General features: G+C 68.1%; 52 protein-coding genes (1 of these 52 running past the window's edge). 24 read left to right on the top strand and 28 right to left on the bottom strand.

All coding sequences use genetic code 11. The features are described 5' to 3' along the window. The 4 genes from BM397_RS17810 to BM397_RS17795 all read left to right on the top strand — a co-directional run. Positions 1-843, top strand: the 3' portion of a protein-coding gene (locus tag BM397_RS17810; protein WP_218124894.1) for an MDR family MFS transporter. Its footprint begins 630 nt before the window's first position; only the last 843 of its 1,473 coding nucleotides appear in the window; its start codon lies beyond the left edge, outside the window; it ends in the stop codon at positions 841-843. Positions 844-986: 143 nt separating this feature from the next. After that, positions 987-2,015: an alcohol dehydrogenase AdhP gene (adhP, locus tag BM397_RS17805; RefSeq protein WP_092427377.1), complete on the top strand. Its 1,029-nt coding sequence runs from the start codon at positions 987-989 to the stop codon at positions 2,013-2,015. A 67-nt stretch (positions 2,016-2,082) separates the two neighbouring features. Beyond that, positions 2,083-2,514, top strand: a complete 432-nt coding sequence (locus BM397_RS17800) for a hypothetical protein (RefSeq protein WP_092427375.1) — start codon at positions 2,083-2,085, stop codon at positions 2,512-2,514. 85 nt (positions 2,515-2,599) lie between these two features. Then, a complete protein-coding gene (locus BM397_RS17795; RefSeq protein ID WP_092427373.1) occupies positions 2,600-3,946 on the top strand; it encodes a PepSY-associated TM helix domain-containing protein in 1,347 nt (448 codons plus the stop codon). Between the two features lie 56 nt (positions 3,947-4,002). Here the strand turns inward: BM397_RS17795 and BM397_RS17790 are convergent, their stop codons facing one another. Beyond that, on the bottom strand, positions 4,003-5,034 hold the full coding sequence (locus tag BM397_RS17790; protein ID WP_092427371.1) for a LacI family DNA-binding transcriptional regulator: 1,032 nt from the start codon (positions 5,032-5,034) through the stop codon (positions 4,003-4,005). Between the two features lie 152 nt (positions 5,035-5,186). Here BM397_RS17790 and BM397_RS17785 point away from each other — a divergent pair, with 152 nt between their 5' ends. Genes BM397_RS17785 through BM397_RS17760 form a run of 6 tightly spaced genes read left to right on the top strand, consistent with a single transcriptional unit; the run spans position 5,187 to position 11,066 of the window. Then, positions 5,187-6,200, top strand: a complete 1,014-nt coding sequence (locus tag BM397_RS17785) for a TRAP transporter substrate-binding protein (protein ID WP_092427369.1) — start codon at positions 5,187-5,189, stop codon at positions 6,198-6,200. Then, entirely contained in the window at positions 6,200-6,745 is a 546-nt protein-coding gene (locus BM397_RS17780; protein ID WP_092427367.1) for a TRAP transporter small permease, read from the top strand. Before BM397_RS17785 ends, BM397_RS17780 begins: the two co-directional genes overlap by 1 nt. Further along, positions 6,742-8,019, top strand: a complete 1,278-nt coding sequence (locus BM397_RS17775; protein WP_092427365.1) for a TRAP transporter large permease — start codon at positions 6,742-6,744, stop codon at positions 8,017-8,019. Before BM397_RS17780 ends, BM397_RS17775 begins: the two co-directional genes overlap by 4 nt. A gap of 8 nt (positions 8,020-8,027) precedes the next feature. Continuing rightward, entirely contained in the window at positions 8,028-8,567 is a 540-nt protein-coding gene (locus tag BM397_RS17770; protein WP_092427363.1) for a VOC family protein, read from the top strand. An 8-nt stretch (positions 8,568-8,575) separates the two neighbouring features. Then, entirely contained in the window at positions 8,576-9,841 is a 1,266-nt protein-coding gene (locus BM397_RS17765; protein ID WP_092427361.1) for a ribulose-bisphosphate carboxylase large subunit family protein, read from the top strand. A 1-nt stretch (position 9,842) separates the two neighbouring features. Next, positions 9,843-11,066: a four-carbon acid sugar kinase family protein gene (locus BM397_RS17760; protein WP_092427359.1), complete on the top strand. Its 1,224-nt coding sequence runs from the start codon at positions 9,843-9,845 to the stop codon at positions 11,064-11,066. A gap of 3 nt (positions 11,067-11,069) precedes the next feature. Here BM397_RS17760 and BM397_RS17755 read toward each other — a convergent pair whose 3' ends face one another. Next, positions 11,070-11,885 carry an AAC(3) family N-acetyltransferase gene (locus BM397_RS17755; protein WP_176806745.1) on the bottom strand — a complete coding sequence of 272 codons (816 nt, stop codon included), beginning with the start codon at positions 11,883-11,885 and terminating at the stop codon, positions 11,070-11,072. A gap of 155 nt (positions 11,886-12,040) precedes the next feature. Further along, a complete protein-coding gene (locus tag BM397_RS17750; RefSeq protein WP_176806743.1) occupies positions 12,041-14,101 on the bottom strand; it encodes an FG-GAP-like repeat-containing protein in 2,061 nt (686 codons plus the stop codon). A 354-nt stretch (positions 14,102-14,455) separates the two neighbouring features. Here BM397_RS17750 and rsgA point away from each other — a divergent pair, with 354 nt between their 5' ends. Further along, a complete protein-coding gene (gene rsgA / locus BM397_RS17745; protein WP_092427353.1) occupies positions 14,456-15,541 on the top strand; it encodes a ribosome small subunit-dependent GTPase A in 1,086 nt (361 codons plus the stop codon). 9 nt (positions 15,542-15,550) lie between these two features. Here the strand turns inward: rsgA and BM397_RS17740 are convergent, their stop codons facing one another. The 3 genes from BM397_RS17740 to BM397_RS17730 form a co-directional block, all read right to left on the bottom strand. Continuing rightward, positions 15,551-16,345 (bottom strand): DUF2182 domain-containing protein, encoded by a 795-nt coding sequence (locus BM397_RS17740; protein ID WP_092427351.1) that lies wholly within the window; start codon positions 16,343-16,345, stop codon positions 15,551-15,553. 10 nt (positions 16,346-16,355) lie between these two features. Then, positions 16,356-16,961 carry a DUF1326 domain-containing protein gene (locus BM397_RS17735; protein ID WP_092427349.1) on the bottom strand — a complete coding sequence of 202 codons (606 nt, stop codon included), beginning with the start codon at positions 16,959-16,961 and terminating at the stop codon, positions 16,356-16,358. Positions 16,962-17,149: 188 nt separating this feature from the next. Beyond that, positions 17,150-18,265 (bottom strand): DUF8173 domain-containing protein, encoded by a 1,116-nt coding sequence (locus BM397_RS17730; protein WP_245696139.1) that lies wholly within the window; start codon positions 18,263-18,265, stop codon positions 17,150-17,152. Positions 18,266-18,540: 275 nt separating this feature from the next. Between BM397_RS17730 and BM397_RS17725 the strand changes: the two genes are divergently transcribed. Continuing rightward, complete coding sequence (locus BM397_RS17725) at positions 18,541-19,965, top strand: inorganic phosphate transporter (protein ID WP_092427347.1); 1,425 nt, start codon at positions 18,541-18,543, stop codon at positions 19,963-19,965. An 87-nt stretch (positions 19,966-20,052) separates the two neighbouring features. On the opposite strand, the gene BM397_RS17720 is transcribed toward BM397_RS17725, so the two are convergent. After that, positions 20,053-21,741 (bottom strand): aspartate-alanine antiporter-like transporter, encoded by a 1,689-nt coding sequence (locus tag BM397_RS17720; protein ID WP_092427345.1) that lies wholly within the window; start codon positions 21,739-21,741, stop codon positions 20,053-20,055. 541 nt (positions 21,742-22,282) lie between these two features. Here BM397_RS17720 and BM397_RS17715 point away from each other — a divergent pair. After that, positions 22,283-22,756 (top strand): MaoC family dehydratase, encoded by a 474-nt coding sequence (locus BM397_RS17715; protein WP_092427342.1) that lies wholly within the window; start codon positions 22,283-22,285, stop codon positions 22,754-22,756. A 95-nt stretch (positions 22,757-22,851) separates the two neighbouring features. On the opposite strand, the gene repC is transcribed toward BM397_RS17715, so the two are convergent. The 5 genes from repC to BM397_RS17690 form a co-directional block, all read right to left on the bottom strand. Further along, positions 22,852-24,003 (bottom strand): plasmid replication protein RepC, encoded by a 1,152-nt coding sequence (gene repC, locus BM397_RS17710; protein ID WP_092427340.1) that lies wholly within the window; start codon positions 24,001-24,003, stop codon positions 22,852-22,854. Positions 24,004-24,183: 180 nt separating this feature from the next. Next, complete coding sequence (gene repB / locus BM397_RS17705) at positions 24,184-25,155, bottom strand: plasmid partitioning protein RepB (protein ID WP_092427497.1); 972 nt, start codon at positions 25,153-25,155, stop codon at positions 24,184-24,186. After that, positions 25,155-26,330: a plasmid partitioning protein RepA gene (gene repA, locus BM397_RS17700; protein WP_092427338.1), complete on the bottom strand. Its 1,176-nt coding sequence runs from the start codon at positions 26,328-26,330 to the stop codon at positions 25,155-25,157. The genes repB and repA overlap by 1 nt, the downstream gene beginning before the upstream one ends. Positions 26,331-27,046: 716 nt before the next feature. Next, positions 27,047-27,391: a RidA family protein gene (locus BM397_RS17695; protein WP_092427336.1), complete on the bottom strand. Its 345-nt coding sequence runs from the start codon at positions 27,389-27,391 to the stop codon at positions 27,047-27,049. A gap of 281 nt (positions 27,392-27,672) precedes the next feature. Further along, the gene (locus BM397_RS17690) at positions 27,673-27,915 is read right to left on the bottom strand and encodes an SCO family protein (protein ID WP_092427333.1); all 243 of its coding nucleotides are present in this window, start codon (positions 27,913-27,915) and stop codon (positions 27,673-27,675) included. 334 nt (positions 27,916-28,249) lie between these two features. On the opposite strand from BM397_RS17690, the gene BM397_RS17685 reads away from it, so the two are divergent. The 5 genes from BM397_RS17685 to BM397_RS17665 all read left to right on the top strand — a co-directional run bounded on the left by BM397_RS17685 (position 28,250) and on the right by BM397_RS17665 (position 33,515). Further along, complete coding sequence (locus BM397_RS17685; RefSeq protein WP_245696138.1) at positions 28,250-29,866, top strand: ABC transporter substrate-binding protein; 1,617 nt, start codon at positions 28,250-28,252, stop codon at positions 29,864-29,866. Between the two features lie 136 nt (positions 29,867-30,002). Continuing rightward, entirely contained in the window at positions 30,003-30,935 is a 933-nt protein-coding gene (locus BM397_RS17680) for an ABC transporter permease (RefSeq protein ID WP_092427495.1), read from the top strand. Then, the gene (locus BM397_RS17675; protein WP_092427329.1) at positions 30,932-31,864 is read left to right on the top strand and encodes an ABC transporter permease; all 933 of its coding nucleotides are present in this window, start codon (positions 30,932-30,934) and stop codon (positions 31,862-31,864) included. The genes BM397_RS17680 and BM397_RS17675 overlap by 4 nt, the downstream gene beginning before the upstream one ends. After that, complete coding sequence (locus BM397_RS17670) at positions 31,861-32,718, top strand: ABC transporter ATP-binding protein (RefSeq protein ID WP_092427326.1); 858 nt, start codon at positions 31,861-31,863, stop codon at positions 32,716-32,718. The genes BM397_RS17675 and BM397_RS17670 overlap by 4 nt, the downstream gene beginning before the upstream one ends. Then, the gene (locus BM397_RS17665) at positions 32,715-33,515 is read left to right on the top strand and encodes an ABC transporter ATP-binding protein (protein WP_092427323.1); all 801 of its coding nucleotides are present in this window, start codon (positions 32,715-32,717) and stop codon (positions 33,513-33,515) included. The genes BM397_RS17670 and BM397_RS17665 overlap by 4 nt, the downstream gene beginning before the upstream one ends. A gap of 251 nt (positions 33,516-33,766) precedes the next feature. Here the strand turns inward: BM397_RS17665 and BM397_RS17660 are convergent, their stop codons facing one another. The 10 genes from BM397_RS17660 to BM397_RS17615 form a co-directional block, all read right to left on the bottom strand. Then, positions 33,767-34,516 carry an SDR family oxidoreductase gene (locus BM397_RS17660; protein ID WP_092427320.1) on the bottom strand — a complete coding sequence of 250 codons (750 nt, stop codon included), beginning with the start codon at positions 34,514-34,516 and terminating at the stop codon, positions 33,767-33,769. Beyond that, positions 34,516-35,442, bottom strand: coding sequence for a dihydrodipicolinate synthase family protein (locus tag BM397_RS17655; protein WP_092427317.1), 927 nt, complete (start codon positions 35,440-35,442; stop codon positions 34,516-34,518). The genes BM397_RS17660 and BM397_RS17655 overlap by 1 nt, the downstream gene beginning before the upstream one ends. 27 nt (positions 35,443-35,469) lie before the next feature. Beyond that, positions 35,470-36,411 (bottom strand): LysR family transcriptional regulator, encoded by a 942-nt coding sequence (locus tag BM397_RS17650; protein ID WP_092427314.1) that lies wholly within the window; start codon positions 36,409-36,411, stop codon positions 35,470-35,472. After that, complete coding sequence (locus BM397_RS17645; protein ID WP_092427311.1) at positions 36,408-37,061, bottom strand: aspartate/glutamate racemase family protein; 654 nt, start codon at positions 37,059-37,061, stop codon at positions 36,408-36,410. The genes BM397_RS17650 and BM397_RS17645 overlap by 4 nt, the downstream gene beginning before the upstream one ends. After that, complete coding sequence (gene hydA / locus BM397_RS17640) at positions 37,061-38,515, bottom strand: dihydropyrimidinase (protein ID WP_092427308.1); 1,455 nt, start codon at positions 38,513-38,515, stop codon at positions 37,061-37,063. Before hydA ends, BM397_RS17645 begins: the two co-directional genes overlap by 1 nt. A gap of 89 nt (positions 38,516-38,604) precedes the next feature. Next, a complete protein-coding gene (locus BM397_RS17635) occupies positions 38,605-39,531 on the bottom strand; it encodes an N-carbamoyl-D-amino-acid hydrolase (protein ID WP_092427305.1) in 927 nt (308 codons plus the stop codon). 22 nt (positions 39,532-39,553) lie between these two features. Beyond that, positions 39,554-40,222: an amino acid ABC transporter permease gene (locus BM397_RS17630; protein WP_092427302.1), complete on the bottom strand. Its 669-nt coding sequence runs from the start codon at positions 40,220-40,222 to the stop codon at positions 39,554-39,556. Between the two features lie 12 nt (positions 40,223-40,234). After that, on the bottom strand, positions 40,235-40,903 hold the full coding sequence (locus tag BM397_RS17625; RefSeq protein WP_092427299.1) for an amino acid ABC transporter permease: 669 nt from the start codon (positions 40,901-40,903) through the stop codon (positions 40,235-40,237). After that, positions 40,900-41,637 (bottom strand): amino acid ABC transporter ATP-binding protein, encoded by a 738-nt coding sequence (locus BM397_RS17620; RefSeq protein ID WP_092427296.1) that lies wholly within the window; start codon positions 41,635-41,637, stop codon positions 40,900-40,902. The genes BM397_RS17625 and BM397_RS17620 overlap by 4 nt, the downstream gene beginning before the upstream one ends. Before the next feature lie 120 nt (positions 41,638-41,757). Further along, positions 41,758-42,591 carry a transporter substrate-binding domain-containing protein gene (locus BM397_RS17615; protein WP_092427293.1) on the bottom strand — a complete coding sequence of 278 codons (834 nt, stop codon included), beginning with the start codon at positions 42,589-42,591 and terminating at the stop codon, positions 41,758-41,760. A gap of 422 nt (positions 42,592-43,013) precedes the next feature. Between BM397_RS17615 and BM397_RS17610 the strand changes: the two genes are divergently transcribed. Continuing rightward, positions 43,014-43,427 (top strand): VOC family protein, encoded by a 414-nt coding sequence (locus tag BM397_RS17610; RefSeq protein WP_092427290.1) that lies wholly within the window; start codon positions 43,014-43,016, stop codon positions 43,425-43,427. Between the two features lie 24 nt (positions 43,428-43,451). Here BM397_RS17610 and BM397_RS17605 read toward each other — a convergent pair whose 3' ends face one another. Beyond that, positions 43,452-45,752 carry a TRAP transporter permease gene (locus tag BM397_RS17605; protein ID WP_245696137.1) on the bottom strand — a complete coding sequence of 767 codons (2,301 nt, stop codon included), beginning with the start codon at positions 45,750-45,752 and terminating at the stop codon, positions 43,452-43,454. Positions 45,753-45,832: 80 nt separating this feature from the next. Further along, positions 45,833-46,888, bottom strand: a complete 1,056-nt coding sequence (locus BM397_RS17600; protein ID WP_092427287.1) for a TAXI family TRAP transporter solute-binding subunit — start codon at positions 46,886-46,888, stop codon at positions 45,833-45,835. A 141-nt stretch (positions 46,889-47,029) separates the two neighbouring features. On the opposite strand from BM397_RS17600, the gene BM397_RS17595 reads away from it, so the two are divergent. The 5 genes from BM397_RS17595 (at position 47,030) to BM397_RS17575 (ending at position 53,829) form a co-directional block, all read left to right on the top strand. After that, positions 47,030-47,539: a MarR family winged helix-turn-helix transcriptional regulator gene (locus BM397_RS17595; RefSeq protein WP_176806741.1), complete on the top strand. Its 510-nt coding sequence runs from the start codon at positions 47,030-47,032 to the stop codon at positions 47,537-47,539. Continuing rightward, positions 47,536-49,182 (top strand): sulfatase-like hydrolase/transferase, encoded by a 1,647-nt coding sequence (locus BM397_RS17590; RefSeq protein WP_092427284.1) that lies wholly within the window; start codon positions 47,536-47,538, stop codon positions 49,180-49,182. Before BM397_RS17595 ends, BM397_RS17590 begins: the two co-directional genes overlap by 4 nt. Before the next feature lie 128 nt (positions 49,183-49,310). Then, positions 49,311-51,416 (top strand): ATP-dependent helicase, encoded by a 2,106-nt coding sequence (locus BM397_RS17585; protein WP_092427489.1) that lies wholly within the window; start codon positions 49,311-49,313, stop codon positions 51,414-51,416. A gap of 161 nt (positions 51,417-51,577) precedes the next feature. Further along, complete coding sequence (locus BM397_RS17580) at positions 51,578-52,732, top strand: AMP-binding protein (RefSeq protein WP_176806739.1); 1,155 nt, start codon at positions 51,578-51,580, stop codon at positions 52,730-52,732. Next, positions 52,729-53,829 carry a thiolase family protein gene (locus BM397_RS17575; RefSeq protein WP_092427278.1) on the top strand — a complete coding sequence of 367 codons (1,101 nt, stop codon included), beginning with the start codon at positions 52,729-52,731 and terminating at the stop codon, positions 53,827-53,829. Before BM397_RS17580 ends, BM397_RS17575 begins: the two co-directional genes overlap by 4 nt. Here BM397_RS17575 and BM397_RS17570 read toward each other — a convergent pair. The 4 genes from BM397_RS17570 to BM397_RS17555 are packed head-to-tail and all read right to left on the bottom strand — an operon-like array spanning position 53,822 to position 56,370. Then, on the bottom strand, positions 53,822-54,502 hold the full coding sequence (locus BM397_RS17570) for a nitroreductase (RefSeq protein ID WP_092427275.1): 681 nt from the start codon (positions 54,500-54,502) through the stop codon (positions 53,822-53,824). The two genes, BM397_RS17575 and BM397_RS17570, sit on opposite strands and share 8 nt — an antisense overlap. A 7-nt stretch (positions 54,503-54,509) precedes the next feature. Beyond that, positions 54,510-55,052, bottom strand: a complete 543-nt coding sequence (locus BM397_RS17565) for a biotin transporter BioY (RefSeq protein ID WP_092427272.1) — start codon at positions 55,050-55,052, stop codon at positions 54,510-54,512. Positions 55,053-55,064: 12 nt separating this feature from the next. Further along, positions 55,065-55,682, bottom strand: coding sequence for a CbiQ family ECF transporter T component (locus BM397_RS17560; RefSeq protein WP_092427269.1), 618 nt, complete (start codon positions 55,680-55,682; stop codon positions 55,065-55,067). Continuing rightward, entirely contained in the window at positions 55,657-56,370 is a 714-nt protein-coding gene (locus BM397_RS17555; protein ID WP_245696136.1) for an energy-coupling factor ABC transporter ATP-binding protein, read from the bottom strand. The genes BM397_RS17560 and BM397_RS17555 overlap by 26 nt, the downstream gene beginning before the upstream one ends. Positions 56,371-56,581: the final 211 nt, after the last annotated feature.

Here is a 56,581-nt window from a genome sequence, read left to right as displayed (position 1 = left end):
CTCGATCTCCTGTCGGTGCCGCTGTCAGTGCTGGCCTTCGGCGGGCTGGTCTACGGGCTCTCGACGCTGGGCGAAGGCCATGGCAGCGGCGGCGCCATCCCGGTCTGGCTGCCGCTGGCGGTGGGCTTCGTGGCGCTGGCGCTTTTCGTCGCGCGGCAGGTCCGGCTGGCACCGCAGGGCCGCGCCCTGCTCGACCTGCGCACCTTCCGGGTGCGGGTATTCAGCGTCGCCGTGGTGATGATGGCCTTCTGCATGATGTCGCTCTTCGGGATGATCATCCTCTTGCCGATCTACATGCAGAACGTGCTGGGCATGGAGCCGCTCGAGGCCGGGCTGCTGCTGCTGCCGGGCGGGCTGGCCATGGGGCTCATGGCGCCCTGGGTCGGGCGCACCTTCGACCGGATCGGCGCGCGGCGGCTGGTGATCCCCGGCGCGGTGCTGGTGTTTCTCGGGCTGGGGTCCATGGCGCTGCTCGGGGCCTCCAGCGCCATCTGGATGGTGCTGGGCTGCCACATGCTGCTGAGCATCGGGCTGGCGTTGCTCTTCACTCCGCTTTTCACCTCCTCGCTCGGCTCTCTGCCCAAGGAGCTCTATTCCTATGGCTCGGCGGTGATCGGCACGGTGCAGCAGGTGGCGGGCGCGGCGGGCATCGCGCTTTTCGTGTCGATCATGTCGATCCGCATAGGCACCGAGATGGCCTCGGGCGCCGAGCTGGTGGACGCCACCGCCGCCGGGGTGCGCGCGGGCTTCCTGACCGGCGCGCTGATTTCGCTGCTGATGATCGGGGCGAGCTTCTTCGTCCGCCGCCCGCCGGCGGTCACGCCGACGATGCCCGGGCACTGAGCCAGGTACTGCACCCTCAAACAGCGGCGGCACCCCGCCGCCGCTGACCCCTTTCCCGCAACCACGATCTTGATTTTGCAACCCAAGGGCGTTCTCCTGCCGTGCAGAGAGACCCCTTCATTTTTAAAGATCGAGATTGCCCCATGTCCCTTCCAAAGACGATGAAGGCCGCCGTCGTTCCGGCGCTCGGCCAGCCGCTGGAAATCCGCGAGGTGCCCGTGCCGCAGGTCGGCCCCGGGCAGGTGCTGATGCGGGTGCGCGCCTCGGGCGTGTGCCACACCGATCTGCATGCCGCCGAGGGCGACTGGCCGGTGAAACCCACCGCGCCCTTCATCCCAGGTCACGAAGGCGTCGGCGAGGTCGCCGCCATAGGCGCGGGCGTCAGCCATCTCAAGGAAGGCGACCGCATCGGCGCGCCCTGGCTGCACACCGCCTGCGGCCGCTGCGAGCATTGCGTCGGCGGGTGGGAGACGCTCTGCCCGGACCAGCAGATGACCGGCTACACGGTGGACGGCGGCTATGCCGAGTTCGTGCTCGCCGATGCCGATTTCGTCGGGATACTGCCGGACGGGCTCGACTGGGGCCCCGCAGCGCCTGTGCTCTGCGCGGGGGTGACGGTCTACAAGGGGCTGAAGGAGACCGAGGCGAAGCCCGGCGACTGGGTGGCGATCTCGGGCATCGGTGGGCTTGGCCACATGGCGGTGCAATATGCCGTGGCCATGGGGCTGCGGGTGATCGCCGTGGACATCGCCGAGGACAAGCTGGCGCTCGCCCGCCAGATGGGGGCCGAGATTGCACTCAATGCCGCCGAGGTGGACGTCGCGCAGGAGGTCCACAAGCTGGTCGGCGGCGCGCATGGCGTGCTGGTCACCGCAGTGTCGAACGCCGCCTTCGCGCAGGCGGTGGGCATGTTGCGACGCGGCGGCTTCATGGCGCTGGTCGGCCTGCCGCCGGGGGACTTCCCGCTGCCGATCTTCGACATTGTGCTGCAGCGGATCACCGTGCGCGGCTCAATCGTCGGCACCCGGAACGACCTGCGCGAGGCACTGGCCTTCGCGGGGGCGGGCAAGGTCGCCTCGCATTTCAGCTGGGACAGGCTGGAGAACATCAACGCCATCTTCGACACCATGCGCGCCGGCAAAATCGACGGCCGCATCGTGCTGGAGATCTGAGCGCGGCCGGAGGCCCCGCGACACTTTCGCGCTTCACCAGCGCAGCCCGCCATGGCATGACCCCGGCATGTCGATCCGGCGCGCCCTTCCCGCCTTCGCCTGCGTCCTGGCCGTTTTTCTGGCCGTGACCGGCGTGACCTCGGCCGGGCTCATGGCTCCGGACCGGGCGGTCGCGGCGCGCCTGGCCACCGAGCGCGCCTTCGGCCTCGCGCCGGGCGATCTCTGCGCGCCGCAGCGCGATGCCAGCGGGCACCGCGGCCACGGAGAACACAGCGATCTCGCAGCGCCGGCCGATCACGACAGCCATGGTGAGCACGCGGCGCATGATCACCCCTGCCCCTTCTGTCACGGCCTGCCCGGCGCGCCCAGGCTGGCCCACGACGGGCACAGCACCCTGCTGATCCCCCACGACGGCTGGCGCCAGAGTGCCGACCGCCACCGCGCCGCACAGTCCCGCGACGCGGACCATTCCCCGAGAGCCCCGCCCGCGCTGGCCTGAGCCCCCAAGTCTCAGGCCGCAGGCTTCACGCGCTGCGCCTGCCCCTCTCGGACCCCCGCCCCGGCGGGCCTTTCGGATTGACCAAATGAAAGATTCACCCCGCGCGGCCTCCGCCGCGCTCTACCGCGCCGTCTGGCGCTGGCACTTCATCGCAGGGCTGCTCGTCCTGCCCTTCGTGCTGATCCTCGCCGTGACCGGCGGCATCTACCTCTTCAAGGACGAGATCAACGACGCCGCCTACAGCCGGCTGCGCCTTGTCGAACCGGCAGGGGCGATGCTTGCCCCCTCGCAGATCGCCAGCAGCGCGCTCGCCGCGCACCCCGGCACGCTCAGGGCCTATACCCCGCCCGCCGCCGCCGACCGCAGCGCCGAGGTCGACATCCTCGGCGCGGACGGGCTGAAGAACAGCATCTACGTCAACCCCTACAGCGGCGAGGTGCTCGGCAGCCTCTGGGACGCCGGGGCCTCGGGCAGCCCGGCGATGTATGTGGTGCGCAAGCTGCACTCGCTGGAATACGTCGGCTGGCTCGGCAACCGGCTGATCGAGGCGGCGGCGGGCTGGATGGTGCTGCTGGTCGGCACCGGCATCTATCTGTGGTGGCCGCGCGGCAAGGGGCTCGGCACCACCCGCATCAAGGCCCGGCGCGGACGTCCCTGGTGGCGCGACCTGCACGCGGTGACCGGCCTCTACACCGGCGGTTTCATCGTCTTCCTGGCGATGACCGGCCTGCCCTGGTCCGGCCTTTGGGGCAGCAAGTTCTACGACACCGCCAACGCCCTCGGCCTCGGCATGCCCGAGGGCTACTGGTCCGACCTGCCCGTCTCGACCGTGCCGCTGTCGGAGACGGTGGACCGCGCGCCCTGGATCATCGAGAAGCAGCCGGTGCCGCGCTCGCAGGCCGCGTCGGGCGTACCGCAGACGCTCGACGAGGTGGTGCGGACCGTCGAGGCACGCGGCCTCGTGCCGGGCTACTCCGTGTCGATGCCGGCTGGACCCGAAGGCGTCTTCACCGCCTCGGTCTATCCTGACGACATCACCCATGAGCGTGTGATCCACCTCGACCAGTACAGCGGCGCGGTGCTCTACGACGCGGGGCTCGCCGACCTCGGCACGCTGGGCCGCTGGGCCGAATGGGGGATCTCGGTGCACATGGGGCAGGAATGGGGGCGGATCAACCAGCTCGTGCTGCTGCTCGCCTGCCTCGCGATGGTCGGGCTCTGCGTCTCCGGCGCGGTGATGTGGTGGAAGCGCCGTCCCGCCGGGTCACTCGGCGTGCCGCAGATGCCTACTGATGCACGCATCCCGCGCGGGCTGCTGGTCATCGCGCTGGCATCCGGCGCCTTCTTCCCGCTTGTCGGCCTGTCGATGCTGGGCCTGGCCACGGTGGAACTGGCGCTGCACCTGCGCGCCCGCCGGCAGCGCCTGGCTTGAGCGTTCCGGAAGCGCCCACACCGCCGGGCGCTTCCTTCTCATTCACGCCGCGTGCGTCACGGCAGGTTCTCGCTGAAGTAGATGTCGAGCTTCAGCGGGCGCACCACCGCGGGCGGGCCGGAGAGGCTGTCGATGGCCCGGTCGATCAGCATGTCCGGGTCCTGGTCGAAGATCGCGTCCATCGTGCCCTCGAGTACCGCCCGCCGCGTATCGGGCGTCAGCCCGTGGCCGATGAAGATCACCTCCTGTCGGCCCTGCTCGCGCAAAGCCCGGGTGATCCCGCCCGAGGAGCCGCCGACGTTGTAGATGCCGACGAGGTCCGGCACCTGTTCGAGCAGCGCCAGCGTGTGGCGATAGTTCTCGGCGGCATCGTCGTGGCCCTCGCGCATGCCGTGGATGCGCAGCTGCGGGAAGAGCTCCTCCTGGATGCTGAGGAACCCCGCCTCGCGCTCGGAATGCGCCCGGTAATGGCGCGAGCCCGCGACCAGCGCTACCGCCCCTTCCCTGCCGCCCGAGAGTCTCCCGATCAGCAGCCCGGCGGTACGCCCGACGGCGCGATTGTCGAGACCGACGTGCCCGATCCCCGGCACCGAGCCAAGGTCCGAGACGATCGACACCAGCCTTGTGCCGGAGGCCGCCACCTCCGCCGCCGCCTCGCGCACCACCGGGTGCTCGATGGCGAAGAAGGCGATGCCATCGGCCCAGCCGGCGTTGCGCCGCAGCGCCTCGGCCAGCGCCTGCGCGCTGAAGCTCTCGATGAAGAAGCAGCGCAGCACCGGCCCCGACGGCCCGGCGCTGTCGAGCCGAGCGCGCAGCCGGTCACCGAGCAGCCGCAGGTAGGGGTTCGAGCCCGCCGGTAGCAGCACCACGATGTTCAGCGGCCGCGCCATGCCAAGCTGCGCCTCCTCGGTCTCGCTCAGGAACCCCAGCTCGCGCGCCGCTTCCAGCACGCGCTGACGGGTGCGTTCCTTGACCCCCTTGCGGCGGTTCAGCACCCGGTCGACCGTCGCCAGAGACACCCCGGCCCGCGCCGCCACGTCGGACTGCTGCGGGCGGTCCGCCACCGGCTGATCTCCGTCCGTTCCCATCAGGACACCTCAAAACCCATCATCTTATTTGCTTTGACGAATGCTGCTTCGAAACAGTAGCTTTCGTCAAGACCCGTGCAATATCGGAGATTGCGCGACGATCACCGCGCAAAACACCTCAGAACGCATCAAATTTCTAGGGAGGAGATCAGATGCAGACCCCCAAGGGACTTTCTCGCCGCACCCTGCTGCTCACCGGCGCCGGTGCGCTGGCCGCGCCCTTCATCGCGCGCCCGGCCCTCGCCGCCACAAACCTGCGCTACGGCCACAACAACGAGGTCGCCTCGGTCGCCGGCGCGCAGGCCGACTGGTTCGCCGAGGCGCTTGGTCAGACCTCGGGCGGCGACATCGCGGTGCAGGTCTTCCCGAACAGCCAGCTGGGCAAGCTGCAGGAGCTGGCCGAGGCGGTCTCGCTCGGCACCATCGCCTTCTCGCACAATACCGCCGGTGCGCTCGGCTCGCTCTACCAGCCCTTCGCCGCGCTCGACACGCCCTACCTCTACCGCGATGTGGACCATCTGATGAAGGTGACCGACGTCGACGGCCCGGTGATGCAGGAGCTGAACGAGGGTCTCATCGCCGCCGCCAACGTCCGCGTGATCTACGCGCATTACTTCGGCCGCCGGAACCTGACCTGCAACAAGGCCGTGATGTCCCCCGAGGACCTCGCCGGCGTGAAGATCCGCGCCGTGCCCTTCCCGATCTACACCACCGCCGTCGAGGGCATGGGCGCCGTCGCCGTGCCGGTCGACTGGTCCGAGGTGCCGACCGCGCTGGCCACCGGCGTGGTGCAAGGGCAGGAGAACCCGGTCAACGTGGTGCTCAACGTCAAGCTCTACGAGGTGCAGTCCCATCTCATGCTGACCGGGCACATGTCGAACGCCGAGGTCGTCGTGATGAACGAGGACACCTGGCAGGGCATGTCCGGCGCCGAGCAGGACGCCGTGCGCGAGGCCGCACTGCAGACCCGCGAGAAGGCCACCAAGGCGATCCTCGACAATGAGGAAGCCGAGACGCAGCAGCTGCGCGACCTCGGCATGACGGTGATCGGCGAGGAAGACGGGCTCGACCTTGAGGCCTTCCGTGCGTCGGTCTCCAAGCTGGTCGACGAGCGCTTCGGCGGCGAATATGGCGATCTCTACGCCAAGATCGCGGCGGTCGCCTGATGCCGGGCACGTCCCCGACCAAAACCCCGGGCCGCGCGATCCTCGCGCGGCTCACCGATGCGGGCGTCTGGCTCGGCATGGCGCTGCTGGCGCTGATGGCGGTGCTGGTTGTGCTGCAGGTGGCGGCCCGCAACTTCATGGACCTCGGGCTGCCCTGGGCCGACGAGCTGGCACGCTTTGCCTGCATCGGCATGGTCTTCGTCACGATCCCGGCGCTGGCCGGACGGCAGGTGATGGTCGCGGTGACCATGCTGCCCGACATGGCCAAGCCAAAGCCACGCCAATTCATGATCCTGCTCGCCGACCTGGCGACCCTCGCCTTCGCCGCGCTGATGCTGTGGAGCTTCGCCGAGTTCCTGCCCCGCGCCGGCAAGTTCCTGACCCCGGCGCTGCGTGTGCCGAACTGGGTCTACTACAGCCTCGCGCTGACCGGCAGCCTCTTCCTCTGCGCCGTCGCGCTGCACCGCGTCTGTGGCGCCCTGCGCCGCCGCGACCCCAGCGCCGCCTTCCACGACTACCGCGACGAGACCGGACAACCCACATGAGCCTGATCCTCCTGAGCCTTTTCGCCGTGCTGCTTGCACTCGGCGCGCCGATCGCCGTGTGCCTGGGCCTGTCCGCCGCCGTGGTCATCGTGATGGAGGGCCTCCCGGTCTCGGTGCTGGCGCAGCGCAGCCTGAACGCGCTCGACAGCTCGCCGCTGCTGGCCGTGCCGCTCTTCATCTTCGCCGCCGCGCTGCTCAACGCCACGGGCGTGACGACCCATCTCTTCGACCTCGTGCGCATGCTCTTCGGCCGCATCCGCGGCGCCGTGGCGCAGGTGAGCGTCTTCGTCTCGCTGATCTTCTCGGGGGTCTCGGGCGCGGCGCTGGCCGACATCGGCGCGCTCGGCGCGATCCAGATCAACCAGATGACCGCGCAGGGCTACCGCAAGGAATTCGCCGCCGGTCTCACCGTCGCCGCCGCCACCATCGGCCCGATCTTTCCGCCCTCGATCCCGATCATCATCTACGCCTCTGTCGCCAACGTCTCGGCGGTGAAACTGCTGCTGGCGGGGATCATCCCGGCGCTGCTGCTGACTGCGCTCCTCATGGCGCAGGTGGCGATCATCGCCCGCGTCAAGGGCCTGCCCCGCGACGAGGTGAGCGCCAAGCCGCGCGAGGTGATGAACAAGGCGGTGATCTCCTTCCCCGCGCTGATGGCCCCGGTGCTACTCATCGGCGGGCTGATGAGCGGCTACTTCGGCCCCACAGAGGTCGCCGGCGTCACCGTCGCCTACGCGCTCTTCATCGGCTTTGCCATCTACCGCAGCCTCACGGGCCGCGCCGTGGTGGGCGCCCTGCGCGAGACCGTCGAGGCCAGCGCCAACATCCTTTTCGTCGTTGCCACCGCCGCGCTCTTCGCCTGGGTGCTGACGCTCGATCAGGTGCCGATGAAGGTCTCGGCGCTGCTGCTCGGCGTCTCGGACAACCCGCTGGTGCTGCTGCTGCTGGTGAACATCCTGCTGCTGGTCGTCGGCATGGCGCTCGAAAGCATCGCGGCGATCCTGATCATCGCGCCGATCGTGGCGCCCGCGCTCACCGCCGCCGGGGTCGATCCGCTGCAACTCGGGATCGTCTTCGTGCTGAACCTGATGATCGGCCTGCTGACCCCGCCCGTGGGCATGAGCCTCTACATGATCTCGATCATCTCGCGCATGCCGATCACCCAGGTGATCGCCGGGGTGATGCCCTTCTTCATCCCTCTGCTCCTGTCACTGCTCGTGGTCTCCGCCGTGCCGGCGCTCTCCACGTGGCTCCCCGAATTCCTGATGAACTGAGGTTCCCCATGAGCACCCTTCTTGGCCCCATCCGCCAGCTCGGCTACGTCGTCGACGACATCGAGGCGGGCATGAAATACTGGTCCGAGACCATGGGCGTCGGCCCGTGGTTCTACAATCCGCAGGTGCCGATCGAGGAGTATCTCTACGACGGCCAGAGCTACCAGCCGCACAACTCCGTGGCGCTGGCCAACTCGGGCGAGATGCAGGTCGAGCTGATCCAGACCCGCAACGACGTGCCCTCGATGTACCGCGACTACATGCAGAAGGGCCTGCGCGGCCTGCAGCACGTGGCCTTCTGGACCAAGCAGTACGACGCCGACCTCCAGATGATGCTCGACCGCGGCTTCACCTTGAAGATGTCGGGCTGCGTCGGCCAGAACGGCCGCTTCGCCTATTTCGCCGAGGAGCATCACCCGGGCACCTGCATCGAGCTGTCCGAGGTTCTCGGGCCGAAGGGCACAATGTTCGACATGATCCGCGAGGCCTCCGAGGGCTGGGACGGCTCGGACCCGGTGCGCCCCTTCCCGGATCTCAGCAAGCTCTGAGGCAACGCATGGACCGGATCATCGCCGACTATCTGCTGGAAACCCCCTACCCGCTGGCCGAGGTGGCGGCGATGATGGCGGGCGAGCAAAGCTCGGGCACCTTCGTGCGCGTCGCCGGGGAAACCGACGAGCTGCGCGCCCGCGCCGCCGCCGAGGTGCTCTCTATCGAGGAGCTGGACAGCGTGGACAGCCCCACGCTGCATTCGGCCTATGTCGCCCGCAAGCAGCCCTCCGGCCCCTACCGCAGGGCACGGGTGCGCATCGCCTACCCCGTGGCCAACATCGGGCGGAACCTGCCGACGCTGGCGGCGACGGTCTCGGGCAACCTCTACGACATCGGCGAGATCACCGGGCTCAAGCTGCTGTCGCTGGAGATCCCCGCCGCCTACCGCGCCCGCTACCACATGCCGACGCGGGGCATCGCGGGCACCCGCAAGAGCCTCGGCGTCCAGGGCACGCCGATCTTCGGCACGATCATCAAGCCCAACGTCGGCATGCGCCCCGAGCAGATCGCCGCGCTGGTGGACCAGCTCTGCGCCGCCGGGGTGGATTTCATCAAGGATGACGAGATCTGCGCCGATCCCGACATCGCGCCGCTGGAGTTGCGCGTGCCCGCCGTCATGGCGGTGATCCGCAAGTGGCAGGACAAGACCGGGCGCAAGGTGATGATGGCCTTCAACATCACCGACGAGACCGACGCCATGCGCCGCCATGCCGATCTGGTGGCCGCAGAGGGCGGCTCCTGCGTCATGGCCAGCCTCAACTGGTGCGGCCTGTCGGGCATGGAGAGCCTGCGCGCCCACACGCCGCTCGCCATCCACGCGCACCGCAACGGCTTTGGCGCCATGAGCCGCCACCCGCTGCTCGGCATGGGCTTTCAGGCCTACCACGCGCTCTACCGGCTCGCCGGGATCGACCACATGCACGTGCATGGCATCGGCGGCAAGTTCGTCGACACCGCCGAGGAGGTCACCGAGGCCGCCCGCGCCTGCCTCGCGCCGCTCTGCGAGGGCGGCCCGGATGATCGGGTCATGCCCGCCTTCTCCTCGGGCCAATGGGCCGGCACCCTGCCGCAGACGCTGGAGGCGGCGCAATCACCCGACCTGATGTTCATGTGCGGCGGCGGCATCCTCGCCCACCCGCAGGGACCGGCGGCGGGCATCGCCTCGCTGCGCGAGGCCTACGCGGTGCTGCAAGAGGGGGGCACGCTGGCCGAGGGCGCATCGACCCGCCCGGCGCTGGCCGCCGCGCTCGACTTCTTCGGAAAGCGCTGAGATGGGCGCGCGGATCGTCTTCGTCGGTGATGATTTCACCGGCGCTTCGGACAGTCTTGCCACCTATGCGCGCGCCGGGCTGCGCGCACGCATGGTGGTCGGCGATGCCGAGAGCCGCGGGCTCGACGTGCTCGGCCTGCCCACCGACCTGCGCTCGCTGCCGCCCGCGCGGGCGCGGACCGAGATCGCCGCGCTCTGGCCGCGCATTGCCGCAGAGGATCCGCAGGTGCTGCACCTCAAGGTCTGCTCGACCTTCGATTCCGCGCCGCACGTCGGCTCCATAGGCGCGGCGGCGCAGGAGCTGATCGCCCGCTTTGCGCCCGACGTGGTGGCGGTGATCGGCGGTCAGCCCAGCCTCGGGCGCCATTGCGCCTTTGGCACGCTTTTCGCCCGCGGCCCCGACGGCACGACCCATCGCATCGACCGCCACCCGGTGATGAGCCGCCATCCGGTCACCCCCATGCAGGAGGCCGACCTGCGTCTGCACCTCGCGGCGCAGGGGCTGAATGGCCTGTCGCTCGTCGCGCTCCCCGATCTGGGTGACCCCGAGGCGGTGGCGCAGACCCTGCGCGCCGGGCCCGCGCTGATCGACGCCACCCGCCCCGAGGACCTGGCCCGCATCGCCGAGGCTCTGCGCCTTGCCGGCGGGCGGCAGCTGCTCATCGGCGCCAGTTCGGTGGCCGAAATCCTCGGCGCGGGCGCGGAAGACGCGCGGCCCGAGCCCCCCTGCCCCGCCCCGGCGTCCCGCAATCTGCTGCTCTTCGCCGGCAGCCGGTCGTCCACCACCGCCGCACAGGTCGCGGCGGCACGTGCCTATGCTCCGCTCGCCCTCCCCCCCGAGGCGCTGCGGCAGGGCGCGCTCATCGAGCCCGCCGCCGAGCTGCTGCGCGGCGGCACCCCGACGCTGGTGCACCTGCTGCCTGAGGCCGACTACGGGCTGTCCCCGGACGCGCTGGCCGACCGCTGCGCAGATTTCGTCGCCGCTGTGCTGGCGCGCACCGAGGTCGGCTACCTCGGCCTCGCGGGCGGCGACACCTCGAGCCGCATCTGCGTGCGCCTCGGCTTCGGCACGCTGGCCTACGAGCGCGCGCTCGGCCCCGGCGTCTGCATCTGCGCCGCCAGCCACGCCGATCCGCGCCGCGACCGGATGCGGGTGATGCTCAAGGGCGGGCAGATGGGGGCAACGGATCTCTTCGACCGTTTCGCGGACACCCGGCAGGACTGAGGCTCAGTCCCGCGCCCCGCTCGCCGCGTTGGCGGCATCGATCCAGCCGGCCGCGAAATCGATCAGTTCGGCGTAGCCGCAGAGCCGGCACTGCGCCTGCCCCAGCAGCGCCTTCCGGACTGCGCCCGTTGCCTCGAGGGCCGCGCCAGCCCCCGGGAACAGCCGCCCCATGTCGTCCGCCACGTCCGGCGTCTCGCACCAGGGCGCGTCGCCCGGGCCGGTCTTGAAACGGCGCAACTTCGTGCGCCGGTGCGCCGCTAGCGTCTCGGCCGTGTGCAGCGCCGAGCAGCGGGTCCAGTCCACCCCGATCAGCAGCAACTTCATCCCCGGCCGTGCCCGCAGGTGATCCAACGGCGTGCCCGGCCCGCAGGCCCAGGCCAGCGCGTGCGGGGCGCGGTAGCCTGCGGCATCGCACCCGTTCAAGCAGACCGACACCGCCGGGTGATCGCTGCGCAGGGTCCCGGGCCAGAGTCGGAACGTCTCGGCGATCACCCCCATGCCGTCCGCCGGCGAGCGCTGCGGGTCGAACCCCGGCACCGCCGACTCGATCCCGGCCACGGCCCCTGCCGAAAGAGCCTCGCGCGACAGTTCTGAGGGGAAGTAGGCCTCCGAGGAAAACCCCGGCATGGCCACCAGCCCCTCCGGCCCGACCGCCCCCAGCAACGCCTCGACCACCGCGCCCGCCCCGCCCGTGACCGGGCCGATGGCGCGCATCGAGGCATGCACGAAGAGCCCGTCGCCGGGGTGCACGCCCATCTGGCGCAGGTCGTGCAGGAGCATCTCCCTGGTATGGCTCCGGTCGGTCTCGGGGCGGGTCATGCCGGGACGGTGGCACCCCCACGCCCTCCGCGCAAGCGCCTGTGCCCGCGCGCAAAAGAATACCGGCCGCGCCATGGCGCGGCCGGCTCCCGGGGGTGCGGTGCCCCCGTCCCCGCGTGGTACCCGGTTCCGCAACCGAGCCCCCGCAACTCATCTCAGGCGATCGGCAGATCGCCGAATTCCCCGGCGCTCACCAAGGGGAAGGAACTGGGCCCGAGACCGGTGAAGGTCGGCACCACCTCGTCGGCAAGGGTGAAATTACCGGTGCCGTCATTGAGCAGAAGGTAAATCCCGCTTTCCGGAGCGGTGTCCTGCGTCGCCAGGATCAGGTCGAGATCGCCGTCACCGTCGAAATCTCCCTGCGCCGTGAGCTGCCCGGTGATCGTGGGATCGAGCGAGAGCTCGACCATGTCGACCGAATCCCCGACCGGAACGAAGTCGATCACCCGCAGGCCCGGGTCCAGCCCCGCACCCGGATCGTCGATCGAGGCGCTGACCATTTCCACCCCCGGCGTGCCGTCGAAATCACCGACCTGCAGCAGCCCCACGCCGTTCAGCTCGGAGTTCACCAGCGAGGCGTAGAACCCGCCCGGATCCTGCCGCGCGCCGGTGCCGTCGCTGAGATAGGCGTAGATGCCGCCACCGTCGCTGACCGCCACGAAGAGCACGTCGAGATCGCCGTCGTTGTCCAGGTCCGCCGGGATCTGCAGGCCGTTGCCGTCATCGCTGGCGCCGTAGAGGCCGGTCACATCATAGCCCCCCGCCCCGTCCGAGATCATGATCAGCGTGTTGCTGAACTCCCAGTCGATGCTGAAAAGCAGATCGAGGATGCCATCTGCGTTGATGTCCGACAGATAGACATCCGCCCCGCCCTCGGTCAGCTCGCCCCACGTAAATTCCGGCGGAAAGGGCACCACGGTCTTGGTGAAGCTGTCGTCGCCGTCGTTGAGAAACAGGATCAGCTCCTGCCCGGCAACCGAGGTCGCGGTGAAATCGATGTCACCGTCGCCATCGAGATCGCCGGCATCTCCGAAGTTGAGAATATACCGAAGCTCGTCGGCGTTCTCACCATAGACGCTGTCGATCGGGATGACGAAGGGTTCGGTGACCGCGCTTGCAGTGCTGAAGCCACCCGCGCCGTCGTTCTCGTAAACCCTGGTGCTCAGGTTGAAGATCAGCTCGTCGGGGGTCGGATCGGGCAGCGGGGACGCTGGGTCCGGAAAAGCGACCTCGAGGAAATCGAGGTCGCCGTCCCCATCCACGTCCACCGCGTAGTGCCGCGCCTGAGAGTAACTCGTCGGCGCGGCGATACCGGTGGCGAGCTCGGTGAAATTGCTGGCACCGTCGTTCAGCGCCACATGAATCTCGCCGTCGCGGTAGTACCAAAGGTCCGGCGGCGTGCCGGAGACGGGTGCCGCCGAGGTGAACTCGAGGTAGTCGACGCGCAACGGCTCGCCGCCGTCGCCCTGCCCCACCAGTTCGATGACGTCGCCAACCTCCAGTTCCAGCCCCTCGATCAGATGCGTTGCCCGGCTGGCGGTGCTGGCGATCGACGCGCCGCTCGCCGCGTCCCAGTCGAAATCCGCCACGATCTCGCCGTTGACCAGAACTTGCAGCCAGGACACCCCGTCGGTCTCATCGAAGTAACCTACCGTCAGATCGAAGGCCCCCTCCTGCTGCACGGTATAGCTCGCCCGCGCGGTGCCGCCGCCGAGGTGCTGCAGCGTCTGCCCGCCCGAGGCCGCGCCATTGTTGCCGATGGAAAAGCCCGAGAGGATCTGGAGATCCTCGGCCTCGATCACGAAGCTCTCGCCGATGGCCGGAGTGGCCGAGGCGGTGATTTCGAGCGCATCGGTGCGCAGCGGCTCGCCGCCGTCCTGTGCACCGCGCAGCTCGATCACGTCGCCGGGTGCCAGCACCAGCCCAGCGACCGAATAGTCGGCCGCCGCCGCCCCGGTCACGATGACCGTGCCGCTCGGGCTGTCCCAATCGAAAGCTGCAACCACCGCGCCATTCACCAGAATCTCGATATAGGAGACCCCATCCGTTTCATCGAAATAGCTCAGTTTAAGATCATAAAGTCCGGCTGGCCCGGAAAATACCCCACCCGCCCGCGACGCGGCTGCCGTCGCCTGAAGATAGGACCCGGCAGAGGCATGAGGGTTTGTGACCGCGGAGAATCCCGTCGCGATCGACAAATCCTCGGCTTCGGTCAATCCGGGGGCAATTTCCGCGCTAAAAGCGAAATCCGGAAAATTGAATATCGATGAAGCGGAATATATGTGAGGCATTTTATTGCCCTCTCGTATAGGAAATCACAGAAATGAATTAACATCGAAAAAATGTCCCTACAGAGTGCGCCTCCCCGACCAAAGCGTCAACTCACCGCTGCCTATCGGCGGTTCTTCGCGCAGCCCGAAGATCGCGAAATGCGGCAGCGGCGGCACCGGCCCGGAGCCGCCGCGACACAGATCCCGCGCCGCAACGAGGTGCCGCACCGAAACAGTTCCTGCGGGTGCCCGCATGTGTCATTGTCTTCGGGGTCTTCTCCTGCGTGAACAGAGCACATCATGGTCCGTGACTATTCGGCTTTCCTTCCCGGCGCTTCCGCCTCGCAGCCCTCGGACCGCGCGCTGACGGCGCTCGAGTCGCTGGGCTGGCGGCCGTTCTTCGCGCAGCAGATCGACGCCGAGGCGCTGACCGAAACACCGCCGGTTCGGGTGCTCTCGGTGCACCGCAGCGGGCTCCAGGTGGCCGGAGACGGCATCGAAGAGCTGATCCCCCCGGGGCCGGAAGCCACGGTCGGCGACTGGCTGCTGTTCGACCGCGCCCTGCCCCGCAACAGCCGCGTGCTGGACCGCGCGAGCCTGATCAAGCGCCGCGCGCCCGGTCATGACTGGCAGGTGCAGCTGATCGCCGCCAATATCGACACGCTCTTCGTCGTCACCTCCTGCAACCAGGATTTCAATCCGGCCCGGCTTGAGCGCTACCTGGCGCTCGCCTTCGATGCTGGCATCGAGCCGGTCATCCTGCTGACCAAGACCGACCTCGTGCCGGATCCCGCGCCCTACGTGGAAGAGGCGCGCGGCCTCTCGGACCGGGTACCCGTCGTGGCGCTCGACGCCCGCGGAGAAGCCCCGGCGCGCGAGCTGGCGGAGTGGTGCCGCCCCGGACGGACCGTCGCCTTCGTCGGCTCCTCGGGGGTGGGCAAGTCGACGCTGACCAATGCGCTGGCGGGCTCGCTGGCGATCGCCACGCAGGCCATCCGCGAGGACGACGCCAAGGGCCGCCACACCACTACCCACCGCGAGCTGCACCCGGTCCCCGGGGGCTGCCTGCTGCTCGACACGCCGGGCATGCGCGAGCTGCAACTGACCGATGCCGCTGCCGGGATCGCCGAGCTTTTCGAGGATATCGAGGAGCTGGCGGCGGGCTGCCGGTTCCGCGACTGCGCGCATGAGACCGAGCCGGGCTGCGCGGTGCGCACGGCGCTCGACGCGGGCCAGATCGACGCACCGCGCCTCGCCCGCTGGCGCAAGCTGAAGGCAGAGGACGCGTTCAACTCCGCCAGCCTCTCCGAGCGCCGCGAGAAGGACCGCGCCTTCGGCAAGATGGTGCGCGGCGTGATGAAGCAGAAATCGCGCCAGAAGCGCTGAGGGACGGCCTCAGACCCCCGTGTTCGCCAGCACCACCGCACCGCTCCAGCCGAGCAGCGCGATACCGAGCGGCGTGCTGATCCTCCGCCCCCAGGCAAAGTTCTTCTCCACCGCCATCACCGCGCCGAGCAGCAGCATCCAGCCAAGGTTGCCGGTGCCGACGACGAACATCAGCAACATCAGCGCCCAGCAGCAGCCGACGCAGAACAGCCCATGCCGCCAGCCGAGGCGCAACGCGTTACGATACTCCCTACGGCCCTGCCAGTGCTCGATGACGAAGCTCATCGGCATGCGGCAGCGTTCGAGGCAGCGGCGCTTCAGATCGGAGAACTGGAACACCCCCGCCCCGGCGATCACCGCCGCCCCCAGCGCCCAACCGTTGAAGGTCAGCCAGTCGCTGCGGCGCACCAGCGCAACCAGTCCCAGATCCGCCAGATGCGCCACCGCGCCAAAGACCATCCAGGCTCCGAGGTAGCCGCAGATCACCAGCCCGATCAGCGCCAGCCGGTCGCGCCTGCGCCGTACCAGCCGTGCGTAGACGTCGAGGATCGGCAGGGTCGTCGGCAGCATCATCGCCCCGAGCATCAAAACCCAGCCCAGCACGTAGAGCGCCGCGGGCAGAAGCGACTCGCCAAAGGGCAGCGCCGCGCAGATCGCACCCGCGAGGCCGATCTGCATCCAGTCGCCGTGCTCGAGGTAACGCCCGTAGGGGCTCTGCGACCAGACCCAGAGCAGCAGCCAGGCCAGCGCCGCCAGCGACAGGCCGAAGCCGTAAAAGGCGCGGCGGTGATAGAGGCTCCGCATCGGCCCGCAGTCAGGCGGATTCGAAGCGGAACGAACCCTGGATGGCGTTGGTCTTCTCGATGTCGAGATCGATCCCCACGCCCGGGTCGTTCAGCCGGAAATACTCGGCCTTGGAGACATAGGCCGGAGCGCCGGGAATGGTGGTGAAGATGCTCTCGTTCAGCGTGGTGACTTCGCCGGTGGGGCCGCGGTAAGGCTCCATCTCGGCCTCGAGCACGCCGTCGATCTTCAGCATCCCCTTGCCCTCGACGAGGGTGAAGGTGATCTCCGCCCGCTTCGGCTCCAGGTCCTCGCCGATCAGCTGCGCCAGATCGGCCAGCGGCCCGCCCCTGCGCCCCTGCAGCAGGTCGATCGCCGCAGCGCTCTGCTCGTTGCTGGCGCTGGCGTCGATGTAGAGCTGGCGCTTCCAGTTGCCGTCGAGCACGTTGCCCGGGATCTTGCCGACCCCGGCGATGACCACGCCGCTCATGTCGACGCCGTCGACCTCGCCGGAGTTGATCCGATAGGCCAGCGTCGCGTCGCAGTAGCCGTTGTCCGGATCCTCGCCGATCCAGCACGGGCAGAGCACGTTGCAATTGCAGACCTCGAGAAGGTCCCCTTCGATGGAATAGGACATGGAAATTCCCCCAGGAATAGGCTGCCCCGCGGCAGCGCCAAGACAATGCCTTCGGCGTCGCGAAACGCTGCGACAGGTACTTGTCCGGGTTCCTTGCCCAGCCACAGGGTAACACGGATCCGCCGCGACGTGAATCGCCCGCTCCGTGTCAGCAGGCCAGACCGGCCGAACCGACCGGGGGCCGCGCGCTATTCGTCGCCGACAAAGAACGCCGGGCGGATGACACGCAGGGTGATCGCCCCTACGCCGGTCAGCACCAGCGCCAGCACGAAGAGCCAGCCGAGGAAGGGGATCAGCCCGATCACGCCCGCCACCAGCGCCCCGAGCCCTGCCGCGGCGGAGCGCTCGCCGATGCTCCGCGGCTCATCGCGTCCGAAGGCGAGGAACAGGCCCACGCCGAAGGCATAGGCGGCCACCACGTAGCCGGCAAAGCCCCCCGCGACCGCAAGTAGCACCATCGCCGGTGTCAGAAGCAGGCCGATCAGTGTCAAAGCAAAGAGCACGCCCGCCCCGATCACCGCCGATTGCGTCACGAACCCCAGCCAGAGCGTGTGGAACGGCCGCTCGAGGATCTGCCGCCGCATCTCGGCCAGCCGCTCGGGCACCAGCGCGGCGATCAGCGCACCGAGCGCGGCGATACCCACCACCCCGAGCAAGAAGCCGACGACGGCGCGGTGCCAGTCCGGCGGCCGCGGACCGTCCCAGTCCTCGACCTCGCGGCGCACGATGCGGCTTTCGGCGGCCACCCCCTCCGGCACCTCCAGCGTGCCGGGTGTCTTCTCGTAGACCGTCAGCTGCCCGCCGATGCGGGCCGCCTCACCCCAGTCCACCCGCTCCGCCGCGAGACTGACGTCGCCCGAAACCTGCGCGTCGAAGCGGACCTCTTCGCCCGCCAGCATCGCGTAGCCGGACACAGGGCCGTCAATCTCCAGCTCCGATCCCGCTGCGCGCAGGTCGCCGCCAACTCCTGCCACGCGCAGCGCCCGACCGAAGAGCGTGGCGTCGCCCGACACAGCGCCGCGCAGCGTGATCCGCTCGCCCGCGGCGTAAAGGTCGCCGCCCACCGCGGCGTCCACCGTCACTTCGCGCCCGGCCAGATGCGCCGAGCCCGAGATGTCCTCGCTCACCGAGACGGTCTCGCCGGCCATGAACAGATCATCCGTGCCGGGACGTTCGAGCGCCACCGCCCGGCCCGCGCGGAAGGCATCCGCGCCGATGTCGAAAGCTGTCCCCCCGTCCTCCGCCAGAGCGGGGCCCGAGAGCAGGCAGGCGGCCAGCACGGCACACAGTCGCAGTCGTCGCATGGGTCCTCTCCCTCTCGCGAGTCCCGCTACCCTAGGGTCGCCTTTCGCCCCTCCGCCTTGCGACAGGTCAATGCAAGGGGCCCATGGGCCCCTGCCCCACCGAGCGCACTGCAATGTTCGGCTGCCTCCCTGCCCCGCTGTGCCGGGCAGATGAGGCTTTCGCCGACTCGCCTACCTCACTAGCCTGCTCCGCGATTGCATTATTTCTCCTGCCGCGCCCGCCCCCTGCCCCGCGGCCATATTTCCGAAGACCCGATTGAAGAACGGACTGCCCGATGACCGCTGCCGAGGAAATCCTCCGGAATCTGCCGCAAGCCGCCACGCTCACCCTGATCCTCGTCTTCGCGCTGATCGTGCTGCAGGAGGCGGTGAACGGCTTTCACGACGCCGCCAACGCGGTCGCCACGGTGATCTACTCGAACTCGCTGAAACCGGTGCAGGCCATCGTCATGGCGGCGGTGATGAATTTCCTCGGAGTGATCCTCGGCGGCACGGCGGTGGCCTTTTCGATCGTTTTCCTGCTGCCCACGGAGATGATCGCCGGGATCAACACGCTGCACGAGGCGGCCCTGATGCTCGCGTTGATCGGCACGGCGGTCTGCTGGAACCTCGCGACGTGGTACTACGGCATTCCCAATTCCACCACGCATACCTACATCGGCGCGGTGATCGGCGTGTCCATGGCCCATGCGCTGCTGGTCGGCGCACCGGTGGCCGAGCAGCTTAACCTGCACGAGGGCCGCAAGATCCTCGTCACTCTGCTGATCTCGCCGATCTTCGGCTTCGCGATGGCCTGGGTGATCTACAAGCTTATCCGCCTCACCATCCGAAGCCCCGAGATCTACCGCCCCCATGCCGAAGGCGTCCGCCCGCCCGGAGGCATCCGCCTGAGCCTCATCGCCGGCGCCGCGGGGGTCTCTTTCCTGCATGGCTCGAACGACGGGCAGAAATCCATCGGGCTCATGCTGATGGCGCTGATGGGGCTCGCGCCCGGCGTCTTTGCCATCGACCCGGTGCGGCACGAGGCCAGCTACAGCCGCACCCTCGAGGTGATCGCCGAGCTGCGCGACGTGGTCGATGCGCATCTCACCGACCCCGAGGTGCCCCGCGCCGCGCTCTACCGTGCCCAGCTTCTGCACCTGCGCGATGTCGCCGACCGCGACTTCACCGGAGAGGTGGTGACGGAAGAGGAGCGCATCCGCTTCCGCAGCGAGATCCTCGACCTGCATCAGGCACTCGGCAAGGCGCTGGACAACCCCTTCCTGACCGAGATCCTAACCCCCTCGGAGCTGCGCAAGCTGAACGATGCCTATGACGCGATGTCCCGGCTGATCGAAAAGGTGCCGACATGGCTGGTGATGCTCTCAGCCATCGCGCTGGGGGCCGGCACGATGGTCGGCTACAAGCGCATCGTCGAGACGCTGGGCGAAAAGATGGGCGACAAGCACATGAGCCCGGCGCAAGGTCTGGCGGCGCAGGCCGCCGCCATGGCATCGATCGGGGCGGCGGATTTCGGCAGCGCGCCGGTCTCGACAACCCATGTGCTGACCTCGGGCGTTGCCGGGGCGGTGCAATCCTCGGGCGACCGGATGCAGATGCAAACCGTCTCGCGCATCCTCATCGCCTGGGTCACCACCCTGCCCGGCACCATCATGCTGTCCTTCTCGGTGGCACTGCTGCTGCACGTGATGCTGGTCTAAAGCGCACGATAGAGACATGCCAAGCGACATGTGTGAGGTAACAAAATACCTTCATGCTCCGGAGCGACGCCCGGCTGACAATCCCCCTTAGCCCAGCAGCGCCACCATCAGGCCGCCCCAGAGCGTCAGCAGCACCTGCGAGACAGGATAGGTCGGCGCGTAGCCCAGCACCGGCAAGGGGCTCTGCGCCCGCGCCTGCACCGCCGCCATGGCCGGGGTCGCAGTCTGCGATCCGGCCAGCCCGCCGAACAGCACCACGGGGTTCATCTTCAGCACGAAATGGCCAAAGAGCGCCCCCACCGCCAGCGGCGCGATGGCCACCGCGAAAGCCAGCAGCGGCAGCAGAAGCCCCGCCGATTTCAGCGCCGGGACAAGGTCCGGCGCCGCCTGCAATCCGACCATGGCGATGAATGCCGCCAGCCCCAACGTGGTCATCAAAGACACCGCCGCGTCTGGGATCTGCCCGAACAGCGGAAAGCGGCTGCGCATGTAGCCGGTGGCGAGCCCGGCGAGCAGGATGCCGACGCTGGTGCCGAGGCGGATCTCGATCCCCGCCAGGGTGACGTGGATCAGCGTGCCGACCAGCCCGCCGAGAAAGATCATCAGCCCCAGCACCACCACGTCGGTCGACCTTGGCGGGGTGACCTCGCGACCCACCTGCGCGATGGTGCGCGCCAGCAGCTCCTCGGGACCGATGAATTTCAGGACGTCGCCGCGCTCTAGCCGGATTCCCGGCGCGACCGGAAGGTCCACCGCGGCGCGGCTCAACCCCTCGAGGTACATGCCCCGCGCCCAGTCCTGCCCTCCGAGCGTGCCCAGGGTCATGCCGATCACCTCGCCTTGCGTGACCATGACGCGGGTCGCGCGGAACGGCAGGTCCAGAAGCTCGGCATCGGCAAGCTCCTCCGAGGCCCCGGCCAGCAATTCAATCACCCCTTTCGCCTGCCCGCTCACCGCGAGGATGTCGCCGGCGTGCAACACCGTGTCCAGCTCCGGGGTGATCAACTGCCCGCCCCGGCGCAGGCGCAGCACGTGGAGGCGGTAGGCGGCGTGATCGGCTTCGGCCTCACCGAGCGTCTGGCCCACGACCGGCGAGCCCGCTGGCAGGCGGTAGGCGCGGAACGGAAAGCGCTGGTAGCCCGGGATCACGCCGCTGCGGTCCTCGCCGATACCGAGGCTGCGGCCGAGCTCGCGCGCCTCCTGCACGAGATCGAGCCCCAGCAGTCTCGGCCCCATGTAGCTGCAGAACCAGATCGCTGCGGTCGAGCCGATGATGTAGCACACGGCGTAGCCCACCGCGACGTGCGAGGTCAGCAGAGCGCGCTCGGCCTCGGGCAGCGGCAGGTGCGAGATCGCCTCACCCGCCGCGCCGATCGCCGGGCTCTGGGTCAGCGCGCCGGCCATCATCCCCGCCCCGAGCCCCGGATCGAAGCCGCCGAGCCGCGCCGCCAGCAGTGCCACGAGCAGCCCCGTGAGGCTGACCACCAGCGCCAGCAACACCGAGTTGGCCCCGACCTGTCGCAGCGCCTGCAGGAACTGCGGCCCCGCCGAATAGCCCACCCCGAAGAGGAAGAGGTCGAAGAGAAAGCTCTTGGCCGTGCCGGAGACCGGCACCACGCCGACCTGCCCGATGATCAGCCCGGCGAAGAGCGCGCCGGCCACCGGGCCAAAGGAGAAATCGCCGAGCCGCAGCGCGCCGAAGGCATAGCCGAGCGCGATGGTGAGAAAGATGGTCAGTTCGGGCTGACCGGTCAGGAAGTCGGTGACGAAGGTCATGGACGCAGTCCCGCCGTGGCGTTGGGGTGAAAATGTCTTGGGTCGAAAATCTCCCTGCGATCCTCCGGAAGCCGGCCGCGCGGGGCAATTAAAAACTGCGGTACCGGGCTTTGCGGCCCCGCGCCGCGTACTTGCAGCCTGCCCCTTTGCTCAGCTCTCCGCCCCCCACGGGTCGCCGGCACACAATCGAGACGCAGGATCCGCGTTGTCAGCCGTTCAGCCTCCGCCCGCGCTACGAACAGGACCGCCGGACGGGTCACCTCTCGCTCGAATCCGGACACCAGCCCGACAACGATGCGCAGCACCCTCGACGTGCCAATGCGCTTGGCGCGGAAATTGACCGTGACGGCTGGCAATGCGGCGATGTGAGCGCGGCCAGAACGCTCTTCAGAACGCCGGTCCTTCCTCGGTGCGCCTGCGACCAATGCTCGCCGGGTAGAGCGCAAAAGGGCGCGGCTTGCCCCGCGCGACACGGCAGGCTGGACCTTACGCAGGAGCTTGCCTCATATGGCGCAACACGCTTCCCGCAGAAAGGCCGGACATGACCGATACGCAGAGCCCCCAGATCACCCGCGATCTCTACCTCGAGGACGTCACCGTGGGTGACCGTTTCGTCAGCGGCGAGCACGCGCTGGATGCCGAGCAGATCAAGACCTTTGCCGCGCAGTACGATCCTCAGCCCTTCCATCTCGACGAGGCGGCGGGGGCGCAGAGCCTGTTCGGCGGGCTGGCGGCGAGCGGCTGGCATACGGCGGCAATCACCATGAAGCTCTTCGTTGCGTCCATGCCCTTTGCCGAGGGGCTGATCGGCGCGGGCGTCGAGGTGACCTGGCCCAAGCCGACCCGGGCCGATGATGTGCTGCACGTGGAAAGCACCGTGCAGGAGATCAAACACTCGCGTTCGCGGCCGGGCCGGGGGATCGTCACCGTCGAGACGCTGACGCTGAACCAGGACGGCGAAATTCGGCAGCGGCTGGTGTCCCGGATGGTGATGTTCTCGCGCCCCGAGGGCTGAAACGTCCTAAATCGCCGGATTCACCGCAAGTGATTGCCAGAACAGAGGAATTGTCAGCCGTCAAGATTTTTAACCACCTGAAAATACGCGTTTTTTCAGGTTGTCAGCTGACAATTCCCCGCATTTCCCCGCCGCGATAGCGCTGAAAGCATCGAAGTTACGGAGAACGCGCCATTTCGGGCGATCTGTGTCAGCCGTCGCAGGTAGGCACCGGGCTTTCGGATGTCCTCATGACGCTCAAGCAGGCACAGCAGGGTTGCCGCGGCGCGTTCCGCCCCCATGATCCGCTGCGCTTCGTGCAGCACCGGAGGCTCGATCCCCATCATCGGCGCAAGCCTGTTCGAGATGGCGACAAGCTCGTGCCAGCCCTTCGGCGCGTCGGGAAAGAAAGAGCGATATTCGCTGCATGTCTCGGCGATCATCGCCAGGGTGAGGCGCACATCCTTCTCTGCACTTCCCGAGCTCTCGACAGGCGCATCCTTCGCGATCCGGGCGCTGTCAGAGTCAGAATAGGATCTATCTGATTCCTGTATGTGCCGCTCATTTTGGCTGTTGCTGGCGCTCAGTTGAGCGGACTCTCTGCCGTGGTGGGTGAGGATTTCGACGGGCGCGGCCTTGGAACCGGCGGCCGGAATCTCGGCCTCGAGACGGGTGACGATGGCCCGCAGACCCTCTTCAGAGCACTTGCGGCGCAGCAGCAGGCGGGCGGCTTCGAGCAATTCCTCCGGAGCCTCCTGGTCGAGAAGTTGCTGGCGCAGCATGCCGAGCCGGGCGCGCAGCACGGCCATCCGTTCGCGGCGCAGGGTGGCCTCGGCGACGGCCCGTTCAAGCGCAGCGGCGGCGCGGGCGAGGGGGGAAAGGTCGAAGCCGAAGGCGATGCCGATCTCGGCCCCGGCGCGGCGGGCGAATCTCTTGCCGTTCGGACTGTCGTGACGGCTGACAATGCCGCTCTCGACCAGCTTCGCCAGATGCCGACGCAGCGTGCTCTCGGGCATCCCCGAAAGGCGCTCCGAGAGCGTGCGGTTGGAGGGGAAGACGATGGCGCTGCCGGGCTCGGCGGGCAGCTCGCGCTCGGGCCAGAAGCTGAGCAGCGCCTTCAAAACCGACAGCGGGCGATGGCCGAGACCGAAGTCCTCGGCGGCTGTCGTCAGGTCGCGCAGAAGCGCCCACTTATCGTGGGAGCCGACCTGCGCCGTCAGGCAAGCCGATACCGGCCGCCCGACAGGGTGTCGGGACGTGTCCAACATGCTTTTTTTCACGAAAGACAACAAATTTCCTGCCCCACACCTCGATGTGGAGTTGACAGGGACCGGTGCTGGCGGCTAACTCAAATTGCTACTTTCGAGAAGGGCCTTCCGGGATCCGTCCTGGGGGGCTTTTCTTTTTTGTCGCCTGTCCTCTCGTGCCTCCGTTGTTGTCTACTGCTCTCAGTCTTCCGACCGGGTACTTTGCCAGCGGTCGTGAAGTTCCTTGATGATCTCTTCGGCCTGGCCGTCGAGCCAGCGGTCGAAGCCGTCCGCCGTGCGCGAGGGCACGGTCAGCGTCAGCCCGCGGGAATTGCTGCGCAGCTCGGCCAGCGCCGCGCCGTTGCGCGCGCGCAGGGTGCGCGGCCGCGGGGCAGGGGCCTTGGCGGCGCTCGCCTTGCGCTGGGTGGCGGCAAAGACCGCCTCGAAGCGCGCGTCCGACTCCAGGCCCTCGAAGCCGGGCTCGGCCATGGCCTCTTCGGCGCGGGTCGCCGCGGCGGAATTCTCCAGTGCCTTGGCCAGCGCCATCCAGCGGTCGCGCCCGATTCCCGGGGCCGAGCCGATGCGGCGCAGGAAGGGCAGAGAGAACGCCGTGCCTACCTTCAGCATCCGGCTGACCATCGGCAGGTCGATCGACAGGGCCGCGGCGATTGTCTGCCGTTCATAGCCCGAGTCCTGCAGTTGCGCGGCAAAGCTCGCCTTTTCCACGAAACTCAGGTCCTGGCGCGAGGTGTTTTCCTGGCCCTGCGCCATGACCAGCGCGTGGTCGTCGAGTTGACGGACCATCGCCTTGACCTTCATCCCCAGCTCGCGCAGCGCGCCGAGGCGGCGGCGACCGTAAACGATCTCGAAACGGCCGTTGGTCTTGGGATGCGGTCGCAGTAGCACCGGAACTTGCTGACCGTAGGTCTGCAGGCTCTCTTTCAGCTGTGCCTGCGCCGCTGGATCGAGACCGAGACGGTCCTCGATCCCGGCGTCGTCGATGAGATCGGCCTCGATCTCCTGCACCGCGTTTTCCTGCAGCTTCGACAGCGAGCTCTGCAGTGCGCCGACCGCCCCGCGCGGCATCATCCGCGATTCGGCGGGGGTCGGTTTACGCTCTGTTCCGCCGCCTAGGGTCGAAATCCGTGGTTCCAGAATGCCTTTGCGTGCCATCAGCGTCCCCATGCTTTCTGAATGAGAGACTCGACCTCATCGTTGACCTGATTCAGTGAATCCACCGCGCGGTCGTAGGTGTTGCGGTGGAACTGCGAGCGGTCGACCTCATAGAGCGTCTGCGTCGTCAGCCCGGCGTCCGAGATCGCGGTGGATTTCAGCATCGAGGCCACCATGACCTCCTCGCCGAAGAGCTGGCGCAGGAAGGCGACGACCTGCTGCTGCGGGCCGTCGTTGGGCTCGTAGCGGTTGATCAGGAAACGCAGGAAGTCGAACTCCATGCTCGCGCCGGCATTCGACACGACATCGAGCAGATCCGCGCTCATCTGCAGGAACTGTGACATCGAGGCGATGTCGAGCATGTTCGGCACGATGGTGATCAGCACACCGGTCGAGGCACAGAGCGCCGACATGGTCAGATAGCCCAGCTGCGGCGGGCAATCGAAGATGATCACATCGTAATTTGCCTCGACCTCCTGCAACGTTGCGGCCATGCGCGCGAAGAAGGGCGGCTGCATGTTTGCCATCAGCGCCTGCGGCGTCTCGTGCTCGAATTCCTGCAGCATCAGCCCGCCCGGGGCCAAGTCGATGCCGGTGAAATAGGTCTTCTGGATGATCTGCGACATCGGCACCGGATCGTCGTAGCGGATCGCGTCGTAGATCGTGCCGGAATGCAGGAAATCATACTCGGGGCGGTAGCCGAAAAGCGTGGTCAGCGAAGCCTGCGGGTCGATGTCGACCGCCAGCACGCGGTATCCCTTCAGTGCCAGACGCTGTGCGGTGTGGATCGAGCTGGTGGTCTTGCCCGAGCCGCCCTTGAAGTTGAGGAAAGACAGCACCTGCACCTTGTCGCCCTCGCGGCGGCCGCGCAGATAGGTGCCCTTGGTCTTGGCGGTGTTGTCGAGGATCTTGCGAATCTCCTGCAGATCCTCCCCGGAATAGTGTCTTCTTCCGCCCGGCGTGGTATGCACTTCGGGCACGCGGTCCTCGAAATGCAGCTTGCGCAGGAAGCTGGGGGAAATGCCGAGCAGTTCGGCCGCCTCTCCGGCGGAAAAGCGGCGGAGTTCCTTTCGCGCATCGGGTGCGAAGACCTTGAGCATATGGTCTTCGAGCGCCGCGCTGATCGCTTCGGCGTTCTCCCGCACGCGGGCATTGATATGAATCGGTTCCGCCACTGCTGCCCTCTGCTTTCCCGTTTTCTGGGTAACGCTGTTTTCCGCCAGCGCTTTTATTACCGTTTCTTTACGCAAGAGCGAGCGCGTTTGTCCACAGATTCCTGCGAGGGCGGGGCAGGGGGGTGACGCCAACATCTTGGGACTCTTCGCGCGGACCGCGCAAGACACGGCGTAACTACTTGTATTGGAACAAATTATTCTTGCTTCTTTGCGAAAATGTCGCGGACGCGTATTTTGTCGGCAGATTTCAAGCCCCGGCGCGGAATCCGCGCAAGAATCGCCGATCATCTTGCGGCCCTTTGGCAGCGAGTCGGGCGATTCCAGCGAGATGAAGGCTCTATTGCGGGCGAAACAGGCTCTTGCGAGAGCCACGCCAATGGCGACGCCGCCGTACAAGGGCCTTGGGCGGTACGGGGTGGGCTACCGGGAAGCCCGCACCTGGGGCCGTCTCGCCAGGAGGGCGAAGGCAGAGACGATCAAACTTCTCTCCGGGGACTGCCTGCAGCCGGGGACGGGTCGAGGACGCCTGGACGGCCGGCCCAGGGAGAGTCCGCGCGTGCTGGGAGGGGCGCTCCTTCGCGAGCCCGAACGGGAGGGCTTCTGGCAGGGCGAAGGCGCCGCGAAAAGGATCTCCGACCGGGTGACGGACGGTGGCGCGGCTGAGGTGCCAGCGCCCGGACGGGGCGCTGGCGGGTCGTGCGCTGCGGGCTGCCGGATCAGGCGAGCGCGGCGGTCACGATGAATTCGACGTAGTAGTCGGGGGTCGCGAGCTTGGCCTCGCCGGTGGCACGGGCCGGCGGGTTCGCGGGATCGACCCAGGTGTCCCAGACGGCGTTCATCGCGGCGAAATCGGCCATGTCGGCGAGCCAGATGGTGGTGGTGAGCAGGCGCGACTTGTCCGAGCCGGCCTCGGCCAGCAGCCGGTCGACCGAGGCAAGCGCGTCCTTGCACTGGGCGGTGATGTCCGCGCCTTCGCCAACCTGGCCGGCGAGGTAGACGATGCCGTTATGCACGACGGCCTGGCTCATGCGGGTGCCGGGTTCGATGCGGGTGATGGTCATGAAACGTCCTTTCGAGGGGCGGCGGATCCTGTTCCGGAGCGCCCGCCGCGGGCCAAGATGCGCGCCGGCGGGCAGGAGCTGCCCCGCGCCATCGGGTCCAGATAGACCGGCGTGCGTCACCGCATCAAGGTCCGTCGGTCGCGTCAGCTCAGTGCGGCCTGCACCGAGTAGCAGAGCCTGCCGATGGGGTCGCTCGGCGGCCGGGCGCCGCGCCCCTCGGGATTGCCGGCGAGCAGGTTGCGCAGCTAGCCCTCGGCTCCGGAAGGCCGCTGGTCTTTCTTTCAGGTCGCGATGTCGTCCGGGGTTGTCTGGCAGACCCCGGGGCAATGGGTGAAGCCGAGGAAGACCGCCGAGGGCGCACCCTTCAGGTTGGGTTCTCTTGAGCCGGTGCCGTCGGCGGCGGTCAGCTGCGCGTCGCCGCGCCCGAGCAACGCCGCGCTGTTGGTGTCGAGCCGCGGCAGGACCGGGAGCAGTGCGTGGGGCGGCCCGGTCAGGCCGAGGGCGAAACGGTGTTCCTTGGTCATGAGGCGGGGTCAGGGGCCGTCTGGGCGTGACGCTTGGTCATTCGGCTGCGCTGGCGGCGGGCGGGGGGAGTCGAAATGTCAGGCGAGACATAATCTTGCGCGAATGCGCTGTACAAAAAGCTACCTTAGGTAGAATTTTGACGCCACGACACCACCCTAGGATTTTCCCATTTGATCAAAAAATGATCGACACGAGCGAAAAACTGGCCGAACCTCTCGCAATCGCGCCCCGTGACGCTGCGAAGCCTGTTTGAACCGCCTTCGGGATGAGGAGATTGGCGGAAGCGGCGCCGGAGGGCGCGGCATGAGACCAAGAAACTTCAGGGAGACGACCATGACCCGACACACCCCGTCGCGGACCATGCGCATTGGTGCGGCACTGCTGACCGCGGCGCTGCTGTCCAGCACCGCGCTGACCGCGCAGGCGGAGACGCCGCCGAACATGCTGGTGATCGCGCAGCGCATCGACGACATCAAGACCATGGACCCGGCCGAGAGCTTCGAGTTCACCGGTGCCGACATCAGCCGCAACGTCTACGAGGCGCTGGTCGACTTCGACCCGATGGACCTTGACGCCGGCTTCCAGCCCGCGCTGGCAGAAAGCTGGGAAGTGTCCGAAGACGGCACCCAGATCACTTTCACCATGGCCGACGGCCACGTCTTCGCCTCGGGCAACCCGGTGACCGCCAAGGACGCCGAGTTCTCGCTGCGCCGCGCGGTGATGCTCAACAAGACCCCGTCGTTCATCCTGACGCAGTTCGGCTTCACGCCGGAAAACGCCGAGGAGACCATCGTCGCGCCCGACGAGAAGACCCTCGTGCTGAAGCTCGACAAGGCCTACGCCGTGTCCTTCGTGCTGAACTGCCTTGCAGCGACCATCGGCGGCATCGTCGACATGGAAACCGTGATGGCCAATGAGGTCGACGGCGACATGGGCAATGCCTGGCTGCGCGACAACACCGCCGGTTCGGGCCCCTACAAGCTGGCCTCCTGGAAGCCCGACGAGAGCTACACGCTGGATCTCAACCCGGAATACCCCGGCGACGCACCGGCGATGAAGCGCGTGATCGTGCAGCACATCCAGGAAAGCGCCACCCAGCGCCTGCAGCTGGAGCGCGGTGACGTGGACATCGCCCGCAACCTCTCGCCCGAGGACGTGGCCGGTCTCGAGTCGGTCGACAGCGTCAAGGTCGTCGACGAGCTGCGCGGCCGCTTGATGTACTGGTCGGCCAACCAGAAGAACGAGATGCTGTCGAACCCGAAGGTGCTCGAGGCGATGAAGTTCGCCACCGATTACACCGGCATGCAGGACAGCTTCCTGAAGGGCCAGTACATCAACCACCAGGCGTTCCTGCCGAAGACCTTCATGGGCGCGATCGACGATCTGCCCTACAGCTTCGACATCGAGAAGGCCAAGGCGCTGCTGGCGGAAGCGGGCTACCCCGAGGGCTTCGACATCACCATCAACGTGCGTGATGCGCAGGACCGGATCGACATCGGCCAGTCGCTGCAGAACACCTGGGGCCAGATCGGCATCAACGTCGAGATGATCGTCGGCACCGGCGCGCAGACGCTGGACACCTACCGTGCCCGCGAGCACGACATCTACCTCGGCGCCTGGGGCCCGGACTACCCCGACCCCAACACCAACGCCGGCACCTTCGCCTACAACCCCGACAACTCGGATGAGGCGGGCGCCACCGGCCTTCTGGCCTGGCGCAACGCCTGGGCGCTGCCCGACATGAGCAACGAGACCCTCGCGGCCGTGGTCGAGCAGGACAGCGAGAAGCGCGCGGAGATGTACCGCGAGCTGCAGCGCGAGCACATGGCGACCAGCCCCTTCGGCATCATGTTCCAGCAGATCGAGCAGAACGCGATGCAGGACGGCGTCGAGCACTTCGTGGCCGGTGGCGCAACCACCGCGGTGTCCTACTGGGTCGTGACGAAGTAAGCCCGTGACTCAAGCGACAACCAACACCGGGGGAGGGCGCGCCGCGTCCTCCTTCCCGCCGAACTGGCTGAAAAAATTCGTCAGCCTTGCCTTCACCGTGGCGATCACCCTGCTGGGTCTGCTCTTCGTCACCTTCATGATCGGCCGAGTGATGCCGATCGACCCCGTGCTCGCGGTCATCGGCGAGCGCGCCTCTCAGGCGCAATACGACCAGGTCTACCTTGAGCTGGGTCTCGACAAGCCGCTGATCGTGCAGTTCGGCATCTATGTCGGAGACGTGCTGCAGGGCGATTTCGGCACCTCGATCCGCACCGGCAAGCCGGTGGCCGAGGACATTGCGCGCGTATTCCCCGCCACGCTGGAACTCGCCACGCTGGGCACGCTTCTCGGCGTTGTCCTCGGCGTTCCGCTCGGCGTTCTGGCCGCGGTCTACCGCGGCAGCTGGATCGACCAGCTTTCGCGGCTGATCGGCCTTGTCGGCTATTCGATGCCGATCTTCTGGCTCGGCCTGATGGGCCTGCTGATCTTCTACGGCATCCTCGGATGGGTGGCCGGGCCCGGGCGGCTCGGGGTGTTCTACGAGGGGCTGGTGCCGACGCGAACCGGTCTCTTGCTTGTCGATGCGCTCATCGAAGGCGACTGGGACGTGTTCAAGGACGCGCTGTCGCATATCGTTCTGCCGGCCTGCCTGCTGGGCTATTTCAGCCTTGCCTACATCAGCCGGATGACCCGCAGCTTCATGCTCGAACAGCTGAACTCGGAATATGTCATCACTGCGCGGGTGAAGGGGCTGAGCGAGTGGCACGTGGTCTGGCGCCACGCCTTCCGCAACATCGCCATCCAGCTCATCACAGTGATCGCGCTGGCCTATGCCAACCTGCTCGAAGGCTCGGTGCTGACCGAAATCATCTTCGCGTGGCCCGGCATCGGCAGCTACATCACCACCTCGCTCTTGGCCAATGACATGGCCTCGGTCCTTGGGGGCACCGTCGTGATCGGAACGATCTTCGTGTGCATCAACATCTTCTCGGACCTTCTCTACCGCTTCTTCGATCCGAGGGCCAAATGACCTCGCACACACCTACCGACGCCAAGCCGGGCCTGAAGGCCTGGCTGCTGAGCGATACGCCGCAGTCCCGCGGACAGGCGCGCGCCGCTGCCTGGTACCAGGGCTGGCTGAAACTGACGTCCAACAAGCTGACCTCGCTCGGCCTGATCGTGCTGACCCTGCTGGTGCTGGCGGCGATCTTCGCGCCGCTGCTGGCCACCGACAATCCCTTCGTGCAGGACCTCGGCGCGCGGCTCAAGCCGCCGGGCTGGGAGGGGCATATCTTCGGCACCGACAGCCTTGGCCGGGACATCTACTCGCGCCTGCTCTACGGCGCGCGGATCTCGATCTACATCGTGCTGCTGGTGGCGCTGGTGGCGCCGCTGCTGGGGCTGATCATCGGCACCACCGCGGGCTATTTCGGCGGCTGGGTCGATACCGTGCTGATGCGCATCACCGATATCTTCCTCGCCTTCCCGCGGCTGATCCTCGCGCTGGCCTTCGTGGCGGCGCTGGGGGCGGGGATCGAGAACGCGGTGCTGGCGATCTCGCTCACCGCCTGGCCGCCCTATGCGCGGATCGCCCGGGCCGAGACGCTGACCATCCGCAACTCGGACTTCATCCACGCCATCCGCCTGCAGGGTGCCGGGCCGCTGCGGATCATCACGCGCCACGTCTGGCCACTGTGCATCTCGTCACTGGTCATCCGGGTGACGCTCGACATGGCGGGGATCATCCTCACCGCCGCGGGTCTCGGCTTCCTCGGCCTTGGCGCACAACCGCCGAGCCCGGAATGGGGCGCGATGATCTCGGAGGGGCGCAAGTACATCCTCGACTACTGGTGGGTGGCCACCATCCCCGGTCTCGCCATCTTCGCCATCTCGCTCGCCTTCAACCTGATCGGCGACGGTCTGCGCGACGTGCTCGATCCGAAGGAGGCCGGCAAATGAGCAATCTTCTGGATATCGAGAACCTCTCGGTGCGCTTTCCGACGCGCTCCGGGACCTTCGAGGCGGTGCGGGGGATCTCTCTCTCGCTCGGCAAGGAGCGTCTGGGGATCGTCGGTGAGTCCGGCTCCGGCAAGTCGATGACCGGCCGGGCGATCCTCGGCCTCATCCGCAAGCCGGGCGAGGTGACGGCGGACCGGCTGGAGATGCAGGGCGAGAGCCTGCTCGATGCCTCGCCGAAGCGGATGCGGGCGATCCGGGGCAAGCATATCTCGATGATCATGCAGGATCCGAAATACTCGCTGAACCCGGTGATGACCGTCGGCGACCAGATCATCGAGGCGCTGCGCACGCATGAGAAGGTCGGCAAGGCCGAGGCCTACAAGCGCGCGCTGGAAATGCTCGACGCCGTGGCGATCCGCGAGCCGGAGCGGGTGATGAAGCTCTATCCGCACGAGGTTTCGGGCGGCATGGGCCAGCGCATCATGATCGCCATGATGCTGATCCCCAACCCCGAGATCCTGATCGCCGACGAGCCCACCTCGGCGCTCGACGTGTCGGTGCAGCTGCAGGTGCTGGAGATCATGGACAGGCTGGTGCGCGAGCGCGGCATGGGGCTGATCTTCATCAGCCACGATCTTAACCTCGTCGCCGGCTTCTGCGACCGGGTGGCGGTAATGTACGCCGGGCGGATCGTCGAGGTCTGCGAGGCAGGCAAGCTGCACGAGGCGAAACACCCCTACACGCTGGGACTGCTGAACTCGGTCCCCGATCTCGAACGGCCCCGGCCGCGGCTGGAGGCGCTGCAGCGCGACCCGGCCTGGCGCGAGGCTCCTTCCGTGAGTGCGATGCTATGAGCCAGCCAGAGATTCAGATCGAAGGGCTGGAGGTCTTCTTCGGCGACGGTCCCGAGCGCACCCGCGTGGTGCACGGGATCGACCTCAACGTGGCGCAGGGCGAGAGCTACGGCCTCGTCGGCGAATCCGGCTCGGGCAAGTCGACGGTGTTGCGCGCGCTGGTCGGGCTGGTGCCGGACTGGCACGGCACGATGAGCGTCGGCGGCGAGAGCCTGCAGCGCCTCGGGCGGTCGAAAGAGTTCTACCGCCGGGTGCAGATGGTGTTTCAGGATCCCTACGCCTCGCTGCATCCGCGGCAGACCGTAGACCGGGTGCTGAGCGAGACGCTGGCGCTGCACGGCATCAAGGACGGGGTCGATGCGCGCATCGACCGGCTGCTCGAGCAGGTGGGTCTGGGGGGCGGCTTCCGCTTCCGCTACCCGCACCAGCTCTCGGGCGGTCAGCGGCAGCGCGTGGCGATTGCCCGCGCGCTGGCGCCCGAGCCCAAGGTGCTGCTGCTCGACGAGCCGACCTCGGCGCTCGACGTGTCGGTGCAGGCCGAGATCCTCAACCTGTTGTCGGACCTGCGCTCCGAGTTCGGCCTGACATACCTGATGGTCAGCCACGATCTCGGTGTCATCGGCCACATGTGCGACCGTGTGGCGGTCATGCAGACCGGCGAGATCGTCGAAACGCTGGAAGTGGACGCGATGCGCAAGCTCGACGCGCAGCACCCCTACACCCGCCACCTGCTCGACAGCGCGCTGCGCTCTGCGGGGCACGAGGGCATGGGCGAGGCGCAGCGCTCCGCCGGATAGGGCAGGGGCATTTCCGAGAGATGAGACCACCCGGGCAGGAAGCTGCCCGGGTGGTCTGCTTTTGGGTCTGGGTGCGACAGAGGCCAGCGGACGACCGCGGGCTGCCGCGCCTGACATGAGTGGCCGGGCGCTTTATCGTGACGTTCCGCCGGACGGATGATCGCGCGTTGCCCCCACCAAACCGGCCGCCCGGGGGGCGGTCGGCCGCTGGCCGGCGGCGCTGCGCGCCTCGTTCCGGCTGGGCCTTCGGCTCACATCCCGCGGATCATGCCGCCGTCGACGCGGATCATCGAGCCGGTGACATAGGCGGCCTGCGCCGAGCACAGGAAGGTGACCATTGCGCCGAACTCCTCGGGCGTACCGTAGCGGCCCGTGGGGATGGTCTTGCGGCTGGCTTCCTGCACCGCATCGAGCGAGGCGCCGGTCTTATCGGCCTTGATCCCGTCGAGCTGCGCGAGGCGGTCGGTCGCGATGCGCCCCGGCAGGACCATGTTCACCGTCACGCCATGTGGGGCGACCTCTTCGGCGAGGGTTTTCGACCAGCCCGCCACCGCGCCGCGCACGCCGTTCGAGAGCGCGAGGTTCGGGATCGGCTGCACGATGCCCGAGGAGCCGATGGTCACCACACGGCCCCAGCCTTTGGCGATCATGCCGGGCAGGGCGGCGTCGGTGATCGCGAAGATCGGCGCGGCCATGGCCTCGAAGGCGGCCTGCCAGGCGGCGCTGCTCTGGCCCTTGGCGGGTCCGGCGGCAGGGCCGCCGCAGTTGTTGACGAGGATGTCGACCGGCTGCTCGGCGAGCCGTTCGATCAGCGCCGCGACGCTGGCCGCATCCGAGAGGTCGAGCTTCAGCCCCTCCATGCCCTCCGCCGGGGCGTCACCGCTGCGCGAGGCGGCGATCACATGCGCGCCCTCGGCGGCCAGCAGCGTGGCGCTTGCCGCGCCGAGGCCGCGGCTCGCGCCGAGCACCAGCGCCGTCTTGCCCTTCAGTCCCAGATCCATCAGTTCAGCTCCTTCAGTCGTTTCTCCTGCCGGGCGAGCAGGCGCTCGACCTCGGCGATGGCCTCGGGGGTGAGTCCCGCGCCCGGCGCGCGCAGCGCCGCCGAGCCGATTGCCCCGCGCTTGGCCAGCACGTATTTGCGCACCGCCAGCCCGGCGCCCGGCTGCTGCTCGTAGCGCACCAGCGGCAGGTAGGCATCGAAGATGTCCTGCGCCCGGTCCATGTCGCCGTCGCCGGCCAGCCGCACCACGTCTGCCAGCATTTCGGGAAAGCCGAAACCCGTCATCGCACCATCCGCGCCGCGTGCCATCTCTTCGGGCAGGAACACCCCGCCATTGCCGCAGAGGATCGAGATCCGGCGGCGGCCTTCGGCCTCGGCACGGCGCAGCTTGCTGATCTTGGCAAGGCCCGGCCAGTCCTCGTGCTTGAGCATGACCACCTGCGGGATGTCGTCGATGATCCGGCCCAGCACCTCGTCGGAGATCTGCACGCCGGTGGCCAGCGGGAAGTCCTGCAGCACGATCGGCACGCCGTCCCCGAGCGTCCGCGACACCTGACCGAAATAGCCGTGGATCTGCGGGTCGGTCTTCAGCGAGCCCGGCGTGGTCACCATGCAGCCCGCCGCGCCCATGTCCATCACGGCCTTGCCCAGCTCGCCAATTGCGGCGAGGCCGGGGGCCGAGACGCCCACCACCACCGGCTTGCCGCCGGCGCGCTTGATCACCCGCTCGGCCACGGCGCGGCTCTCGGCCTGTGTCAGCTTCGGTGCCTCGCCCATCATGCCGAGGATTGTCAGCCCGTCGGCGCCTTTGTCGAAGTAGAAATCCACCACCCGGTCGAGGCTGTCCCAGTCGATCTCGCCCTGATCGGTGAAGGGGGTGACGGAGATGACGTAGACGCCGCGGGCGTCGCAGGTGAGCAGGCTCATGGCTTGGGTCCTTCGGTCATGGAGAGGTCAGCCCTTCGGCGGCTCGGCAATCAGCAGGTCGCTGTCGGCGAAGGCGGCGCGCAGGTCCGACATGAAGCTGTGCAGCAGGCCCGAGTAGGGCACGCCCCGCCGGGTGTACATCACCGCCTTCACCTCGCAGGCGGGCAGGAAGGGCTTGCAGACCAGCGCGTCATTGGCGTGGGTGGTGGCGGAATAGGGATCGACAACGGTGACGCCGAGATGCTGCGCGGCCAGCGCCGTGGCCGTGGCGCAATAGCGCACCTCGATGCGCGGGGCGTAGGTGGCGCCGACCTGCTCGTAGGCCTTGCGCACCAGCTGCCCGAGGTTCGAGCCCATCTCAAGACCGACCAGCGGCTCGGCCTGCAGGTCGAGCGCGGTGAGATGGGGCTTGGCGGCGAGCGGGCTGCCGCGCGGCACCAACGCCACCATGTGGGCGCGCTGCAGGACGTCGACGTTCACCGCCGCCTGCCGGTCGTGGTCGATGGCGAGGCCGATGTCGGCCTGGCCGCTCTGCACCGCATCCTTGACCTGTTCCAGCCGTCGCACGTCAAAGGCGACCGACACATCGGGCCGCGCATCGAGGAAGCGGCGCAGGGCGACCGGGGCGACCGAGTAGCCGAGCGGCGGGGTGGCGATTACCTTGAGGCGGCCGGCCATGCCGAGCTTCATGTCGCGGGCACGCTGCGAGAAGCCGCGCATCAGGCTGAAGACCGGGCGGATCTCCTCGTAGAGCGATTTCGCCTCGGCGGTGGGCTGCAGGCGGCGTCCGGTGCGTTCGAAGAGGGTGAGGCCGAGCTGGGTCTCCAGCTGCCGCAGCCCGGCGGAGACCGCCGGCTGCGAGACCCGCAGCTGCTCGGCGGCTTCCACCGTTGTGGCGCAGCGCATCATCGCGGCGAAGATCTCCAGGAGCCGCAGCGAGACGTCCGGGAGGCCCGGTTCGGTGGTCATTCGGGCGCTCCGACCAGACCCAGCGCCATGGCGGCGGCGGCCTGCACCGGGTCGATCACCGCGATGCCGATGTCGCGTTCCAGCCTGGCCCGGATCGGCGCCATGCCGGCGCAGCCGAGCACCACCGCGCCCGCGCCCTTTTGTGCCAGTTCGCGGCCCAGGGTGACGCACATGCCGTAGACCTCCGGGTCGCGCCCCGAGGCCTCGGCCGAGACACCGGGCAGGGCAAGCTCCGCCGCGAGGCGGCTTTCGACGCCCATGGCGCGGATCTTCACCCGGTGGCGGGCGACCGAGCCGGGGGCCAGTGCGATGATGCCGAAGAGGTCGGCGCGGGCCATGGCGGTGAGAATGCCCGCCTCCTGCACGCCGATCACCGGCTGTTTGACCAGCGTTCGCGTGAGCTCCACGCCCGGATCGGAGAAACAGGCCGAGACAAAGGCAGCCGCATCGGGCCGCGCCTGCGCCGCCTCGGCAAAGCCGAGCCCGGCGCGGGCCACGTCCTCGGCGGTCATGATCGTCGCCGGGGAGGCGGGCAGGTCGGTGACCTCGAAGGCCGGCCCATTGACCGGGGCGAGATGGGCGATGGCCGCAGCGATACCCTGCGTCACGCTGCTGGCGGAGTTGGGGTTGATGATCAGGATCGGACCCATCAGCGCAGCTCCGCGCCAAAGTTCTGCGAAGGATCGAGCTCCTTGGCGGTGAAGCCGGGCTTGCCGCGCAGATCGACCGGCTGGCGGGCGACGAAGCGGCCCTGGCCTTCCTTGGCCTTCAGCTCGCCGTGCTCGACGATCACCGCGCCGCGGTTCATCACGATCTCGGGCTTGCCGGTGATCTCCATGCCCTCGAAGGGGGTGTAATCCATGTTGTCGTGCTGGTCGGCGGCGGTGACGGTGACCCGTGCCTCGGGGTTCCAGATGGCGATGTCGGCATCCATGCCCGGGGCGATCCGGCCCTTGGTCTCGCAGCCGAAGGTCTTGGCGGCATTGGTCGAGGACAGGGCGACGAACTGTTCGAGGGTGATCCGGCCCTTCACTACTCCCTCGGAGAAGAGATAGGGCAGGCGTGCGGCGATGCCGGGCATGCCGTTGGCGATCTTCGGATAGGGAATGTCCGACCCGTTCAGGAACTTGCCGGTCTCGTCGAAGCGGTAGGGCGCGTGATCCGAGCTGACGCTCTCGAAGGTGCCCTGCGCGATATGGTGCCAGAGCGCATCCTGCGTGCGGCTGTCACGCAGCGGCGGCGAGCAGATGTATTTCGCGCCTTCCATGCCGGGGCGGTCGAGATCGGCGCGGGTGAGGGCGAGATACTGCGGGCAGGTTTCGGCGAAGAGCTTGGCGCCGTTGAATTTTTCGCGCCGGACGATCTCGGCGCCGCCTTCGGTCGAGACGTGCACAATGAACAGCGGAGCGTCGACCAGCTTGGCGAGCTGGATGGCGCGGTTGATCGCCTCCTGCTCGGCCAGCTCGGGGCGCGAGATGGCGTGGTATTTCGGCGCGGTGAGGCCCTTGGCCGCCAGCTTGCGGTTCATCCATTTGACCATGTCGTTGTTCTCGGCATGGACCATGGTGATCGCGCCGTGCTCGCGCGCGACGGTGAGGATGTCGAGCATGCCGCCGTCGCCGAGGTTCATCAGGTCGTAGGTCATGAAGACCTTGAACGAGGTGATGCCGCGGGCGAAGGCGCGGGGCAGCTGGTCCTCGAGCACCTCTGGCTTCGGGTCGGAGATGATCAGGTGATACGAATAGTCGATCACCGAGCGCGCGGCGCGGGCGTCATAGGTGGCGATGACGTCATCGACCGACTGGCCGCGCTGCTGCGCCGCGAAGGGGATGAACGACGAGTTGCCGCCATAGGCCGCCGAGATCGAGCCGGAGAGGTAGTCGTCGGCGGTCATCACCCCCGAGGAGCTTTCCTGCGCGATATGCGCGTGCGCCTCGATGCCGCCGGGCACGACGATGCGCCCGCCCGCGTCGATGCGGCGCGCGCCGCCCTCGAGCTTTTCGGCCACGGCGGCGATGCGCCCGTCTTTGATGCCGATGTCACCCTTCGCCGTGTAGTCGGCGGTCGCGATCGTGCCGCCGTGGATCACCGTATCGAACTGCATCTCGTCTCTCCTTCCGTGCCGCCGCGGGCGGCCTATCCGTCTGTCCCCGCGGGGACGGACGCCGGGGCAGGGGCCCCGGCGCGTCTGTCTTATTCCGGCACCTTGACGCCGGTCTGGCTGGCGATCAGCCCGTAGTGCTCGATACGGCGGTGCGCCGAGAAGTTGAACACGGTGGACTTGCCGAAGTCGCACTTGGCGAAATCCGCCTCGTGCACGATCAGCTCATCGCCTTCGCCTTCCGCCTTTGCCACGACGAAGCCGTCGGGGTCGACGATGATCGAGCCGGCGAACATGTGGTTGCCGTCCTCCATGCCGCATTTGGCCACGGCCACGGCATAGGTCGAGTTCTGGTAGGCGCCGGCGCAGACCGAGAGCTCGTGGTGGTACATGCGCCGCTCGATGCCTTCCTCGGCCGAGAGGTTGTTCTGCGACGGGGTGTTGTAGCCGATGGTCACCAGCTGCACGCCCTGCAGGCCGAGGACGCGCCAGGTTTCCGGCCAGCGGCGGTCGTTGCAGATCGCCATGCCCATGATCACGTCCTGGTTCTTCACCACGCCGAAGCCGGTGTCACCGGGCAGGAAGTAGCGCTTTTCCAGGTGCTGGTGGGTGCGCTCGGGTTCGAACTCGGCGTGGCCGGGCAGGTGGGTCTTGCGGTAGGTCAGCACGATCTCGCCCTCGGGGGAGACGATGATCGAGGTGTTGAAATGCTCGCCCTCGGGGGTCAACTCGCAGTAGCCGAAGGTGAAGCCCATGCCGTATTCCTTCGCCTTGTCGAAGAGCGGCTGCACGGCGGGGTTCGGCATCTGGGTCTCGAACCAGTGGTCGAACTCGGCGCGGTCCTCGACGTAGAAGCGCGGGAAGAAGGTGGTCAGCGTCATCTCGGGGTAGACGAGGAACTTCACGCCCTTGCCGTGGGCCTCGTCCATCAGCGCGATCATCCGGGCGACGACCTCTTCGCGGGTCTCGTCCTTCTGGATGCCGCCGATCTGGGCGCCGCCGATAATCATCTTCGTCATGGGAGTTTCCTTTCAGGGACGTTCAGTGCACCGCGAGCCCGCGCTGGTACCGCGAGATCAGGCGGACGAGCGGCCAGAGGATCGCGAGGTAGATCAGCGCCGCGAGGATCAGCGGCGAGGAGTTGTAGGTGACCGAGCGGGCCATGTTGGCCGAGTAGAGCAGCTCGGAGAGGGAGACGACCGAGGCGAGCGAGGTCAGCTTGACCACCTCGACGGTGTTGGACAGCAGGTCGGGCAGCACGTTGCGCACGGCCTGCGGCAGGACCACGTGGGTCAGGGTCTGCGCCTTGCTCAGACCGGTGGCGCGGGCGGCCTCGGTCTGGCCTTTGGGCACCGACTGGATGCCTGCCCGGAAGACCTCGGCGAAATAGGCCGAGTTGTTGAGGAAGAAGGCGACGACCACGGCCATGAAGGGGCTCAGCTCCAGCCCGGCAAAGGGCAGCCCCGAGAAGACGAAGACCAGCAGCACCAGCGGCGGCAGCGCGCGGAAAAGGTCGATGAAGCCGACCGACGGCCATTTCAGCCACTTGCTGGGCGACAGCGCACCGAGCGCCAGCAGCAGCCCGCCGACGAGGCCGAGCCCGATGACCACGGCGCAAAGCTCGAGCGTGATGATCAGCCCCTTGAGCAGCAGCGGCCAGGCCTGCGCCATGATGCCCACGTTGAAGAAAAGGTCGATGAAGTTGCTCATGTCATGTGCCCCTTACACGGCCCAGGCGTAGCGCCGTTCGAGCAGGCGCGAGAGGATGACCACCGGCAGGAAGATCGCGAGATAGGCGAGCGCGGCCATGGTCAGCGGCGTCGCCGAGCCCGAGAAGCTCTGCGCCGAGGAGGAGACGGCGAGGATTTCCTTCACCCCGATCACCGAGCCGAGCGCGGTCATCTTGGTGATCGCCAGCGCGCGGTTCACCAGCGGCGGGATGCCCATGCGGATGGCCTGCGGCAGGGCGATCTCGAAGAGCGTCTGCGCGAAGCTGAGGCCGGTGGCGCGGCCCGCCTCCCATTGGCCCTTCGACACGGCGGTGAGGCCGGCCCAGAAAATCTCCTCGGCGAAGGCGGCAAGCACGCCGCCGAGCACGAGGATCAGCACCATGGGTCCCGACAGGTTGATGCCGAGCCCGGGCAGGCCGAAGTAGAAGATCAGGATGACGACCAGCGGCGGCAGGGCGCGACCGATGTCGGCGAAGGCGACGATGGGCAGGGTCAGGTACCAGCGGCCGAGCGTGCGCAGGCAGGCCAGAACGAGGCCGAGGGCGAGCCCGCCGACCACGATGATCGCGCTGAGCCAGAGCGTGGTGACGATGGCCGACAGCAGGTCCGGCAGGTATTTCGCCATCACCGCGCCGTCGAAGAATGTGTCGAGGAACCTCATGCGTCGCTCGGGTGCAGGCGGGAGAGGAAGGCGCGCAGGCGCTCGGATTTCGGATTGCCGAAGATCTCTTCGGGGGTGCCGGCCTCGACCACCACGCCGCCATCCATGAAGACGACGCGGTCGGCGGCCTCGCGGGCGAAATCCATTTCGTGGCTGACCACGACCATGGTCATGCCCTCGTCGCGCAGCTGTTTCATCACCTTGAGCACCGAGCCGACAAGCTCGGGGTCGAGCGCCGAGGTCGGCTCGTCGAAGAGCATGACCTTGGGATCGAGCGCCAGCGCGCGGGCGATGGCGACGCGCTGCTGCTGGCCGCCCGACAGCTCGGAGGGCATGGCATCGGCCTTATGCGCCAGCCCGACGTGTTCGAGCATCTCCATAGCGCGGGCCTTGGCCTCGGGCTTGGAGCGTTTCAGTGCCTTGACCTGCGCCAGCATGACATTGGCCAGAACAGATTTGTGCGGGTAGAGGTGGAAGCCCTGGAAGACCATGCCGATCTTCAGCCGCATCTTGTCGAGTGCGGCGCCGTGGCAGGCGGTGACATGTTCGCCGTCCAGAAGGATGCTGCCCGAGGTCGGCTCTTCGAGCCGGTTGCAGCAGCGGAGCATGGTGGATTTGCCCGAGCCCGAGGGGCCGATGACGAAGACCAGCTCGCCCGGCTTCACGCTGAGGTCGATCGAGGTCAGGACCTGGGTATCGCCGAAACTCTTCTCGAGTTGGTTGATCTCGAGCATCGGCCTGAGGTGGACCTTTGCGGCGGAAGCGGAGGGGGCTGCGGGCATGAGCTGTCTTTCGGATGGGAGGACGGGGCGACGGGCGCCCCGTCCGAGAGGTTCAGGGAGCAGTGTCAGGGATCAGAAGTCGCAGGAGACGTCGTGCGCGGTCTCGTCGTAGCCGTCGAAACCGGGGGTGCCGTAGCCGGGGGTCGGGGTGACGATGGTGGTGCCCTCGGTCGGGGTCACGCCGAACCACTTCTCCGAAAGGGCGACCATCGTGCCGTCGGTCTTCAGGCATTCCAGCACCGCGTCGATCTTGTTGCGGGTTTCCACGTCGTCCTTGCGGAACGGGAAGGCCCAGACGAGGCCGGTGGGGTATTCATAGCTGAGGTCGATGCGCGGGTTCTGCTTGGCGGCCCATGCCGAGACGGTGGCGCCGGCGAGGTTGGCATCGGCGCGGCCGGTCGAGACGGCCTCGACGGCGTCGGTGTTGGTGCCGTAGGCGACCACTTCCCAGCCGTATTCCTCGGCCTTGTCGTTCAGGAAGCTTTCATAGACCGAGCCCTTGTTGACCGCGATTGTCTTGCCCTTGAAGGCGTCGAGACCTTCCATCGCCTCTGTCCCCGCAGGGACGGTGAAGGCGAAGTTGGTGTCCATGAAGCCCTCGGAGAAGAGCAGGTTCGAGGCGCGCTCCTCGGTGACGGTGGTCGGGGCGACGAGGAAGTCGTAGGTGCCTGCCTGCAGTGCCGGGATCAGGCCGGAGAACTGCGCGGCGACCACCTCCATGTCGACGCCGAGCTTCTCGCCGATGGCGGCGGCGAGATCGACGTTGAAGCCCTCGACCCCGCCCGAGAGGCTGGGCATGGCGTGGGGCGCGAAGGTGCCGTCGAGCGCGACCTTGTAGCCCTCGGCATGGGCCGGAAGGGCAAGCGCTGCGAGCGCGGCGGAGAAAAGAAGGCTCTTGGGTGTCATGAGGTGGCTCCGTGTTGGTTGGGTCTGTTTTCTTGGCATCGGGAGGATGCGAGACGTGACTTCTAAAAGCCGCCGGCCCGGTCGGGGAGCAATACAAATCAGGATTATAATGGAACTATAATTATAAACAGAGATTATATTTGTGACAGGTTTTGGCACGGAGTTCGGTTGGCGTGGAACGGCGACCTGATCGTCAAGGCATTGATTTGGAAGGGCTGGGAGCCACCTTGCGTCACCCCGCCCGCTACCGCAGCGGAAGGCGTGACGGCCCTGTCGGACAGGAGGGCTCGCTGCGCACCCCCCTTTACGATGCTCATTGAATGAGCAATCCCTGAGCCACCGCGCGCCGGGCGGACCGTCCGGAGGCGCCCGAGTCTCTCTTCGAACCCGACTCCATTTCTCAAACCTGCAAGGGGCCTGCCATGAAATCCCTCTTCCACCTCGCGATCCACGTCAAAGACCTCGACGAGACCCGCGCCTTCTACGGCGACGTGCTCGGCTGCGAGGAAGGCCGCTCGACCGACACCTGGGTCGATTTCGACTTCTTCGGCCACCAGCTCTCGCTGCACCTCGGCGAGCCTTTCCCGGTGACGCGCACCGGCAAGGTCGGCGAGCACATGGTGATGATGCCGCACATGGGCGCGGTGCTGCGGCTCGACGACTGGCTGGCGCTGGCCGACCGTCTGGCTGCCAAGGGCATCGAGTTTGACATCCCGCCGGTCATTCGTTTCGAAGGCGAGCCGGGCGAGCAGCGCACGATGTTCTTCTTCGATCCCTCGGGCAACCCGATCGAGATCAAGGGCTTCAAGGACTTCGACGGTCTCTTCGCCGCGTGACGCGGCTCCGCGCGGCCGGCGCCGTCAGGCGGGGCTCCGCGCGGGTTCGGGACGGGCGCGCAGGGCATGCAGGGCGATCAGCCCTAGCCCGAGCGCCAACCCGACTCCCATCAACGCGGCGGTCTTCCATAGGACGAGGACCGCCGCCACCAGCCGCAGTGCCACCTCCCAGCGGCGCAGCGCACCGCGGTCGAAGCGCGCCAGCGCCGAGGCCAGCAGGTAGAGCGTCAGCGCCAGCCGTGCGCCGAGCAGCAGCAGCGCGGGGATATCGACCTGCCCACTGTAGCCCTCGATCAGCGCCCGGCGGCCCGTGTCGTCGGTGATCGTCACGGCCTCCTCGATCAGCAGCAGTTCGGGATACCAGGCAAAGACGAAGGGAATGGCGAACATCACGATGCCCACGCGCACGGCCGCGATGCCGGTACGCATCGGTTCGGTGCGCGTGATCGAAGCGGCGGCAAAGGCAGCGATGGCCACCGGCGGGGTGATCGCCGAGGCCACGGCGAAGTAGAACACGAACATATGCGCGGTGAAGAAGCTGACACCGAGGCTCGACAGCAGCGGCCCGAGCAGCAGCGCCACGTTCACATAGGCGGGCACCGTCGGCATCCCCATGCCGAGCAGGATGGCGCAGAGCATGGCGCAGATCAGCGCCAGCATCAGATAGACCCCGCCGACGATGCGGATCTCGAAGCCGAAGAGATGCAGCACCTGCGCGTGTTCGAGCCAAGTGGTCACGGAACGGGTCAGCTCGCCGGTCAGGCCGCTCTCGTTGAGGAAGGCCGAGATGATCGACACCGCAAAGAGCAGCAGGAACAGCCGCGAGATCAGGATGCCGCCGTCGGCGAGCGACAGGAGCACCTTGGAGGGCTTGGCGCGGGTCTCGGGATCGAGGAACAGCAGCGGCAGCAGCACCGCCACGGCCCACCAGCCGGCCGAGACCGCGTCGCCGGTGGCGTTGGTGATGGTCTGGGTGACGAATTGCGGCAGGATCGACGCCGCCATGCTGCCGGCCATCGCGTCCTTCGAGCCGAGCAGCAGCAAGAGAATGGTGAGGATCGGCACCAGGATGATCACCAGGTTCAGCCAGTCCTGGCGGTGCATCACCAGATCCTCGGGCATCTCGCGCATCGCCTCGATCCGGTCCTTGCGGGCCTGGAACATCACCGCGAGGAAGATCGAGAAGAAGAACGCCAGCGCCGGCAGGAAGGCGGCGGTGATCACCTTGGTGTAGGGCACCGCGGTCAGCGCCACGAGCACGAAGGCCGCGACCCCCATCACCGGCGGCATGATCTGCCCGCCCGAGGAGGCTGCCGCCTCCACCCCGCCGGCGAATTGCGGCGAGAAGCCGTTGCGCCGCATCATCGGGATGGTCAGCCGCCCGGTCGAGAGCACGTTGGTTACCGGCCCGCCGGTGATCGTGCCGAAGAGCGCCGAGGAGACGATTGCCGCATGCGCCGGGCCGCCGCGCAGCCGGCAGGTCATCCGCACCGCTAGCTTGATCAGCGAGGTACCCCCGGCGGAAGTGCCGAAGAGCGCGCCCAGCACCACGTAGGGGAAGACCTGATTGACCACGATGTCCATGAACCGCCCCATGAAACCGTCGGGGGTGACAAAGACATTGGTGGCCTTCTGGATGGCGGCGGCGCGCACGTCACCGCCGTCGGCCCCGAGCTTGGTCAGCAGGAAGCTGTTGTCCGACAGCTCGAACATCCAGATCAGCGCGGTGGCCACGGTGTAGAGCACCACGACGCTCGCCACCGCCACCAGCGGCAGCCCCCAGACCCGCACGTTGTAAAGAAAGAACAGGGTGATGATGGTGAACAGCAGCGGGATGATCCAGATGCCGAAGCGGGCCTGGCAGGCGGGCACCTCGGCCTCGAAGGAGATGCCGGGGATCACCCCGGCCGAGCGCTCGGCGGCCTCCTGGATGAGCCGCGCGCGCTCGCCGGTCAGCTGGTCGATCAGGCAGATCGAGTCGATCTCCACCAGGAAGCCGACCGCCGCGAGCACTGCGGCGAGGATCAGCCCCGCGTCGAGCAGCGCGCCGAGCCAGGCCAGCCCCGGGCGGTCCCACTTCCACGCCCGGTAGACGCTGGAGTCGAGCGCCACGATCAGCATCATCACGAGGAAGACCGGCGGGTAGAAATACTCCGGCGGAAAGCCCGAGACCCGGAAGAACGGCCGCCCGGTGATCTCGCGCGCCCAGTCCTGCAGGCCGGGGATCTCGGGCATGGTGTTGATCATGCCGACGATCACCAGGATGACGGCCAGGACAAGGGCGATCCGCTTGCCCAGCGGACGGATGATGTCTTGCTGTGTCATGTCACCGGAGCCTTCCGAGGGCCGGGCCACCGCAGCGGCCCCACCATGTTGACGGGATCAGGGTGCGATCAGGGGGCGAGTCAGGGGCGCAGGCAGTCCGCCACCGTGTGGCCTGCGTCTTCGAAGGCACGGATCGCGCCCGGGTGCATCTTGATCTGTACCGCGCCGCAGGCGCCCTGGCTGACGCCGTCGATGTCGCCGAAGCTCATCCGGGCAAACGGACCGCGCGGCGAGCCGGTGATGAAGCGCTCTTCGCCCTCGAGGTAGGCCTTGGTGATCTGGTAGACGAGCTCTTCGTCGAGCCCCGCCGGGACGATCTGGCCGAAGGCCGTGGCGAAGCTGTCGAAGGTGTCGTCGTCGGTCACCACGGTGATGTCATTGCCGGCGTAGGCGGCGCGGAAATCCTCGACCGGCACCGAGTAGGGCGCATGCCCCGGGGCGGCGACGATCTGCTGCCCGAGCTCGCTGGCGAGCAGGTCGGAGGGCACGTCATGGAGGGTGATCCCACCCGCCGCGGCAATGGCGATCTGTCGCCCGGAGGGCAGCCCCTCGGGGATGGTCCAGACATCGGCGCCGCCGCCGGTGATGGTCGAGACGGTGTCGGGCCAGGGTGTCTGGATGCCCTCGTAGCCCTCGCCGTCCTTGAGGCCCGACAGCAGCTGGATCATCGCCCGGCCCGAGGTCAGCGCCGCGCCGCGCGGCGGGCCGTTCCAGACCCGCTTGCCTGCCATGTCACGGATGTCCTCGACCGGGTTGCTGTTGAAGTAACCGAGCACCTGAGCCGAGCCCGCGTTGAAGAAGATCGCGCGGATGTCGGAGGCCAGTTCAGCACCCTTTTCCGGGCCGACGCCGGCGTAGGGGCCGATGCCCCGCGACAGCAGGAACGGCAGGATCAGCGGCGCGGGGGTCATGTCGAGCCGGCCCTCCGCCACGGCGAGCACCGAGTTGGTCAGCGTTGCGCCCTCGGTGATCTGCATGGTGGCGACACCGGCGCTGTCGAGCACCGCGGCGAGGGTTGAATCGATGTAATGCGGCGTCGAGCCGGGGGTGGTGGTTTCGGCGGTCAGCGTGGCCTGAGCCGAGGCAAGCATCGGCGCAAGCGCCAGAACGCCGCCCACAAGCATCTGTTTGAGCATGGTTCCTCCCTTTGGTCGCCGCCCTCCTCCAAAGGCGGACGCCCCGCTTTTTCCGGGGACGTGGGGGAACGCTCGCAGAAATTATATGACTTGTCACGTAATATTTCTTCGGGCTTTATCGGGGGCGATGGGAGGCAGGTCATGACCAAGGCGAGCGAACGAAATGCCGCGCGCATCGCGGCGCGCCGGGCGCGGGAGGGCTACAATGTCTTTTCTCGCCTGCCGGCGGTCTACGCGGCGTCGCGCTCGCAGGGGCAGCAGTTCCTGCAGCTCGGTGGCGGGCTGTCGATCGTCGAATGGCGCACCCTATGGGACCTGCACGAAGTTGGTCCGATGACCATCCGCGACCTTTCGGCGATCCAGCGGGCGGATCATTCGCTGCTCAGCCGGGCGCTGCCTGCCATGGCCCGCAAGGGCTATGTGACCATGCGGCGGGACGACGGTGACGGGCGGCAGACCATCGTCGAGATCGCGCCTGCGGGCCGCGCCGCCTATGACTGCGCCGCGCCGGTGATGGCGCGCCGCCGCGCCGCGCTGCGCGAGGTGTTCTCGGAGGAGGAGATCGCCGTCTTCGTGGGGTTCCTCGACCGTTTCGAGGAGTTCCTGCGCACGCCGGTGGAGCAAGTGCTGAAGGAGGAAAGCGCAAAGTGACGACACGCCCCAACGTTCTGTGGATCATGGCGGACCAGCTCCGCTTCGACTATCTCAGCTGCGCCGGCCACCCGCATCTGCACACCCCGCATATCGATGCGCTGGCGGCGCGCGGCGTGCGCTTCACCAATGCCTACGTGCAATCGCCGGTCTGCGGCCCGTCGCGCATGTCCGCCTACACCGGGCGCTACGTGCGCAGCCATGGCTCGACCTGGAACGGCATGCCGCTGCGGGTCGGCGAGCCGACGCTCGGCGACCACCTGCGCGAGGTCGGTGCCCGCGCGGTGCTGGTCGGCAAGACCCATATGACCGCCGATGCCGAGGGCATGGCCTGGCTGGGGATCGACCCCGAGAGCGAGATCGGCGTCCGGGTCTCGGAATGCGGCTTCGAGCCATTCGAGCGCGACGACGGGCTGCACCCCGACAGCCCGCGACAGAACTGGTCGGCCTATGACGATTACCTCGTGGCGCAGGGCTATGTCTCTGAAAACCCCTGGGAGGATTTCGCCAACTCGGGGCTCGACGCGGATGGCGAGCTGCTCTCGGCCTGGCTGCTGAAACACTCGCGCCTCGCCGCCAACGTCCCCGAGGAGCACTCGGAAACCGCCTATATGACCGACCGGGCGATGGACTTCATGCGCGAGGCGCAGTCGGACGGGCGCCCCTGGGTGTGCCACCTGTCCTACATTAAGCCGCATTGGCCCTATATCGTGCCCGCGCCCTACCACGACATGTACGACGAGAGTCACATCCTGCCGCCGGTCCGCTCCGGGGCTGAACGCGAGACCGATCATCCGCTGCTGCGCGCCTACCACGAGGCGCGGGTCTGCAAGAGCTTCTCGCGCGATCACGTCCGCGAGCACGTGATCCCCGCCTACATGGGCCTGATCAAGCAGCTCGACGACAACCTCGGGCGGCTCTTCGCCTGGATGGACGAGCAGGGGATGAGCGAGAATACCATCATCGCCTTCACCTCGGATCACGGCGACTACATGGGCGACCACTGGATGGGGGACAAGGATTTCTACCACGAGATGGCGGTGAAGGTGCCGTTGATCATCGCCGATCCGCGCCCCGAGGCAGAGGGCACGCGCGGGCTCGTCTCCGATGCGCTGGTCGAGATGATCGACCTCGCGCCGACCTTCATGGCCGCCATTGGCTGCGAGGCCAAGCCGCATGTGATCGAGGGCCGCGACCTCACCCCGATCCTGCACGGCTCCGGGGGCTTCTCGCGCCGCTACGTGATCAGCGAGCACGACTACCACTGGTCCGACATGGCCCGCAGCCTGAACCAGCCGCAGGAAGACGCGCACACGGTGATGATCTTCGACGGGCGTTGGAAATACATCCGCTGCGAGGGGTATCGGCCGGTGCTGTTCGATCTGGAGACCGACCCGGACGAGTTGACGGACCTCGGCGCGTCGCAGGCGGTAGACCCCGTTGCGGTGCGCGCCCGGATGGAGGCGGCGCTGCTCGACTGGGCCCGCCGGCACCACACGCGGATCACCGCCACACCCACGGTTCTGGCGCGGCAGAAGAAGGCGGCCGAGACCGGCATCCTCATCGGCTTCTGGGACGAGAAGGAATACGAGGAGGTGACCGGCAAGCCTTTCGACAGCCTGACGCCGGTGGGGCGGCCCTAGCTGGCCACTTCGCGGCGTCGTCCCGCGTAGGGGACGCCACGGCGCGCCAGATCAGCGTTCCCATTATGTTCCGTCTCGGCTATGCTCGGCCCGATCAGAACATGCCGCAGGGCAGGATCGGGCAGCAGATGACACAGGCAGACCTCAGCACAGGTCCGGCGACGGATCTCCAGCCGGGCGCGGGCGCGGCGCAGACGGACCCTCTCGCGGCGCTGAACGACAACCAGCGCGCCGCCGCTACCTTCGGCATCAGCCCAGGCGATGCGTCGCCGGCCGGGCCGCTGCTGGTGATCGCGGGGGCGGGCTCCGGCAAGACCAGCACGTTGGCGCATCGGGTCGCGCAGCTGCTGATGAACGGCGCCGACCCGCAGCGCATCCTGCTGATGACCTTCTCGCGCCGCGCTGCCAGCGAATTGACCCGCCGGGTCGAGACGATCACCACCCGCGCCATGGGCACCGGGATCGTCGCCGAGGCGCTCACGTGGGCCGGCACCTTCCACGCCATCGGCGCACGGCTGCTGCGCGAACACGCACCGGCCATCGGGCTGAACCCCGAGTTCTCGATACATGATCGCGAGGACAGCGCCGACCTGATGAATCTCTGCCGCAATGCGCTGGGGTTCTCGGCCACCGAGAAGCGCTTCCCGGCAAAGGGCACCTGTCTGTCGATCTATTCCCGCGCGGTCAACGCCGGCGAGCCGCTGGACGAGGTGCTGCGCGATCACTTCCCATGGTGCGCCATGTGGGAAGGAGAGCTGAAACAGCTCTTCGGTGCCTATGTGCGCGCCAAGCAGGAGCAGAACGTGCTCGATTACGACGACCTGCTGCTGGCCTGGGCGCAGGTCATGTCGGACGCCGAGTTCGCCGCCCATATCGGCAGCGCCTGGGACCACGTGCTGATCGACGAGTATCAGGACACCAACCGTCTGCAGGCGCGCATCCTCATGGCGCTGAAGCCGGACGGGCGGGGCCTCACGGTGGTCGGCGACGACGCGCAGTCGATCTACGCCTTTCGTGCCGCCACCGTCCGCAACATTCTCGACTTCCCCGACGCCTTCGCGCCGCCCGCCGATGTCATCACGCTCGACCGCAACTACCGCTCGACCGCGCCGATACTGGAAGCCGCCAACGCGGTGATCGGGCAGGCCCGCGAGCGCTTCACCAAGAACCTCTGGACCACCCGTGCCTCTGCCGAGAAACCGCAGCTGGTGACGGTGAACACCGAGGCCGACCAGGCCCGCTACATGGTGGATCGAATCCTGGCCGACCGAGAGACCGGCACCGCGCTCAAGCAGCAGGCGGTGCTCTTCCGCACCTCCAGCCACTCGGTGCAGCTCGAGGCCGAGCTCACCCGCCGCAATGTGCCCTACGTAAAATTCGGCGGGTTGAAGTTCCTCGACAGCGCCCATGTGAAAGACCTGCTGTCGGTGCTGCGGCTGGCGCGCAACCCGCGCGACCGGGTGGCGGGATTCCGGGTGCTGCAGCTGATCCCCGGCATCGGGCCGAAGTCAGCGGCGAATATCCTGGGTGCGCTCGACCTCTCGCCCGATCCCGCCGCGGCGCTGAACGACGTCGCGCCCCCCGCCAAGGCCGAGGCCGACTGGCCTGCCTTCGTCGCGGCGATGACCACCCGCGCGCCTTGGCCCGCCGCCATCGGCCTCGCCCGCGCCTGGTACGAGCCGCATCTCACCCGCATTCACGAGGATGCCGACACCCGCCGCGACGACCTGCTGCAACTGGAGCAGATCGCCATGGGCTACCCTTCGGCCGAGGCTTTCCTGACCGAGCTGACGCTCGATCCTCCCGATGCCACATCGGACCGCTCGGGCGTGCCGCTGAAGGACGAGGACTACCTGATCCTCTCGACCATCCATTCCGCCAAGGGGCAGGAATGGAAATCGGTCTACCTTCTCAACGCGGTCGACGGCTGCATCCCTTCGGACCTCGGCACCGGATCGAGCCCGGAGCTGGAGGAGGAGCGCCGCCTGCTCTACGTCGCGATGACCCGCGCCAAGGACCGGCTGACGCTGGGGCTGCCGCTGCGATTCTACGTCACCCAGCAGAGCCGCGGAGGCGACCGGCACGTCTACGCCACGCGTACCCGCTTCATCCCGCGCGAACTGCTCGGGCATTTCGAAAGCAGCCACTGGTCACCCGCACCGCAGGGTGGTGGCGCCGCGCCCGCGCCGGGGCGGATCGATATTGCCGCGCAGATGCGGGACATGTGGGGCTGAATCCGGCGGGGCGGCGCGGTTTCGGGGGCTCTGCCCCCCGCCGCCGCGCGGCGTCCCCCGGGATATTTGGGTCTAGACGAAGGCTCGGAAAGTTGCGCTTTGCGTCCCGAGGCGGCTTCGGCGAGAAGGGGGGAGCCGCATATCCGGAGGGGCTTTTCCTGGTGAGCAACGCCGTATTCCATTGGCATCCCGACTGCCGCCTGCTGCGCGCCGCGCCAGGTGACCCGGTGCTGCGCGACCTGTGCGCTGCGCTGACCAGCGGCGCGGGCTTCACCATCGGCCCCGAAGGGGTGACGCCGCTGCCCGCTGCCGCGCGCGGGATCCTGCAGAGCCGTTCTTCGGGAACCACCGGCGCCGCCAAGGCGATCCGCCGCACGCATGGCTCGTGGATCGCCAGCTTCGAGGTCAATGCCGCGGCGCTCGGGATCACCCGCCGCGACACCTGCGCGGTTCTCGGCGCGCCGCAGCATTCGCTGGCGCTCTACGGCATCGCCGAGGCGGCCTGGCTGGGCGCGGACCTGCTGTGCCTCGGCGAGCAGCGCCCGGGGGCTCAGGCATCGACGCTGCACGAGACGGCGGCGACGCTGCTCTACGCCACGCCCACCCAGCTGCGCCTGCTCTGCGAGGCGGGGCAGGGGATGCCCTCGCTGCGGCACATCCTCTGCGGCGGCGGCAGGATGCCGGAGGGGCTGCGGGCGCGACTGGCGGCGCTCTGCCCGAACGCCGAGCTGCGCGAATTCTACGGCGCCGCCGAGACCAGTTTCATCGCCTGGGGCGATGCTGCGACGCCCGAGGGGGCGGTAGGCCGGGCCTATCCCGGCGTCGAGATCCGCATCGACGCGCCCGAGGGGGCCTTCGGCGAAATCTGGGTGCGCAGCCCCTATCTTTTCGATGGCTACGCCGAGGGCTCCAGCGCCGACACGCGCTGGCGGGACGGGTTTCTCACGGTGGGCGAGATGGGGCGGCTGGATGCCGAGGGCTTACTGAGTATCGCCGGGCGGCGCTCGCGCATGGTGACCATCGCCGATCAGAACGTCTTTCCCGAGGATATCGAGGGATGGCTGATCTCCGATCCCGCGGTGCGCCATTGCGCTGTTCTGCCCCGACCCGACCCGCGCCGGGGGGTGCATCTGGTGGCGGTGATCGCGGGTGAGCTCGACGCGGAAACCTGTGGGCGGCTGCTCGCACTTGGCCGTCACGCCTTCGGCCCGCTCGCCGCGCCGCGCCGGGTCATCGGCATGGCAGAGTTCCCGCTCACCGTCTCGGGCAAGCCGGATCTGCGCGAGATCGCGCGGCGGCTGGAGGCAGAGGCATGAGCGGGGTGCGGATCCTCTCGGCCCTGCGCTCGCCCGTCGCACCGCGCGGCGGGGCGTTGTCGCGACTGGAGATCCCTCAGCTGGCCGCCCCGGTGCTCTCTGCCGCGCTCGCAGCGGCGGGGCTGGAGCCCGGCGAGGTGGAGGAATTGGTGTTGGGCAATGCGCTCGGCGCGGGCGGCAATCCGGCGCGGTTGGTGGCGCTGGCGGCGGGCTTGCCCGCGCGGGTGGCAGGGCTGACCATTGACCGGCAGTGCTGCGGCGGGCTCGATGCGCTGGTCGTCGGTGCGGCGATGATTGCCTCGGGGCAGGCCGAGGTGGTGGCGGCGGGCGGGGTCGAATCCTACTCGCGCCGCCCGCTGCGGCTGCGCACCGATCCTGACGGCGGCCCCGCCACCGCCTATGACCGCCCGCCCTTCACCCCCTGGCCCGAGCTCGACCCGGAGATGGACATCGCCGCCGAGGCGCTGGGGGCCGAGGGCGGCATCGCCCGGGCAGAGCAGGATGCCTGGGCGATCGAGAGCCACCGCAAGGCGCTGGCCGCCGACTTCTCCGCCGAGATCGTTCCGCTGGCGGGGTTGGAGCGCGATGCCTTCACTCGCGTCCTGTCGGCGCGGCTGGCGGCGCGGGCACCGGTGCTGTCGGGCGCGATCACCGCCGCCAACGCCGCCGTGGCGGCGGATGGGGCGGCGATCTGCATCCTCGTCTCGGAGCGGGTGGCGGCGCGGCTCGGGCGGGACGGGCTTGGCTGGGGTGGGGGGCTGACGCTGGGCGGGCGGCCCGACCGGCCCGGCCTCGCGCCGGTGGCGGCGATCCGCAGCCTGCTGGCGCGGCAGGGGCTGAGCGCGGCGGATCTGAACGTCGCCGAGGTGATGGAGGCCTACGCGGTGCAGGCCATCGCCTGCGTGCGGGGGGGCGGGATCGACCCGGGGATCGTCAACCCCGGCGGCGGCGGGTTGGCGCGCGGACACCCGGTGGGGGCCTCGGGCGCGATCAACGCGGTGCGTCTGTTCCACGCGTTGTCGGCGCGTGGCGGCACCGGCCTTGCCACCATCGCGGCGGCGGGCGGGCTGGGGACGGCGGTGCTGCTGTCTAGCTGAAGCCGCGCAGCGTGGTGAAGTCTTCCAGCGGATCGCGGGCGGTTTCGACCGTGTTGACCGGCGCTTCGGGATCGGCGCGTCCCAGCGCCATGCCGCAGACCACCATCTCTTCCGCGCCGAGCCCGAGCTGGGCGTGGGCGACATCGGCGTAATTGGCCAGCGCCCCGATACCGCAGGTGGCGTAGCCCATGCCCTGCGCCGAGACCATCAATGCCATCAGCGCCATGCCCAGATCCATGAAGCAGCCCTTGCCCATGTCCGGATGAATGGTCACGACGATGCCGACCGGGGCGTCGAAGAAGCCGTAGTTGCGGGTGAACTGGGCACGGCGCCCGTCGATGTCGCGCCGCTCAACCCCCAGCGCGGCATAGAGCGCGTAGCCTGCAGCGCGCTGCTTGGCCTTCAGTTCGGGGGGCATGGGGCTTGGGAAATAGGAGTATTGCGCGACCTGCGGGCGACCGGCGTCGATTGCCCCGTGCAGCGCCGCGCTCAGATCGTCCAGCGGTGCGCCGGTCAGCGCGTGGAAGCGGCCGGGTTGCAGGTTGGCGCCGCTCGGTGCCGAGCGCGCCGCGCGCAGGATCCGCTCGAGATCGGCGCGCGGCACGGGGTCTTTCAGGAAGGCACGGGCGGAGCGGCGCGCAAAGAGCAGCTCCTCTGCCGCCGTGACGCTCATCGCGGGATCAGCCGCGCGACAGCACGCTGGCCGGGCGCGAGCGCGCCAGCGCCGAGGTGATGAGACCCGCCAGCACCGCCTTGATCACGTCGCCGGGGATGAAGGCGGTGACCAGCAGCACCGCCTCGGGGAGGGTCTTGCCGAGGGTGACGGACATGCCGATGACGCCAAAGACATAGAGCACGAGGATGCCGCCAATCACCGAGGCGATGGAAGAGACCAGCGCCAGGTTGCCGCGCCAGCGCTCGACGATGAAGCCGGTGACGAAGGCGGCGACCGGCCAGCCGACGAGGAAGCCGACGGTCGGCGAGGCGAAGACGCCGAGACCGCCACGACCGCCCGCCAGCAGCGGCAGGCCGAGCGCCACCAGCGCGATGAACAGCAGGCAGGCCAGCGCGCCGCGTTTTGCACCCAGCACGGTGCCGGCGAGCATCACGCCCAGCGTCTGCGCGGTGATCGGCACGCCGAAGGCGAGGGTGAACTTCGGGATCAGCCCGAGCCCGGCGATGAGCGCGGCAAAAAGCGCGACGTGGGTGAGATTGCGTTCCAAGGGCGGATCCTCCTATCCGGTCGTGTCTGGCGGTTCGAGACCGCCACGGGCGCGCAGCGCCTCGGCGACATGTTCTGCATCATCAATGGCCAGGGCCGCAAGGGGCATCACCACCTGCCAGCCGGCGCGGCGGGCCGAGCGGGCGCGCCAGGCCTCGGTCAGCAGACCGCCCTTGCGGGCGATCGAGGGGGTGAAGCGCACCACCAGCGCGACCGAGAGTTCCAGCGCGCGGGTCGAGAGGCCGAAGCGGCGAAAGGGGGCCAGAAGCCAGCTGGCGACGGCGACCATGTCGGTCAGCCGTGTGGTCATGGTGACGAAATTGGCCAGCGTCAGCGCGGCCAGCAGGCGCAGGGCGACGGCGATGCCCTCGGCCACCTGTCCCGTCACCCCGTGCCAGAGCGCGATCAGCGCGAGGAAGGGCAGCAGGATGCGCAGGCTGCGCGCGGCCCCGGCGGCGAACTTCGAGCCTCCGGTCAGCACCAGCGCCACCACGGCTGCGAAGGCGAGCGCAAGCTCCCAGGGATCTTGCAGCGCGAAGAGACCGATGGTGGCCAGCGAGAGCGCCGCGAGCTTGACGCCCGCCGGCAGCCGGTGGGCCCAGGTCTCAACCGGCGAGGTCAGAGAGATCATCGCGCCCCCCCCAGAGGCGCATCTGCGCCTCGAACTGTCCGAGCACCTCGCTCGCCGCGCCGTCGGCGCGGATCGTGCCCTCGTCGATCCAGATCACCCGGTCGTAGTGGCGCACGCTCTCGGGGTCGTGCGTGATGTGGAGGATCGCCGCCTCGACCTCGTCGACGTAGCGCATCAGTTGCATGCGGGTGGGAATGTCCAGCCCGGAGTAGGGCTCGTCGAGAACGATCAGCGACGGGCGCATCGCCAGTACCGCCATCAGGCAGACCAGCTGCTTCTGGCCCTGCGACAGACCGTGGGTCGGCGCGGTGGCCCAATGGGTCTTGCCGAAATGGGTCAGGATTTCCGCCACTTCCGCGGCGGTCTCCGCGCGGCTGCGTCCCAGCTGCAGCAGGCCGAAGGCGATCTCCTCCTCGACGGTGGGGAAGATGATCTGGTGGTCGGGGTTCTGGAACAGGATGCCGACCGCGCGCAGCGCCGCCTTGCGGTCGCGCGCCATGTCGCGCCCGGCAATCTCGGCGCTGCCCTCGTCGGCGGGCTGAAGCCCGGCGATCACCCGCGCCAGCGTGGTCTTGCCCGAGCCATTGCGCCCGACGATGCCGATGCGCCGCTCCTGCGCGGTCAGCGAGACCTGCCGCAGCGCCTGCGCGCCGCCGAGCTTCACCGAGACATTCCTGAGCTGCAGCACCCGTGCGCTTCCCCTGCGATCCGATATCGGCTCGGGGTACGACGCGCAGCGGCCCGGTTGCAATCCCTTCCGTGGTCCGAGGCTGGCGGCGGGGGCGTGGGTCGCTTGGGCCTGCTGCAGTATTCGGCTACTCTCGACGCCAATAGACAGACCGATTTCATTGCCGTCCCGGGGCAGTCCCCCGTCCATCCGGCGCCCATTTCAATCCAAG

The sequence above is a fragment of the Alloyangia pacifica genome, from assembly GCF_900116195.1.
GTDB lineage: Bacteria > Pseudomonadota > Alphaproteobacteria > Rhodobacterales > Rhodobacteraceae > Salipiger > Salipiger pacificus.
Note: the sequence above shows the minus strand (reverse complement) of the source record. Positions and strands in the feature narration are given on the sequence as shown.

Bases quoted from the DNA above. Each gene is read 5' to 3' on its own strand.
- adhP (WP_092427377.1), top strand. From the start codon at position 987: ATGTCCCTTCCAAAGACGATGAAGGCCGCCGTCGTTCCGGCGCTCGGC.
- BM397_RS17800 (WP_092427375.1), top strand. From the start codon at position 2,083: ATGTCGATCCGGCGCGCCCTTCCCGCCTTCGCCTGCGTCCTGGCCGTT.
- BM397_RS17795 (WP_092427373.1), top strand. From the start codon at position 2,600: ATGAAAGATTCACCCCGCGCGGCCTCCGCCGCGCTCTACCGCGCCGTC.
- BM397_RS17790 (WP_092427371.1), bottom strand. From the start codon at position 5,034: ATGGGAACGGACGGAGATCAGCCGGTGGCGGACCGCCCGCAGCAGTCC.
- BM397_RS17785 (WP_092427369.1), top strand. From the start codon at position 5,187: ATGCAGACCCCCAAGGGACTTTCTCGCCGCACCCTGCTGCTCACCGGC.
- BM397_RS17780 (WP_092427367.1), top strand. From the start codon at position 6,200: ATGCCGGGCACGTCCCCGACCAAAACCCCGGGCCGCGCGATCCTCGCG.
- BM397_RS17775 (WP_092427365.1), top strand. From the start codon at position 6,742: ATGAGCCTGATCCTCCTGAGCCTTTTCGCCGTGCTGCTTGCACTCGGC.
- BM397_RS17770 (WP_092427363.1), top strand. From the start codon at position 8,028: ATGAGCACCCTTCTTGGCCCCATCCGCCAGCTCGGCTACGTCGTCGAC.
- BM397_RS17765 (WP_092427361.1), top strand. From the start codon at position 8,576: ATGGACCGGATCATCGCCGACTATCTGCTGGAAACCCCCTACCCGCTG.
- BM397_RS17760 (WP_092427359.1), top strand. From the start codon at position 9,843: ATGGGCGCGCGGATCGTCTTCGTCGGTGATGATTTCACCGGCGCTTCG.
- BM397_RS17755 (WP_176806745.1), bottom strand. From the start codon at position 11,885: ATGACCCGCCCCGAGACCGACCGGAGCCATACCAGGGAGATGCTCCTG.
- rsgA (WP_092427353.1), top strand. From the start codon at position 14,456: ATGGTCCGTGACTATTCGGCTTTCCTTCCCGGCGCTTCCGCCTCGCAG.
- BM397_RS17740 (WP_092427351.1), bottom strand. From the start codon at position 16,345: ATGCGGAGCCTCTATCACCGCCGCGCCTTTTACGGCTTCGGCCTGTCG.
- BM397_RS17735 (WP_092427349.1), bottom strand. From the start codon at position 16,961: ATGTCCTATTCCATCGAAGGGGACCTTCTCGAGGTCTGCAATTGCAAC.
- BM397_RS17730 (WP_245696139.1), bottom strand. From the start codon at position 18,265: ATGCGACGACTGCGACTGTGTGCCGTGCTGGCCGCCTGCCTGCTCTCG.
- BM397_RS17725 (WP_092427347.1), top strand. From the start codon at position 18,541: ATGACCGCTGCCGAGGAAATCCTCCGGAATCTGCCGCAAGCCGCCACG.
- BM397_RS17720 (WP_092427345.1), bottom strand. From the start codon at position 21,741: ATGACCTTCGTCACCGACTTCCTGACCGGTCAGCCCGAACTGACCATC.
- BM397_RS17715 (WP_092427342.1), top strand. From the start codon at position 22,283: ATGACCGATACGCAGAGCCCCCAGATCACCCGCGATCTCTACCTCGAG.
- repC (WP_092427340.1), bottom strand. From the start codon at position 24,003: ATGTTGGACACGTCCCGACACCCTGTCGGGCGGCCGGTATCGGCTTGC.
- repB (WP_092427497.1), bottom strand. From the start codon at position 25,155: ATGGCACGCAAAGGCATTCTGGAACCACGGATTTCGACCCTAGGCGGC.
- BM397_RS17695 (WP_092427336.1), bottom strand. From the start codon at position 27,391: ATGACCATCACCCGCATCGAACCCGGCACCCGCATGAGCCAGGCCGTC.
- BM397_RS17690 (WP_092427333.1), bottom strand. From the start codon at position 27,915: ATGACCAAGGAACACCGTTTCGCCCTCGGCCTGACCGGGCCGCCCCAC.
- BM397_RS17685 (WP_245696138.1), top strand. From the start codon at position 28,250: ATGACCCGACACACCCCGTCGCGGACCATGCGCATTGGTGCGGCACTG.
- BM397_RS17680 (WP_092427495.1), top strand. From the start codon at position 30,003: ATGATCGGCCGAGTGATGCCGATCGACCCCGTGCTCGCGGTCATCGGC.
- BM397_RS17675 (WP_092427329.1), top strand. From the start codon at position 30,932: ATGACCTCGCACACACCTACCGACGCCAAGCCGGGCCTGAAGGCCTGG.
- BM397_RS17670 (WP_092427326.1), top strand. From the start codon at position 31,861: ATGAGCAATCTTCTGGATATCGAGAACCTCTCGGTGCGCTTTCCGACG.
- BM397_RS17665 (WP_092427323.1), top strand. From the start codon at position 32,715: ATGAGCCAGCCAGAGATTCAGATCGAAGGGCTGGAGGTCTTCTTCGGC.
- BM397_RS17660 (WP_092427320.1), bottom strand. From the start codon at position 34,516: ATGGATCTGGGACTGAAGGGCAAGACGGCGCTGGTGCTCGGCGCGAGC.
- BM397_RS17655 (WP_092427317.1), bottom strand. From the start codon at position 35,442: ATGAGCCTGCTCACCTGCGACGCCCGCGGCGTCTACGTCATCTCCGTC.
- BM397_RS17650 (WP_092427314.1), bottom strand. From the start codon at position 36,411: ATGACCACCGAACCGGGCCTCCCGGACGTCTCGCTGCGGCTCCTGGAG.
- BM397_RS17645 (WP_092427311.1), bottom strand. From the start codon at position 37,061: ATGGGTCCGATCCTGATCATCAACCCCAACTCCGCCAGCAGCGTGACG.
- hydA (WP_092427308.1), bottom strand. From the start codon at position 38,515: ATGCAGTTCGATACGGTGATCCACGGCGGCACGATCGCGACCGCCGAC.
- BM397_RS17635 (WP_092427305.1), bottom strand. From the start codon at position 39,531: ATGACGAAGATGATTATCGGCGGCGCCCAGATCGGCGGCATCCAGAAG.
- BM397_RS17630 (WP_092427302.1), bottom strand. From the start codon at position 40,222: ATGAGCAACTTCATCGACCTTTTCTTCAACGTGGGCATCATGGCGCAG.
- BM397_RS17625 (WP_092427299.1), bottom strand. From the start codon at position 40,903: ATGAGGTTCCTCGACACATTCTTCGACGGCGCGGTGATGGCGAAATAC.
- BM397_RS17620 (WP_092427296.1), bottom strand. From the start codon at position 41,637: ATGCTCGAGATCAACCAACTCGAGAAGAGTTTCGGCGATACCCAGGTC.
- BM397_RS17615 (WP_092427293.1), bottom strand. From the start codon at position 42,591: ATGACACCCAAGAGCCTTCTTTTCTCCGCCGCGCTCGCAGCGCTTGCC.
- BM397_RS17610 (WP_092427290.1), top strand. From the start codon at position 43,014: ATGAAATCCCTCTTCCACCTCGCGATCCACGTCAAAGACCTCGACGAG.
- BM397_RS17605 (WP_245696137.1), bottom strand. From the start codon at position 45,752: ATGACACAGCAAGACATCATCCGTCCGCTGGGCAAGCGGATCGCCCTT.
- BM397_RS17600 (WP_092427287.1), bottom strand. From the start codon at position 46,888: ATGCTCAAACAGATGCTTGTGGGCGGCGTTCTGGCGCTTGCGCCGATG.
- BM397_RS17595 (WP_176806741.1), top strand. From the start codon at position 47,030: ATGACCAAGGCGAGCGAACGAAATGCCGCGCGCATCGCGGCGCGCCGG.
- BM397_RS17585 (WP_092427489.1), top strand. From the start codon at position 49,311: ATGACACAGGCAGACCTCAGCACAGGTCCGGCGACGGATCTCCAGCCG.
- BM397_RS17575 (WP_092427278.1), top strand. From the start codon at position 52,729: ATGAGCGGGGTGCGGATCCTCTCGGCCCTGCGCTCGCCCGTCGCACCG.
- BM397_RS17570 (WP_092427275.1), bottom strand. From the start codon at position 54,502: ATGAGCGTCACGGCGGCAGAGGAGCTGCTCTTTGCGCGCCGCTCCGCC.
- BM397_RS17560 (WP_092427269.1), bottom strand. From the start codon at position 55,682: ATGATCTCTCTGACCTCGCCGGTTGAGACCTGGGCCCACCGGCTGCCG.